Source organism: Acinetobacter sp. 22323, assembly GCF_052044895.1.
In the GTDB taxonomy this organism is placed as follows: domain Bacteria; phylum Pseudomonadota; class Gammaproteobacteria; order Pseudomonadales; family Moraxellaceae; genus Acinetobacter; species Acinetobacter schindleri.
In genome coordinates this window covers 119,626-177,296 of record NZ_JBQEOL010000002.1, presented here as the reverse complement: position 1 = coordinate 177,296, position 57,671 = coordinate 119,626, and the positions used below count along the sequence as shown (strand labels likewise).

General features: G+C 42.7%; 50 protein-coding genes and 1 other RNA gene (1 of these 51 running past the window's edge). 19 read left to right on the top strand and 32 right to left on the bottom strand.

The genetic code is table 11. The annotated features are described in order from the left end of the window. The 14 genes from ACTJIX_RS02100 to ssrA all read right to left on the bottom strand — a co-directional run. Positions 1-843, bottom strand: the 5' portion of a protein-coding gene (locus ACTJIX_RS02100) for a hypothetical protein (RefSeq protein ID WP_440611123.1). Its footprint begins 498 nt before the window's first position; only the first 843 of its 1,341 coding nucleotides appear in the window; the start codon lies at positions 841-843; the stop codon falls past the left edge of the window. Positions 844-913: 70 nt separating this feature from the next. Beyond that, a complete protein-coding gene (locus ACTJIX_RS02095; RefSeq protein ID WP_440611122.1) occupies positions 914-1,885 on the bottom strand; it encodes a DUF3883 domain-containing protein in 972 nt (323 codons plus the stop codon). Continuing rightward, complete coding sequence (locus ACTJIX_RS02090) at positions 1,885-3,693, bottom strand: restriction endonuclease subunit S (protein ID WP_348905824.1); 1,809 nt, start codon at positions 3,691-3,693, stop codon at positions 1,885-1,887. Before ACTJIX_RS02090 ends, ACTJIX_RS02095 begins: the two co-directional genes overlap by 1 nt. A 15-nt stretch (positions 3,694-3,708) precedes the next feature. After that, the gene (locus ACTJIX_RS02085; protein ID WP_348905825.1) at positions 3,709-5,184 is read right to left on the bottom strand and encodes a type I restriction-modification system subunit M; all 1,476 of its coding nucleotides are present in this window, start codon (positions 5,182-5,184) and stop codon (positions 3,709-3,711) included. Between the two features lie 57 nt (positions 5,185-5,241). Continuing rightward, positions 5,242-7,617, bottom strand: a complete 2,376-nt coding sequence (gene hsdR, locus ACTJIX_RS02080) for an EcoAI/FtnUII family type I restriction enzme subunit R (RefSeq protein WP_348905826.1) — start codon at positions 7,615-7,617, stop codon at positions 5,242-5,244. A gap of 143 nt (positions 7,618-7,760) precedes the next feature. Then, complete coding sequence (locus tag ACTJIX_RS02075; RefSeq protein WP_004811081.1) at positions 7,761-7,991, bottom strand: helix-turn-helix transcriptional regulator; 231 nt, start codon at positions 7,989-7,991, stop codon at positions 7,761-7,763. A gap of 96 nt (positions 7,992-8,087) precedes the next feature. Further along, a complete protein-coding gene (locus tag ACTJIX_RS02070) occupies positions 8,088-8,987 on the bottom strand; it encodes a recombination directionality factor (protein WP_440611121.1) in 900 nt (299 codons plus the stop codon). 278 nt (positions 8,988-9,265) lie between these two features. Beyond that, positions 9,266-10,330 carry a YqaJ viral recombinase family protein gene (locus ACTJIX_RS02065; RefSeq protein WP_440611120.1) on the bottom strand — a complete coding sequence of 355 codons (1,065 nt, stop codon included), beginning with the start codon at positions 10,328-10,330 and terminating at the stop codon, positions 9,266-9,268. A 150-nt stretch (positions 10,331-10,480) separates the two neighbouring features. Continuing rightward, positions 10,481-11,515, bottom strand: coding sequence for a DUF932 domain-containing protein (locus tag ACTJIX_RS02060; RefSeq protein ID WP_440611119.1), 1,035 nt, complete (start codon positions 11,513-11,515; stop codon positions 10,481-10,483). 20 nt (positions 11,516-11,535) lie between these two features. Beyond that, positions 11,536-11,808 carry a hypothetical protein gene (locus tag ACTJIX_RS02055; RefSeq protein WP_148826625.1) on the bottom strand — a complete coding sequence of 91 codons (273 nt, stop codon included), beginning with the start codon at positions 11,806-11,808 and terminating at the stop codon, positions 11,536-11,538. Positions 11,809-11,874: 66 nt separating this feature from the next. Next, positions 11,875-12,792 carry a YagK/YfjJ domain-containing protein gene (locus ACTJIX_RS02050; RefSeq protein ID WP_148826626.1) on the bottom strand — a complete coding sequence of 306 codons (918 nt, stop codon included), beginning with the start codon at positions 12,790-12,792 and terminating at the stop codon, positions 11,875-11,877. 301 nt (positions 12,793-13,093) lie between these two features. Further along, a complete protein-coding gene (locus ACTJIX_RS02045; RefSeq protein ID WP_148826627.1) occupies positions 13,094-14,608 on the bottom strand; it encodes a hypothetical protein in 1,515 nt (504 codons plus the stop codon). A 284-nt stretch (positions 14,609-14,892) separates the two neighbouring features. Continuing rightward, complete coding sequence (locus ACTJIX_RS02040) at positions 14,893-16,029, bottom strand: tyrosine-type recombinase/integrase (protein WP_440611133.1); 1,137 nt, start codon at positions 16,027-16,029, stop codon at positions 14,893-14,895. A gap of 182 nt (positions 16,030-16,211) precedes the next feature. Then, positions 16,212-16,572: a transfer-messenger RNA gene (gene ssrA / locus ACTJIX_RS02035) on the bottom strand. A gap of 130 nt (positions 16,573-16,702) precedes the next feature. Between ssrA and glpK the strand changes: the two genes are divergently transcribed. Further along, positions 16,703-18,187 (top strand): glycerol kinase GlpK, encoded by a 1,485-nt coding sequence (gene glpK, locus ACTJIX_RS02030; protein WP_440611118.1) that lies wholly within the window; start codon positions 16,703-16,705, stop codon positions 18,185-18,187. 50 nt (positions 18,188-18,237) lie between these two features. Here glpK and ACTJIX_RS02025 read toward each other — a convergent pair whose 3' ends face one another. After that, positions 18,238-18,729, bottom strand: a complete 492-nt coding sequence (locus ACTJIX_RS02025; RefSeq protein WP_048881354.1) for a thioesterase family protein — start codon at positions 18,727-18,729, stop codon at positions 18,238-18,240. Positions 18,730-18,836: 107 nt separating this feature from the next. On the opposite strand from ACTJIX_RS02025, the gene hemB reads away from it, so the two are divergent. Continuing rightward, entirely contained in the window at positions 18,837-19,850 is a 1,014-nt protein-coding gene (gene hemB, locus ACTJIX_RS02020) for a porphobilinogen synthase (protein ID WP_076753167.1), read from the top strand. 83 nt (positions 19,851-19,933) lie between these two features. Then, positions 19,934-21,055 (top strand): glycine oxidase ThiO, encoded by a 1,122-nt coding sequence (gene thiO, locus ACTJIX_RS02015; protein WP_262467539.1) that lies wholly within the window; start codon positions 19,934-19,936, stop codon positions 21,053-21,055. Here thiO and ACTJIX_RS02010 read toward each other — a convergent pair. Then, positions 21,035-21,946 carry a TIGR01777 family oxidoreductase gene (locus tag ACTJIX_RS02010; protein ID WP_076753165.1) on the bottom strand — a complete coding sequence of 304 codons (912 nt, stop codon included), beginning with the start codon at positions 21,944-21,946 and terminating at the stop codon, positions 21,035-21,037. The two genes, thiO and ACTJIX_RS02010, sit on opposite strands and share 21 nt — an antisense overlap. 180 nt (positions 21,947-22,126) lie before the next feature. Further along, positions 22,127-22,582: an ABZJ_00895 family protein gene (locus ACTJIX_RS02005; RefSeq protein ID WP_004811109.1), complete on the bottom strand. Its 456-nt coding sequence runs from the start codon at positions 22,580-22,582 to the stop codon at positions 22,127-22,129. Positions 22,583-23,101: 519 nt separating this feature from the next. Here ACTJIX_RS02005 and ACTJIX_RS02000 point away from each other — a divergent pair. From ACTJIX_RS02000 to ACTJIX_RS01990, 3 genes are read left to right on the top strand one after another with little or no spacing between them, the layout of a single operon-like run. Then, positions 23,102-24,352 (top strand): exonuclease SbcCD subunit D, encoded by a 1,251-nt coding sequence (locus tag ACTJIX_RS02000; protein WP_076753164.1) that lies wholly within the window; start codon positions 23,102-23,104, stop codon positions 24,350-24,352. 9 nt (positions 24,353-24,361) lie between these two features. After that, positions 24,362-27,967 (top strand): SbcC/MukB-like Walker B domain-containing protein, encoded by a 3,606-nt coding sequence (locus ACTJIX_RS01995; protein ID WP_076753163.1) that lies wholly within the window; start codon positions 24,362-24,364, stop codon positions 27,965-27,967. 5 nt (positions 27,968-27,972) lie between these two features. Then, positions 27,973-29,079 carry an acyltransferase family protein gene (locus tag ACTJIX_RS01990; RefSeq protein ID WP_348903024.1) on the top strand — a complete coding sequence of 369 codons (1,107 nt, stop codon included), beginning with the start codon at positions 27,973-27,975 and terminating at the stop codon, positions 29,077-29,079. A 45-nt stretch (positions 29,080-29,124) separates the two neighbouring features. Here ACTJIX_RS01990 and ACTJIX_RS01985 read toward each other — a convergent pair whose 3' ends face one another. Beyond that, on the bottom strand, positions 29,125-29,811 hold the full coding sequence (locus ACTJIX_RS01985) for a YggS family pyridoxal phosphate-dependent enzyme (protein WP_348903051.1): 687 nt from the start codon (positions 29,809-29,811) through the stop codon (positions 29,125-29,127). A 123-nt stretch (positions 29,812-29,934) separates the two neighbouring features. Here ACTJIX_RS01985 and ACTJIX_RS01980 point away from each other — a divergent pair, with 123 nt between their 5' ends. Further along, positions 29,935-30,972: a type IV pilus twitching motility protein PilT gene (locus ACTJIX_RS01980; RefSeq protein ID WP_004811122.1), complete on the top strand. Its 1,038-nt coding sequence runs from the start codon at positions 29,935-29,937 to the stop codon at positions 30,970-30,972. Positions 30,973-31,002: 30 nt separating this feature from the next. Then, positions 31,003-32,124 carry a PilT/PilU family type 4a pilus ATPase gene (locus tag ACTJIX_RS01975; protein ID WP_048881346.1) on the top strand — a complete coding sequence of 374 codons (1,122 nt, stop codon included), beginning with the start codon at positions 31,003-31,005 and terminating at the stop codon, positions 32,122-32,124. A 73-nt stretch (positions 32,125-32,197) separates the two neighbouring features. Here the strand turns inward: ACTJIX_RS01975 and fur are convergent, their stop codons facing one another. Continuing rightward, entirely contained in the window at positions 32,198-32,635 is a 438-nt protein-coding gene (fur, locus tag ACTJIX_RS01970; protein ID WP_004811125.1) for a ferric iron uptake transcriptional regulator, read from the bottom strand. Positions 32,636-32,747: 112 nt separating this feature from the next. On the opposite strand from fur, the gene ACTJIX_RS01965 reads away from it, so the two are divergent. Further along, positions 32,748-33,146 (top strand): outer membrane protein assembly factor BamE, encoded by a 399-nt coding sequence (locus ACTJIX_RS01965; RefSeq protein WP_004811126.1) that lies wholly within the window; start codon positions 32,748-32,750, stop codon positions 33,144-33,146. Positions 33,147-33,255: 109 nt separating this feature from the next. Here ACTJIX_RS01965 and ACTJIX_RS01960 read toward each other — a convergent pair whose 3' ends face one another. From ACTJIX_RS01960 to ACTJIX_RS01920, 9 genes are all read right to left on the bottom strand, one after another. Beyond that, positions 33,256-33,582, bottom strand: coding sequence for an RnfH family protein (locus ACTJIX_RS01960; RefSeq protein WP_348903022.1), 327 nt, complete (start codon positions 33,580-33,582; stop codon positions 33,256-33,258). Beyond that, a complete protein-coding gene (locus tag ACTJIX_RS01955; RefSeq protein WP_004893333.1) occupies positions 33,582-34,661 on the bottom strand; it encodes a hypothetical protein in 1,080 nt (359 codons plus the stop codon). Before ACTJIX_RS01955 ends, ACTJIX_RS01960 begins: the two co-directional genes overlap by 1 nt. A gap of 139 nt (positions 34,662-34,800) precedes the next feature. After that, complete coding sequence (locus ACTJIX_RS01950; protein ID WP_348903021.1) at positions 34,801-35,256, bottom strand: bacteriohemerythrin; 456 nt, start codon at positions 35,254-35,256, stop codon at positions 34,801-34,803. A 276-nt stretch (positions 35,257-35,532) separates the two neighbouring features. After that, positions 35,533-36,381 carry a class II glutamine amidotransferase gene (locus tag ACTJIX_RS01945; RefSeq protein ID WP_008305539.1) on the bottom strand — a complete coding sequence of 283 codons (849 nt, stop codon included), beginning with the start codon at positions 36,379-36,381 and terminating at the stop codon, positions 35,533-35,535. Positions 36,382-36,660: 279 nt separating this feature from the next. After that, complete coding sequence (gene argB, locus ACTJIX_RS01940; RefSeq protein ID WP_004811135.1) at positions 36,661-37,569, bottom strand: acetylglutamate kinase; 909 nt, start codon at positions 37,567-37,569, stop codon at positions 36,661-36,663. Between the two features lie 10 nt (positions 37,570-37,579). Continuing rightward, the gene (locus tag ACTJIX_RS01935; RefSeq protein WP_184104514.1) at positions 37,580-38,998 is read right to left on the bottom strand and encodes a phosphomannomutase/phosphoglucomutase; all 1,419 of its coding nucleotides are present in this window, start codon (positions 38,996-38,998) and stop codon (positions 37,580-37,582) included. A 232-nt stretch (positions 38,999-39,230) separates the two neighbouring features. After that, complete coding sequence (gene dut, locus ACTJIX_RS01930; RefSeq protein ID WP_034433911.1) at positions 39,231-39,683, bottom strand: dUTP diphosphatase; 453 nt, start codon at positions 39,681-39,683, stop codon at positions 39,231-39,233. A gap of 46 nt (positions 39,684-39,729) precedes the next feature. Further along, a complete protein-coding gene (locus ACTJIX_RS01925; protein WP_004893324.1) occupies positions 39,730-41,769 on the bottom strand; it encodes a UvrD-helicase domain-containing protein in 2,040 nt (679 codons plus the stop codon). Between the two features lie 135 nt (positions 41,770-41,904). Then, positions 41,905-42,558 (bottom strand): OmpA family protein, encoded by a 654-nt coding sequence (locus ACTJIX_RS01920; protein WP_005221115.1) that lies wholly within the window; start codon positions 42,556-42,558, stop codon positions 41,905-41,907. A 250-nt stretch (positions 42,559-42,808) separates the two neighbouring features. Between ACTJIX_RS01920 and ACTJIX_RS01915 the strand changes: the two genes are divergently transcribed. From ACTJIX_RS01915 to ACTJIX_RS01890, 6 genes are all read left to right on the top strand, one after another. Next, positions 42,809-43,732 carry an acyltransferase gene (locus ACTJIX_RS01915; protein WP_348903018.1) on the top strand — a complete coding sequence of 308 codons (924 nt, stop codon included), beginning with the start codon at positions 42,809-42,811 and terminating at the stop codon, positions 43,730-43,732. A gap of 19 nt (positions 43,733-43,751) precedes the next feature. Then, positions 43,752-44,819 carry a hypothetical protein gene (locus ACTJIX_RS01910; RefSeq protein WP_004893321.1) on the top strand — a complete coding sequence of 356 codons (1,068 nt, stop codon included), beginning with the start codon at positions 43,752-43,754 and terminating at the stop codon, positions 44,817-44,819. A gap of 157 nt (positions 44,820-44,976) precedes the next feature. Beyond that, a complete protein-coding gene (minC, locus tag ACTJIX_RS01905) occupies positions 44,977-45,696 on the top strand; it encodes a septum site-determining protein MinC (RefSeq protein ID WP_004893319.1) in 720 nt (239 codons plus the stop codon). A 65-nt stretch (positions 45,697-45,761) separates the two neighbouring features. Further along, a complete protein-coding gene (gene minD, locus ACTJIX_RS01900; protein ID WP_004811150.1) occupies positions 45,762-46,574 on the top strand; it encodes a septum site-determining protein MinD in 813 nt (270 codons plus the stop codon). A 2-nt stretch (positions 46,575-46,576) separates the two neighbouring features. Then, positions 46,577-46,849, top strand: a complete 273-nt coding sequence (gene minE, locus ACTJIX_RS01895; protein ID WP_004811152.1) for a cell division topological specificity factor MinE — start codon at positions 46,577-46,579, stop codon at positions 46,847-46,849. A 304-nt stretch (positions 46,850-47,153) separates the two neighbouring features. After that, positions 47,154-47,441: a PA4642 family protein gene (locus tag ACTJIX_RS01890; protein ID WP_004893317.1), complete on the top strand. Its 288-nt coding sequence runs from the start codon at positions 47,154-47,156 to the stop codon at positions 47,439-47,441. A 64-nt stretch (positions 47,442-47,505) separates the two neighbouring features. Here the strand turns inward: ACTJIX_RS01890 and ACTJIX_RS01885 are convergent, their stop codons facing one another. Continuing rightward, positions 47,506-50,649, bottom strand: a complete 3,144-nt coding sequence (locus ACTJIX_RS01885) for a DNA translocase FtsK (protein WP_004893316.1) — start codon at positions 50,647-50,649, stop codon at positions 47,506-47,508. Positions 50,650-50,910: 261 nt separating this feature from the next. Between ACTJIX_RS01885 and trxB the strand changes: the two genes are divergently transcribed. The 3 genes from trxB to ACTJIX_RS01870 all read left to right on the top strand — a co-directional run bounded on the left by trxB (position 50,911) and on the right by ACTJIX_RS01870 (position 53,525). Then, entirely contained in the window at positions 50,911-51,873 is a 963-nt protein-coding gene (gene trxB, locus ACTJIX_RS01880; protein ID WP_004811157.1) for a thioredoxin-disulfide reductase, read from the top strand. A gap of 83 nt (positions 51,874-51,956) precedes the next feature. Then, a complete protein-coding gene (gene aat / locus ACTJIX_RS01875) occupies positions 51,957-52,688 on the top strand; it encodes a leucyl/phenylalanyl-tRNA--protein transferase (RefSeq protein WP_004893315.1) in 732 nt (243 codons plus the stop codon). Positions 52,689-52,709: 21 nt separating this feature from the next. Further along, positions 52,710-53,525, top strand: a complete 816-nt coding sequence (locus tag ACTJIX_RS01870; RefSeq protein ID WP_004893313.1) for an arginyltransferase — start codon at positions 52,710-52,712, stop codon at positions 53,523-53,525. 33 nt (positions 53,526-53,558) lie between these two features. On the opposite strand, the gene rimI is transcribed toward ACTJIX_RS01870, so the two are convergent. Next, the gene (gene rimI / locus ACTJIX_RS01865; protein WP_004893312.1) at positions 53,559-54,017 is read right to left on the bottom strand and encodes a ribosomal protein S18-alanine N-acetyltransferase; all 459 of its coding nucleotides are present in this window, start codon (positions 54,015-54,017) and stop codon (positions 53,559-53,561) included. A 104-nt stretch (positions 54,018-54,121) separates the two neighbouring features. Beyond that, the gene (locus ACTJIX_RS01860; RefSeq protein ID WP_004893311.1) at positions 54,122-55,003 is read right to left on the bottom strand and encodes a metal-dependent hydrolase; all 882 of its coding nucleotides are present in this window, start codon (positions 55,001-55,003) and stop codon (positions 54,122-54,124) included. Positions 55,004-55,290: 287 nt separating this feature from the next. Between ACTJIX_RS01860 and ACTJIX_RS01855 the strand changes: the two genes are divergently transcribed. Continuing rightward, entirely contained in the window at positions 55,291-56,445 is a 1,155-nt protein-coding gene (locus tag ACTJIX_RS01855; RefSeq protein WP_348903015.1) for an IS4 family transposase, read from the top strand. A 53-nt stretch (positions 56,446-56,498) separates the two neighbouring features. On the opposite strand, the gene tuf is transcribed toward ACTJIX_RS01855, so the two are convergent. Further along, positions 56,499-57,671: elongation factor Tu (tuf, locus tag ACTJIX_RS01850; protein WP_048881335.1), on the bottom strand; the 1,173-nt coding region annotated here is incomplete at its 5' end.

Below are 57,671 nucleotides of genomic sequence, written 5' to 3'. Positions count from 1 at the left end.
CATATCAGACCAGTTGAGATGGTCGATAATTTTTCGGTCGTATGCCAGTGGATTCCCATTATCTGAAATTACAGACACAGTACCATCTAATGCATCACTAATACCAATATTCGGTTTTGTGCCAATTGCACCGAAAATCAGATAGTCTGGTGCTTTATTGGGTTTATATTCTTGTTCTTTAATTTTAAAAAATGGATAGTTTTTTGACTCATCTAAAACCAGAATCATCCCATCTTTTTGCAGCACATCGTTGATTTTAGCAATTAAAATTCTATTTTCCGATTCATCTCTTAAGTTAGAATTGGCGATATTTTTAAGCAATTTCCTAAAAGTTGCTGTTGATACTTCAAAGATATTAAGAGTATCAAATAATTCATCTATTGAACTAAACCTTTGATCTTTAATATCTTCTGTTAAAAATATCTTTGATAACTCTTTAGATGCATTTTCTTTTCCGAATACATCTATTGGCAAAATATTAGCAATTTTTTTACGAGTTTTTGAGCGTATAGGCGGTAATTTATCATCATAGTAGAAACTGATTTTATTAAATAAAGTTGGATCATCAATTTTATTTGAGTATGTGATACAAAATTCTATACAAGTCTTTGGATTTATCATTCCTAAAATATTTTCTATATCTGATGTATATAACCAGCTTTTACTCATGAAAAGGCTATTTCCTTCCCTATAAATTCTATCAACTTCTCTTTTCACATTTATAGAAGTTAAGAAGTCACTTCGACTATCTAGAAATGAAATAATTTCATTTTCAGGCTTAAATATATGATTATATTTACTTAAATATTTTGAGGTTTCTTGAATTACGGCACTAATATTCATAAATTCTTGTGTTCAATTAAGGTCATACAGCTAAACTATGAAAAATTGATAGCTACTATCATGCATATATTTAAAAATCATTTAAATTAGCTTTAAACGCAATTGCTTTAAAATCACTTGTATCTTTAGCACCAAATGGATTTTTAATTTCTCTAATCTCAACGATTGATTCTAAATCTTCACTCAGTACAACTCTGTAGATATAGGCTTCTTCACCTTTCGCTTTTAGCACATTAAACTCATTAGCGCTAAAGAAAAAATCAGCTTCGGCATTTACTGTTGTCGTTTTGACTTCTATATAACGTGATTGACCGCCAAAATAACTTTCAATGTCATAGCCTTGGCTGACATTGATTTTCCTACGATCAATGATGTATTCATCAATTTTTGAGGGATCAGCACCGAGTTTTTCTAGCCGCTTTTTCTCATACTCAATGGCAAAGTCTTCACCTTTTATACCAATGGCATCTTGGCGTTCAAGCTTTTTTAACAAATCTTCAGGTGATAGTTCTTTCATTGTTGAAGCTGTTGAAGCTGTTGAAGCTGTTGAAGCTGTTGAAGCTGTTGAAGCTGTTGAAGCTGTTGAAGCTGTTGAAGCTGTTGAAGCTGTTGAAGCTGTTGAAGCTGTTGAAGCATATGCCATTAATGCTTGATATTGTGAAAAAGTCACATTAGAAATTTTAATGATTGTACTTTTATTCTGAATACCACGAATTGAGCGAATTGCTGAGTGTATTTCTTTAGGGTTAGCATATCTTTGAATCTTACCATTAAAAATATTTAGCTTGGATATTTCGCCAAAATCTTGAACATCATCTACATAGAAAGTTGCACTATCTTTATTCGCTTTCAAAGCTAATGTAAAACCTTCATAAATCTCGTAGGCGATGAAAGGCGCATTTTTATGATCGACATAATGCAATGCTTTACCATCACATCTCTTTTGTAAGTCTTCATAAATTAAAAAACTTTCTAAATTGTGGATATGATTAGCGAAATGCTCATCCTTACTTTCAACGAAGACGTTTATTGGATAACTCATTACACCCCCTCCACTGCATTCGCTACCAAAGCATCTGCTAAATGAAGCTTGGTTTTCTGTAATTTACTTTGTAAAACTTGAAGTTGTTCAATGATAGAAAAAAGTTGATTTACTTTTTCTACTATACGTTTTTGTTCATTGAGTGGTGGCAATAAAAAAGGTGCTTCTCTTAGTTTTTCCTGAGAAATATTAACTTGGCTTTCCGCCATTCCTGACTGATTATCTTTCAAATAATCTCGAGATATACCTAAGTTAATAGCAAGAGCTATAAAAGCCCCATACAAATTATGCTGACTATAACTAATTCTAATTAACTTATCTGAAATCATGAGTTTAGGGCGGATTTTATCAACATAACACGCTACACCAACCCGATTATATGGCCCAGCACGAGTAACTAAAATATCGCCTGACTTCAGCTCAGCTTCTATACGAGGATCTAATTCCTCAGGTAATTCCTTATTTTCATCTTTTATAAAATAATTACACTGAACAAAAGTTGTTTTGAGGACACCCCATTTATCTTCTTTAGCTGGGTATGGATGACAAGCAGGGCTCCAGCCCGCATCTAGATTCCAAATGATTTGGTCTAAATTAACTAAACTCCAATTACTAGAAAAATCTAGATCCAATATAGGCAAACTATACTTTTTGCTCCGTTTTTTTAACATTCCATCTTTAATCAGCTTCGCTTTTTCATCCGCAATTTTTTTTAGTAACTCACTTGCAGGCTCATCGCTTGGGTCTTGTTTCACTAACTTACCCATCACAGCAAGCTGTAAAACCGTTTGTTTTAACTGTTCAATGCTGTGTTCCGTAGTAAATAACACATCAAAGTTTGCAACGATGCGTTGCCAGTTATCTTGAAACTCATCGGCATCATTTGATTCTGTTAGGGCTTTAAGTAATGTATCGACCAATGTGGCATGCGCATCACTGCTTAAAGTTTGTTGTTGCTCAAGCTGATCACACAGTTGCATGAGTTCATCGACTTTTTCAACGATACGTTGTTGTTCTTCGATTGGTGGTAAAAGAAATGGAGTAGATTTGATCTCATCTACTGATGGCATATTTTTTTGGGCAGTACCTTTTAAATTCGAAAACTTATCAATTTTCATAAAGTACGTAGGAAATAAGATTTTAAAATAATTATTCAGCATAATATCTTGATTTAAAGATATTTTTAATAATGCTTGGTTAATAATTCCAGCTTCAAGATCATTAGGAGCAATAGCAACCTTACCGACAGTTCCCGAACAACTAATAATTATATCTTCTGCTTGAACCTCAAAAGCCTTTAGCTCTTCAAATTTTTCTGCTGTAATATAGTAATTTCCAATATAAAAATTATCGTTAATAGCATGCTGCTGTTCGTAAATTTTATATCCTGAATCTACAAAAAAAGATTTTTGAATCGCACTACCAAATGGACCACGTTTTATAGCGTACTCATGATTTTTTAATATAAAAGGAATGGAAGTTATCGCCCATTTTCTAGGAATACTCTTAAATTCAGTATTATAATCAATCAATGAAAGCTTTTTAGATTTTTTCAAAATCCCATTTTCAACAGCTTTATTATTTAGTATAACTGAATAGTCTATCAAACTATTTGCATCTTGATCCTTTTCACACTGTGGTATCAATTTTCCTTTTACTGCCAAATCCAAAATCAATTCACGAAGCTTTTGCACTCCATAAATCGTATCATTCGAACCCGAACTACGCCCACGCCCTGATTTTTTCTCAGTTTCCGCAGTCAGCCAAATATCCAAATGCTCGGTAATGAGCTGTTTTACATTGGTCATCTCATTCACCCTAAATTATTGGCTTAACGCTTCATCTAAAATCGTTTTAAGCTGATTACGGATTTTGCTGATCTCAGCCTGTAAATCCGCATACTGTGCTAACAATTCCTCAGGGTCTTTGACTTCCTCTTCCGCTTGATGCGGATTCTTAATATCTAAATTGTAGTTACGATCTAAAATCTCTTGCTTAGAGACTTTCCATGCCTGCTCATTTTCAACACGACTGGCAAAACCCTCAGCCTCATTGCCCCACCATGCTTTTAATGCATCAAACTCTTTCAATTGAATCGGCTTAGTCTTGTTATACGCTTTTACGCCTTGTGGCAATTGATGTTCATAGAACCAAATATCTTCGGTCTTTTTGCCTTTGGTGAAGAATAAAATATTGGTACTGATGGACGTGTACGGTGCAAAAACAGACTTCGGTAAACGTACAATGGTATGCAGATTACATTTCTCCATCAGCTCTTCTTTAATGGCGGTTTTAATCCCCTCACCAAACATAAAGCCATCAGGTAAAACCACGGCTGCACGACCATTGGCTTTTAAAAGCTGAATCAACAGCACCATAAACAAATCGGCAGTTTCACGGGTTTGGAACTTCGATGGGAAATTCTTCTCAATGCCTTGTTCTTCCGTCCCCCCAAATGGTGGGTTAGTCAGAATCACGTCCACACGTTTGTCTGCTGTCCATGAAATCAATGGATAAGACAAGGTATTGTCTCGACGGATTTTTACAGGCACATCTATGCCGTGCAAAATCATATTGGTGGTGCAAAGCAAATGCGGTAAAGGTTTTTTCTCAATGCCGTAAATGCTGTCATGCAAGACTTTTTCATCATCGGCATTTTTCACATATTGCTCACGCTTATGCTCAATTGCAGAAGTTAAAAAGCCACCCGTACCACATGCAGGATCAAGCACAGATTCATGCAGTTTTGGATCAACAATTTGTGCCATAAACGTGGTTACAGCACGAGGGGTATAAAACTCGCCTGAGTTTTTCGCATTTTGCAGATCACGCAGCAATTGCTCGTAAATATCACCAAAAGCGTGACGTTCACTTGATTTATTAAAGTCAAAGCCTTTTTGAATCTGGTTAATCACTTTACGAATCAGACCACCTGATTTCATGTAGTTATAGGCATCTGCAAAAACAGACTGTACTACACGGGCACGAGGATCATCATTTTCCTGAGCAAGATTTTGTAATCTTGGGAAGAGCTGATTATCAATAAAGTCTTTAAGGGCATCTCCTGTAATACCTTCATCATTAGCTGCCCAGTTACGCCAACGGAATTCTTCAGGAATTGGTGATTTAAAGGTCTTGCCTTCAAAAAATGCAAGAGTTTCTGCTTCTTTTTCACGGTCATCAATCACTTTCAGGAAAAGCATCCAAACCAACTGACCTAGACGTTGTACATCACCATCTACGCCCACATCTTCACGCATGGTATCTTGAATAGACTTAATTGTTCCCGAAATGCTCATAATTCGACTTCAAATCATTAATATTAAATTTGTGCAAGAGTTTAACAGACAGCAACCTTATGACACATCATCGTAAAGTTGATCGCCCAGTTCTTTCAGTGCTTTTGTATATTCTTCAACCGAACCAAAGGACTGAATAATTTCCATGAGTGATCCTATCTGATTAAAAGGTGGAACTTTTAAAATCTGCACATCTTCAATCGGCTGAATCCCTTGATCAGCAAACTTGTCCAGCAATGCATCTAACACCTGACGCGCCTGCTCGTTGTACTTGGTAAAGTAATTACGTTTACGGACGTTATTGGCACGTTCTTTTTTAGTCAGTGCTGGCTGATCAAAAGCAATATGACAAATCAGATCAAAAGCATCGAAGTCCTTACCAACTTCATCTTCCAGTGCTTCAAAAATCACACCTTGCTTTTGAAATTCTTCAATAATTAGCGATTTTTTATTTGCCCCTTTCCATTTTCGAAGAAAGGTATCTAAAGACTCATAATCCTTCAGAATATGCTGACGGGTGTAATCTTTAAGTGACTCTGTGACTAACTTGCCATCATTGTCATAGAACTGAATACGTTCCCCAATAACTTTCACAGGAACATTGTTCACAACAAATTTTTTAGGTGGTTCACCTTCAGTATCATCATCGCCACTATCTGTGGGAGGATCGAAAATCGTTGGCCCCGCAGTTGTATCACCACCAACTTCTCCATCGTCTTTTTCTTCTGGAGGGATAATCGGTTCCCCATCTTTTGGTTCATAAATCACGACCGGTTCACCATCAAAAGCAGGATCGCTAAATAATTCTGTCGCTTTCTTAAAGTCCATAATGGTGAACCAAGACTTTCCAAACTCTTCATTTACTCGTGTACCACGACCAATGATCTGCTTGAACTCGGTCATGGATTGAATATGCTGATCGAGAACAATCAATTTACAAGTTTGGGCATCAACCCCTGTCGTCATGAGTTTAGAAGTCGTTGCAATGACAGGATAACGTTCTTCAGGGTTAATGAAGTTATCTAGTTCGGCTTTACCTTCTTGATCATCCCCTGTAATGCGCATCACGTACTTGCGATTTTCTTTAATTTTCTCAGGGTTCAGGTTCACAAGTGCCTGACGCATACGCTCTGCATGATCGATATTGTCACAGAACACAATGGTTTTGGCATACGGGTCAGTACTGTTCAAATACTCTGTAATTTTTCTAGCGACTAACTCTGTACGCTTTTCGAGGACAAGCGTTTTATCCATATCTTTTAAGTTAAAGATACGATCTTCGATTTCATTACCGTGTTTATCTTTTTGCCCTTTAGCTGGTCGCCACCCTTGCAGATCCTTATCTATATCAATACGAATCACTTTGTAAGGTGCAAGGAAACCATCTTGAATCCCTTGTTTCAAGGTATAGGTATATACAGGCTCACCAAAATAAGTGATGTTGGATGTATCTTTAGTTTCTTTGGGTGTTGCAGTTAAACCAATGTGGGTCGCTGAACTAAAATATTCAAGAATGTCACGCCATGCGGAATCTGCTTTAGCACTGCCACGATGACATTCATCAATCACGATTAGATCAAAGAATTCAGGAGTAAACTGCTTATAAATATTCTTTTCTTCTTCTGAACCTGTTACAGCCTGGTATAAGGACAGATAGATTTCATAGCTTTTATCAACCGTGCGATTGGTGATTTTTGTCATCTTATCGCCAAACGGTTTAAAGTCATTATTCTTGGTTTGATCAACCAAAATATTACGGTCAGCCAAAAAGAGAATGCGTTTTTTTGCACCCGACTTCCATAAACGCCAAATGATCTGAAAGGCTGTATAGGTCTTGCCTGTACCTGTTGCCATGACCAATAAGACACGATCTTGCCCACGGGCAATCGCTTCTAGAGTTTTATTAATTGCATTGGTTTGGTAATAACGCGGTGTGCGATCTGTACCATCATCGTAATATGGAAATTCAACAATAGCTTTGGCTTCAGGGGATATTACACCATGATGTTGCTGATATAGATTCCATAACACATCTGGTGCTGGGAATAGATCTAATCCTAACTCTGTTTCCACCTTATTGGGATTAAACAAACCTGTCTGGTCATGCAATAAGAAACCATCTCCATTCGTTGAAAATACAAATGGAGTTTGTAAACAGTCAGCATAACCAAGCGCTTGCTGCATACCAGCACCTAAAGTATGTTTATTGTCTTTGGCTTCAATCACCGCAATTGGAATGTTCTTTTTATAGTAAAGAATATAGTCTGCACGTTTGGTCTCACCGCGGGTATGTAATTTGCCACGAACCATGATTTGACCTTTGGTAAAAGTCACTTCTTCACGGATCTGTTGCGCTGTCCACCCTGTATTTATTAAAGCGGGATAGATAAAACGAGTGCAGATCTCACGTTCTGACAAATCTTTTTTAGACATACATCCTCAAAGCGAATAACTTAATTTTTATCATATATTTAAAGATAACCATTATTTCTAAAATATAAAAGCAAATACTGCATGCTTTTAAACTTAGGTTGAATAGCTTGAAACAAAAAAATAAGGGAGCAAAGGCTCCCTTTCTATTCTCGACTCGCCAACTTACTTTCAATCCATTGATGGATCTCATAAGCTGACCAGCCGATACGATTTTGAGTAATTTTAACTTTCCTTGGGAATGTAGGATCGTAATAAGGTGAATTCTCATCCATCATTTCATAGATAGTTGAACGTCCTACTCCTGTAAACAGCACAACTTGTTTGATATTGATAAGCTGATTCATTTGAAATGTTTGACCAATAAATGTATTCATGACTGATTCTCCTTAGATTGTTTAAGCGAGCTGTCTACCGCTCAAACAATCAGGACGTTCTGTAAAAAACTAATTTGAATACTTCAGCACCTTGGCCTAATTCACCGCTCTTACACTTTGCTGCAACCCATGTTGAATATCTTGTACAAACCCTTCAGGCGAAGTTTGTTGCTCCACTGCCCGGTTCTGTTCTTGTTCAGGATAGTATTCATCCAGCACATCCAACCCTTCCTCTATATCTGTTTCAAATCGCGCATTGGCAAAACCCTTCCTTGCCGTAAAGTCCAAAGCCTCCTGATAAAACCCCGCCTGCTTACTCTGCTCATCTATTTGCTTCGCCTGAACAATAGCCTCATTTAGGCTAACTTTCTCTCTTAAAGTCAGATCCACGTAATACACCGGCTGACGATAGCTTTGTGTGGTGCTTTTGCCTCTTAAAGTCAGTTGCAAAGGCAGACAAGACAATAAGCCTCCTGACGCTGCATGGTAATAACTCAGCCGTGCAGCCAAAGTCCGAATACTGTTGAAGCCTGTGGTTCTAAAGATGAAGGTGCCAAACTCATCTGAGTCATCTAAATTCACATGTAGACGCCCATAAGGTTTGCAGTTGCCACCTTGAGCAAGAGGACATAAATCTGGCGATGGACAGGGATGTTGCTCTACGCCTTGATTGGTTAAACGCTGGCAGATTTCCCCATTACCGACACAGACTGGCCGTCCAGTCTGACGGTCAAATAAGGTGTATTCAGCGCGTAAGTTCAAATCAGGATCATTGAAGATCATTCTGACAGGGATTGAGCGCAGCTTTTGATTAGGTGTATTGGCTCGAAGCTGATCATCTAATGGATGTTTAATCCATCCCTCTTTGCTTTGGATCTGAGAAGTAATGGTGAACTGATCATCTTTTTCCGGTAGGCGTTTGCCATTCTTTTCTACTACCCGACCAATACTGATACGCCCTAGAGCTGGTGGTGTAATCGCTAAACCTTTAATCATGGAAAATATCCTTAAATTTATTTTCTTACAGATTTGCCGCTGCTATGTAAGAGACGTGTTTCAAAGACACTCAATAAATCCAATCAACAGAAATAGATTATTGCTAGCAGACCAGCCGTAGATATGTAAGAAGCATGTTTCGAAATAATTGAATCAACTAAAAATGAATGAATAACGTTGCTAGCAACAAAAGCCGCGACCGTTTGCCCTCTATTCCTAGCGAATGGAGGGCGGGGAGCGGTTTTTGCGCCTCGCTATTTGAATGGGCTGAAATAGGCTTAGTCGGTATAGATATTGAAACGACGAATGCCCGGCTTTTGAAGGGGGTAAAGCTCAATGAGTTCAGGCTGATGCTGAAGTAATGCCTTGGTATTCAGGCTGATAGAGTCTTTGGCTTTCTTCCAGACCACAGAGCCATTGGCAAAGGTGGCTCGTTCAGCATCTTTCATCAACATCTGGATGTGATGCTTCAGCTGGTCAAAGCGTTCCTGCTTATACTGAATCTCTTGCTTCATTTTGATGAGCTGATCGAACATCAAATTGGCATTTTCATTTTGCGAGAGATCTTCAACAGTCAAGGGTACATGCGCTGGATAGAGTTGCAGAATGGCTTTGGCTGCGGATTCACTGGCATCGACTGATGGCGGAGTATCCGTTTCTACACACTCCCAGAAATAACGCTCTGCCTGAATGATGTGTCGAATGACTGATTCAGAACGGCTGACTTTAAAGATCTTGGTTTCATGCCCACAGATCAGAACACAGACATGCGCTGCCTGCTTGCCTGTCACTGCAAGTTGGTGTTGCACCTGACACAGCACGTACAACGGCACACCATCTCGCCATAGCCTGGCACCATGCTCTCCGGCAGTTTTACACTCCAGGATCTGGACGTCATCACTCCCCACCACCGCATAATCCAGATTTGCCAACATAAAAGCTTTGTCTGGGTCGGGATGCTGAAGCACGGCATTCACTCGTCTCACTTTATTATTGGTGTGCAGACTGTAGTACTCAGCCACCAATGGCTCTAGCTGTTTGCCCCAATACAGCGGTGCAACGCCTGAGCTGTCATCATCAACATTCTGCTGAGTTCGACCAGTTTTAATCATCCACAGTTCCAGCATTGACATGTAGGGATTCAACCCACATGCGGTTGCGGCATCACTACTGCCAATGCCTTGCTTACGTACTTCCAGCCATTCCTGGTAATCCATGTTTTTGGTATTGGCTAAACGCTTGGCAGTCGTTGTTCGTTTAGCAACTGTATTTGATTGATTGCTTTCATTCGGAATTGGGAAATGAGTTCGTTGAGGGATATTTATCGGTGCAATCTGATTCATGCTCTGATCCTTATAAAGAGTGAGGTCTGTAAAAATTTTCGGCATAAAAAAAGCCACATCTGGAGATGTGGCAAAAGGGGATTTTCACTGGAGAAGGATCATCTACATGACCCTTAACCATTATTGTAATAGCACTAGCTTAAATGAAACTTAAACTACTAAGCGAAGCGCCTGTTCTAGTCCACGCTGCTTTAACGCAGCACCTGCACCAAACCAAGCAGAGTCCAGACGATGATCGGTACTCATGGCACGACGTTCATGATCGGCAAACTCGGTAATTGAACAAAGTAAGCCATAAGCGGTATCTTTGGCTGAGCTAAGCTCTGCACCACGGCCTTGTCCATTGAACATGTCCATGACTTTAGCCATAGCGCGTCCATTCGGTTCAGGCTTTTCTTTGGCTGGATTTGGAGTAGCCATATTGCGATAGAACTGAATGATGTTCTCTTCCTGATCTGCAATACTTAAGCTAGTGTTATTAAACACGGCATCAAAATAGGCAGCGGCTTCTCCTTGAGTGACTTTACACTGAGTCAGCTGTTTCATCTCATACATATGCTCATCCCAGGCACGGACTGAGATGCCCAATTGCTGCTTAACTTTGTCAGCATCAAACTTAGTACTGTGTGGCACTTTCACGACACCAGCACTGCTACTTTGTCCACGTAAGGCAATGGCTAAGGTGTTATTGCATACCACCCGGATATTGGTGAACTGTGCTGTGGTGGCCAACGTACCGTCACAGGCAGTTGCCAGCAGAATATAACCATTACTGACATCCTTGCCCTTCAGTGCCGTAGATTGTCCGGTACGGGCCAATGCCCAGAACTTCTTCCCGCCTTTCAGTACACCTGCGGTTTCCAGTTCAAAGCCGGATTGCTCAGTTAGATCCCGATAGAACTCCAGAATTTCCATAGGCTGGACTTCCTGATACCGCTGACTGACCACAGACAAGGGAGCATGGGTATCGGAACGATACAGTACCCGCTGTTCTTCATAGGGCATGATGATGCTCTGCCCTCGTTCATTCTGGGCCATGTAGCTAACATCGGAGGATTCAATCCGCCAATCCATGCCTGCCTGCTGTGCCCACACTTCAATAGGCTGATTCTGAGTGAGTTGATTGCCAAGACCATGCCAAGGTGTTTGTCCGACATAAGCCATTTGTTCAATTTGATGTGCCATATTCTTTCTCCAAAACAGGTTTAATCAAAATTGCGCTGGCAAGAATGACAATGAAAGTAACGCATTGGTGGACTTACTGGACGGGATGGTTGCATGAAGCTATCTAGCAATCCACCGACCACTGCCCCCGCAATCCCACCCATCCATGGTGAGATTGGTAAGGGCAAGCTTTTGGAAATGCTTGCTCCAATCCCTGCACAGGTCACTGATGATAGGCTGCCTTGATTCTGCGACTGCTGATCAATCACACGACTGACGTTTTCGGAATGGCAATACGGACATGTAATATTCATAAGATATACCTCTAAAATGAAAAAAGGCTTACCGTCTGATAAGCCTTTGAATGTAGGAATAAACATTCATAGTTCATGTAAATGATGTATATCTGTAATTTTTTGGGATCGACGGTTCTTCCGCTTGCGCTGCTCTTTCTTTAACTGCCCCTTTCTAAACTGCCTCATACCTAACAAGGGCCCTCGAATATATTGATCATCCTTTTCAGGATCAGCTAAGTAAGCAAGCATCTTCTGAGCCTTGCGTCTTTTATCCAAATCAGACCTTTCAAGTAATTCAAGCCCCCACTGATCTTTCTGCTGGTGGTACTGCTTGTAATCAGATTGATGACAGTTGAAAAATTTACCATCACCACCCGTAATTTTTTTCAACCAGAGCTCACCTATCTGCATTGCCAGATAATTAGCACTCCATCGCAAAGATCCGTTATAGATCACCAAGAGATGACAGTGATAACCGCTGCTTTCACCTCCTTGCTCCAGTCGATAGACATACCCGACCTGATCTTTAAAAATCGTATCCTTATCTTGCACCCGCTTAATCAGTCTTTTGATATCTTGAGTAAAGCGTTCAATACTTGGATCATGTCCAGTGCGATAGGATAAATCCACCCGTACAAGCAATAATTTGCAATGCCTTTCAATCAACCCATCAAAGTACTTAAACACACTTTTACGATTCCTCTGATTGTTGGCACAGAATTCATCAACGAATTGTTCGTGGCGAGTTCGTAGGTCAGACTGGAACTTTTGAAATGCAGGACGACGATAAAACATTTCATCACCGATCATGACTTTACGCTTGGCTTGCATATAAAAGTAAGCCTGAACCAAAGGGCTGTATTCCCTGTTTGATCTAAAAAACGTTTCTGTATATTGGTTATAGTGATCCATCTCGGTATCAAGATCTTGCCAGTGATATCTCTTTTTCATCACTTTTTTCATCAGGTTTTCAATATCGAGTAAGGCTTGTGGTTCATTCATCGTTGTCATTCCATGTTGAGTAAATCCATAGGAGTGACACTTCTGTATTTTTTAACTTTCAAGCTGGTCGGTTATTTTTATCAATAAAACACCTTCATCATTTGGGGATGATGAAGGTTATTAAGTTGTTTAAGTATTTAATAATATTAAATATATATCCTAGCTATTCTCAAACTGAATAAGCCAGCAAGCGCAAGACTAAAATGAAAATCTCTACTTCTATAGCAAACAGGGAAAATCTTACGAATTACCCTGTATTTATAGGGAAAAGTGAAGCGTAAGTTAAGTAACTATAATGCCTTTAACTTGATTGTCCTCGTCTAAAGCGATTCTTCATTTCATCAGAATAACTTGGATCTAAGATCTCTAAAAACACAAAATAGGGTAAAACTCTTTTCTGAAAAATTTCCCATTTGCTTTTGTCACCTCTTTCAATAAGCAATTCTGGCGTTAAGCCATCTGATCGATTTTGCAAAATGGGAATTGGCGTAAATTCTAAATAAATATTCTGCAATTCAAAAAATTCTAGCTTCTCATCTAGAGCTTTTTGAAGAAAATCTTTCAATTCCTTAGGTATATTTCTCAATTTATATACTAGCTCATTTTCAGTTTTTTGCATCAGTTTTGCTGCATCAATCACCCAAACTAAATCCAATACGATATCTTTGGTTTCAAAATCCTCTTTCCAAAAATATAAATAGTCTAGATAACCTTGGAATCCATTAGGCTTTCTGGCTTTTTTATTAAAGTAACTAAAAAAATCTTTAAACTGAACAGCCGACACACGTTCTGACTGAGAGACCAACTTAATTTGTGAACGATATAAAAGAATACTGTGAGACTTATAGTCAGCAAAATGTGAAACTGCTTCCAATAATTTTTTAGAACTTTTTCCCCATTGTTTTGTCATTTCGATACGGCTAGGTCTTATAATTTGGAATGAAGACTCTAGATCACCATCTCGTACTCTGTGATGTAATCGTGGATGTGGAGATCTTCTGTATATTCCCTCTTCAGCAAAATTTTTTAATTCAATCATAAAATCATTTAGTTCACACAATGCTCCCAAACCTACATCTTGTCGAAGTGTGAAAGATGTCTTATACAAAGAAGAGTCCCGCTCTAACTCAATGAAAAAATCTACTAAAAGTTTTATATTTCGTGTTAGAAATTCACAATCTAAATTTTTTATAAATTCCTTCTGATCCAATAAAAATAAAAATTCCAGGCCCAAAAGTGACATCCTTTTTTTCAATTCGTCAGGGGTTTCTTTCTGTACTTTTACACCTGTAGTTCCATAGTAGACAAAAGCTGGTGTTGGTAAAAACAGTAAAGCCAACATAAATACTTCAATGCGTAATAATACTGTTAAGTCATTATTGCCACTTATAATTCTGTCAAAAAACTCCTTCCCCCCTCTCACAATATCGGGTTTCATAGGAAAATTTTTATTTTCTACCAACAACTCTTCATATAGAGTTGTTATGATCTGTAAATATTCTTTCGGCCAAGCATTAGCCTTAACGGCAGATTGCAATTTCTTATTATTGTCAGGTATCCAGTCTTCTAACGTAATATATCTCCTATCCGTAAAGTTTTCACTATTGCCGTGATATTTACGTTTTCTAGAATCATTTTCAGGCTTACGCAAATGTTTTAGGGCATCCAATCTATCATCTTCAAAGATGCGATTAAGAATAGCCTCAGCCAAGTCTTCGATCATTTGATTGTTTTTATCAAGTGAAATTGGTCCGAGAATGTCATCGCTCTCCTGTTCACTCAAACCAACTATTTGATCTTTTTCGATCTCATTCATAATGCTCTATCATCGCTGTTACTATATCTATACCTCTCAAACTACCACTACAATTCCCAGCATGTAAACCATTAATTCCCATATATTTTTAGTTAAATTCCCATGCTACAAACCATCAATTCCCTACTAAATCATTAAATAATTTTCCTTTTTCTAGTGCTTACTCAAAATGTGCTCAAGTAAAAGTATCTTTGTAATTGATTACGTAATTGAAAATTTCGCATTTTTTATAGATATAAAAAAACCATGCCTAAGAGCATGGTTCTCAATTGAGTATCAGTTAATTAGCTAATCCATTCTTTTACCTTTTTCTCATACCACTCCATAATCTTCACACGCTCATCCCAGTACTGTGCTCGGTTATAGGCCGAGCGAATTCTATTTTGTGGCACATGAGCAAGCTGCCGTTCAATGGCATCGGGATTAAACAAATTTGATTCGTTTACGACTGTACTGAATAACGATCTAAAACCATGTGTGGTCATCCTACCTGCATAACCTGAACGTTTAATCACAGCCAAAATAGACTCACTACGCATTGATTCTTTGTTATTCAAACGATGTGGAAATAGCAGTTCCTGATTATGAGTAAGTCTTAAAGCTTTCAGTTCCTCAATCATCATGTCCGTCAATGGCACACGATGTGGCAATCGGTTCTTCATGCGGTCTTCAGGAATATCCCACTTACGCCCTTCCAAATCAAATTCATCCCAATGTGCTTGTAGTAACTCACTGACTCGAACACCAGTCAGCATAATTAAAATGATGGCATGATGTGTCTGAGCATCACTTGGATAAGCTCTAACTTTTCTTAGAAATTCAGGCATATCTGAAGCAGGTAATGATGCTAAATTTTTCACACGCTTATTTTTTAGTGCATAGACCAAATCACCTGCAGGATTATCGTAGCGATAGCCGTGTGCAATAGCGTACTTCATGACCATGCCACAGCGAGATAAGGTACGTTTGGCTACTTCAAGTGAGCCTCTTGCCTCAATCTTTTTTATGATCTGTAAAATTTCAGGTGCTTGAATCTGATTAATACGCTTATTTTCTAATGAAAGATACAATTCATCTAGAGATGCACTGACATTGCTAATGTGCTTCGGGGACCACGTTTCTTTCTGATTCTCAAACCAATCTTCAGCTACTTCTTTAAAGAAAGGCTTTATGTCCTCATGAAGTACTGATTTTGAATGTTTATACTTAAGTTCATAAGCCATTTCTCTAGCTTTTTTCAAACTAAGTTCTGGGTATGGTCCTAGTGACTCAGATTGACGCTGCCCATGAACAGTATAGCGGACATTCCAATACTTCTGACCTTTAGTCGTAATAATCAGCGATAAACCATGTGAATCTGATAGACGATATTGCTTGTCTTTCGGTTGAGCTTTTCTACATTCTGCATCTGTGAGTGACATATCTTTAACCAGAATTTGTTGTGTTAATTTCTGGGTAAATTTTGCCAATTTTTACCCACACAAAGCAAAAATAGGGTCAAATCGCTTAGGACAGTATCGGACAATACAGCCAATAAAAAAGCCCTTAAACATTGAGTTTAAAGGCTTTTTTATATTCCGACGGACTACTTCGGAAAGAATTTTGGTGGAGGTGGCGGGAGTTGAACCCGCGTCCGCCAACATTACGCTCGAGAATACTACATGCTTAGATATCGTCTATTGATTTAGCTCTTTGTGACCCGACGAACAGGGTACAAATCGCGATCCTTTAAGATTTAGTACGAAACCCCAAGGCTTGATTTCATACGGACTTGTGTGCGTTCGCTTCAGTCGGGACCCCTAACCACAAGTATTCAGGGATGCGGACAAGCTGCCCTTAGGCAGCTAGAGCGTAAGTTTCGTCGTTTGCGACTATTAAAATGCAAATTTTATTTACGAGAGAAAATGCGCTCTCGGCATGCATCTATGAGTTTCATCATCAGCGTCGAAGCCAAGAACACCCCCAAAGTACGGAGCAATCATAGCATAACTAGTAAAAAATACGATGCATTTTCTACACAAATACACTTTTGAATACGCCTGATTACATAATTGCGCTAATATTTAAAAATTCAAGTCAGTATTTAAAAAAATTATGAGCTATTTATTGGCCCTTGATCAGGGAACGACGTCTAGTCGTGCAATTATTTTTAATGAACATGGACAGGTTCAAGCGACAGCTCAAAAAGAAACACATATTCAAACTCCTCGTTCGGGTTGGGTCGAGCAAGATGCCTTAGAAATTTGGACTACCCAAATTGGTGTCGTTCAGCAAGCGATCGCTTCTGCGGGAGTTCTAGCAAAAGACATTAAAGCGATTGGACTCACCAATCAGCGTGAAACCACTGTGGTATGGGACCGTCGCAATGGCAAACCTCTGGCACCGGCGATTATCTGGCAGGACCGCCGCGCGACAGAGTGGTGTAATCAGCTGATTCAGCAAGGCCTGATGGATCAGGTACAACAAACAACCGGTTTACGCATTGACCCCTATTTCAGTGCGGGAAAGCTGGTCTGTTTATTAGAAAATACTGAGGGTTTACGTGCCTTGGCAGAACAGGGACATGTCGCTTTTGGCACCATCGATAGCTGGCTGATCTGGAACCTGACCCAAGGCGCTGAACATGTGATTGAAGCCAGTAATGCTTCCCGTACCATGCTCATGAATCTGCAAACTCAAAGTTGGGATGAGGGCCTACTGGATCTGTTTAATATTCCAGCTGCAGTCCTGCCAAGAATCATCAGCTCTGATTGCCATATTGCAGATACGGCACCTGGTTTATTAGGTGCTACCATTCCTATTACCGGTATTTTGGGCGACCAACAATCTGCCCTGTTTGGCCAATCCTGTTTTGAACCCGGTATGGCAAAAAACACTTATGGAACCGGCTGTTTTATGCTGTTTAATACTGGTCATGATATTCAACTGAGTCAGAACAAGCTGCTTTCCACGCTTGCCTGGCAAGCACAGGGTCACACGACCTACGCACTGGAAGGCAGTATCTTTATGGCGGGTGCGGTGGTGCAATGGTTACGGGATGGTCTGGGGATTATTCAAAAAAGTTCAGATGTAGAAAAACTGGCCTGTAAAGTTCCAGATACAGACGGCGTAGTTTTGGTACCTGCCTTTACTGGTCTCGGTGCACCGCACTGGGACAGTGAAGCACGTGCTTTACTTTGTGGGATGTCACGCGGTACCAATAAGTCCCATATTGCACGTGCTGCTTTAGAATCTATAGCCTTCCAAGTATCCGATATTCTAACTGCAATGCAATCTGATATTGCTCATCCTTTAAAAGAACTCCGTGTCGATGGTGGCGCAAGTTCAAATGATATGTTGATGCAGTTCCAGGCAGATCTGCTGAATGTTCCTGTGCTACGTCCCAAAATGCTGGAATCCACCGCTTGGGGGGCAGCAGCGATGGCCGGTTTAAAGTCCGGAGTTTTTTCCAGTCTGGATGAGATTGCCCAGTCCTGGCAACTGGATCAGGCCTTTGAACCGAAAATGCAAAATGATGAACGTGAAGCACACTTGGCAATATGGCAAAATGCCTTAAAACGGGCCAAATCAGATTTATAAGCCATAAAAAACCGCTGAATATTCAGCGGTTTTTTTAATTATCTCAGCTTCTAGTAAGCATAAGAGGCGATCGCAGTCGCAATCGGTTTAGCTTCATCATTAATCAGGGTCATGCGCATGGTACATCCCTTACGCCCCAGACGCAGGGTTTCTGCACGTGCAGTAAAGTATTTGCCACGCCCGGGTGCCAGATAGTCGACACGCATATCCACAGTCGCCAGACGTGAAACTTTTTTGCTGGTTTCTTGCATATCTTCAGGGCTGGCTTTTTTGTACAGCTCACCCATTGCGGTAATTCCACCAATACTATCCAGAATGGTGGCAGCCACACCACCATGTAAAATCTGGAATGCCACATTGCCAATCAGATCCTTCTGCATTTCCACATATGCTTCAATCTGTCCATCCACAACGCGCATTTGCATACCGCAATATTGGTAGAATGGTGAAGCATTAAAAGCATCACACAACTGGTTGAATAGAACATTCTTATTCGAGCCTAAATCAATATTTCCTGTCCAACTTTTCTCTGCTACCGTCATAGTTTGCTCGAATAACCTTGATTAAATAAAAAAATGTATCCATTTGCCCTAAATGCAAATTAAGGCACTACAATACCCATAGTTTAATATTGATCAATGAGATTTTTATGACCTATACGTTCAATCGTCCCGCGTTTCCTGCAACTCGCATGCGTCGTATTCGTAAAAATGAACACCTGCGCTCAATGGTTCGTGAAACGCACCTCATGGCTGATCATCTCATTTATCCAGTATTTGTTTTACCGGGTCAAAACCAGACTCAAGACGTGCCAAGTATGCCAAATATTCAGCGTCTTTCGGCAGATCTGCTGGTGAAAAAAGCTGAACGCCTGCTTGAGTTAGGTGTCAGCAAACTAGCGCTGTTCCCGGTAACGCCACAAGAAGACAAAAGTCTGACTGCTGAAGCAGCATGGCATGAAGATGGTCTGGTTCAAACCACTGTTCGTCTGCTGAAAAAAGAATTACCAGAAATGGTACTGATTACCGACGGCGCATTGGACCCTTATACCACGCATGGTCAGGATGGCATTATCGATGAAACTGGTTATGTCTTAAATGATGAAACAGTTGAATGTCTGATTAAACAGGGCTTAAGCCATGCCGAAGCCGGTGCGGATATTTTTGCACCAAGTGACATGATGGATGGCCGTATCGGTGCGATTCGTGAAGCTTTTGAAGCCAATGGTTATATCTATACGTCTATCATGGCCTACTCTGCCAAATATGCCTCCAGCTTCTACGGCCCCTTCCGTGATGCAGTAGGTTCTTCAAGCAACCTGAAAGGCGGCAATAAGTATAATTACCAGATGGATGTCGGCAACCGTGCCGAAGCCCTGCATGAAATCGCCTTGGATATTCAGGAAGGTGCCGACATGGTTATTGTAAAACCAGGCCTTCCTTATCTGGATATCGTACGTGAAGTCAAAGATACTTTTGGCATTCCAACCTTCGTGTATCAGGTTAGCGGTGAATATGCGATGCTGGCGGGTGCAATCCAGAATGGCTGGCTATCTGACAGCGTGATTCTGGAATCATTGATGAGCTGCCGCCGTGCTGGTGCAGATGGCATCTGGACTTACTTTGCGGAAGAAGCTGCAATCAAACTGAAAGAAATGAAATAGTCTGGAATGCCTTTCTTGATTCAAGGAAGGCATTTTTTTGGTTTTTGGTTTAAACAAGATTCGAAAATAAGGGTTAAAACCTGATGCATATTGCCATCATTGGTGCAGGGATTAATGGACTCATGACTGCACTGGAGTTGATTGAACAGGGCTGTTCAGTAACGATTCTGGATCAGCAGCAGGCAGGAAAAGCTGCCTCCTGGGCCGGTGGCGGTATTCTTTCCCCGATGTATCCATGGCGTTATCCTCAGGCAGTCAATGCCTTGGCCAAATATGCCAAACCGCTATATCAGGACTGGAATAACAAATTAAAACCAGTTACTGGCATTGATTTTGAAATCCATGAAACCGGCATGCTGATCTTTGATGAAGAAGATTTCGACATTGGCTATCACTATGCTGAACGACATCATGAGCCGATGCAGCAAGCGCTTTATATCGAGCAGGAACAGATTGAGCAGATTAATCCGCAGGTTTCATCCGAATTTAAACATGCTTTGTACTTCCCCCAAATCGCCAATGTACGTAACCCTCGCTTACTCCAATCCATTATTCATTATTTAAAACAGCATCCCCACGTGAGCTGGCTAGAACATACGCCAGTTCGGAAAATAAAAATTGGTAGTGCACAAATTGATGCGGTGCAAACTGAACAGGGTGACTGGATTGCAGCAGATCAGTTTGTCTTCAGCACCGGCGCATGGTCAGCACAATGGTCGCTGCAGCTAAAAAGAGATATCCCAGTGCATCCTGTCCAGGGGCAGATGGTGTTGTTTAAAACGCCAGAACATTGGCTGCCGACCATGTGTATGAATCAGGTCATGTACCTGATTCCACGTCAGGATGGGCATATTGTCTGTGGTTCCAGCATGCGCGAAGTTGGTTTTAATACTACGCCTGCTGTCGAGATTCGTCAGAAAATTCTGGATGCCAGTTTTGAGATGGTTCCAGAACTGGCAGAATTCCCGATTGTCCAGGAATGGGCTGGCTTACGTCCCGGCTCACCGCAAGGCATTCCTTATATAGGTCAACTGCCAAATTTGAAAAATGGCTGGGCCAATTTCGGCCATTTCCGCAATGGCTTATGCATGGCGCCTGCTTCTGCCATATTGCTCAGACAGCTGATGTTCGGACAGTCGACTTTAGTGGATTCACAAGCCTATGCACCGGATCAGTTACAGCTTTTAACTGCGCTTGCCCACTAGATCCGTGAGTGCTTCCTTGATGCTTGGAAACTCAAATTCAAAGCCAGCATCTTGCAGTGCTTTAGGCTGGACATACTGACCATTTAAAATCAGTTGTGACTGCTCACCCAACATCCACTGCATAATACTTCCAGGCAAAGCGAATAGCGGTTTACGCTTCAGTAGCTCTGCTGCTGTCTGGCTAAAACGCAGCTGGCTGGTTTTCTCAGGCGCAACCACATTAAAGATGTGAGCGCTGCTTTTTTCATGCAGCAGAAAATCCATCACGTTAAGCAGATCCTGGATATGCACCCAGGCGAATGGCTGCCGACCACTCCCGATTCGACCCACCAGATTCATTTTGATTGGCATCAGCATTTGTGGCAAGATGCCACCTCTTCTACCCAGCACCACACCAAAACGCATAATCTTGGTATTCTGATCAGTATAGGATAAGGCCAGCTGCTCCCACTGCGCACAAAGCTGAGACATGAAAATCTGTTGGGGCGCAGCTTCTTCCGTATACACCTGTTGCCATTGTTCTTGAGGATCAATACCGTAATAACCCACGGCAGATGTAGACAAAATACATTTCGGGAAAATCTGATTCTTTTTTAAAAATTCATAAAGTTGACGGGTCGTGTCTAATCGGCTCTGTAAGAGAATATTTTTACGCTCGGCAGTCCAGCGCTCTGCACCGATATTTTCACCCGCCAGATTAATGACATAATCAATCTGACGAGTACGCAGTTCATCAAAATCATTGATCCAGTGAAAATCTGGATGCATTTCCAGGCGATGGTGTTCACGCGTCAGGCCAATGACATGACAATCTAGTCCAAGAAAGTGTTTGACCGCATATTGGCCAATAAAACCACTAGCTCCGGTAATGAGTACGACAGGCTTATGCATTGTTATTCAGTCGCTGTTTTTCTTAGGTCCCAAACATTGTACTGAACTGGCCAATCTTTGCAGTTATCAAAAAATACCATTCATCGTAATGACTTACAGCAAAAGATATCAAGCCTGAATATTAAGGGGTTTCAGGCTTTTTTTTTAGACTAAAGTTCTAGTCACTTATGTGCAAATAATTTACTGAGAGCTACCAAACATTTTGTTGACCATGCGCTGAGCCTGATTTCCATAGAACCAGTAAGTCAGCAGATACAATGGAATCGCAATCAACAGGAACATGATCACCACGACACTCATAAACTGCGGTTGTTGAAGATACAGTATGAAATCCTGCCAGGCATTCGGATTGGACCGGGTTGCGACCAGAATTCCCAACAGTAAAAATGCCAGGTTATACCCCCAGAAAATCAGACTGAATCCTAAAGTGATTTTTTTACGTTCGGCTTGTGTCGGTGCCCGACGGTTCTGACGAAGAAATTTAAATAATACCCAGATCATGGCCACCAGATATGGCACCATGGTCAGTACAGCCCCCATTCCCATCGGCATTAGGGCTGCAATCACTCCGCAAATACAGGTCATCACAAAACAGATTAAAAAAAACCAGAGAAAATAGCGTTTTAGCGGCGCCATAGCCATAGCTCACACAAAAGGATGTAGTCAGTATAAAAAAAAATGAATTTTTTTTCATTGTATTGTCAACCGATCCTGTAAAGCTGACGTTATATAGGGTACAAGGTCACCAAATTTGTACCGGCATCCACAAATCTGTTTGATCTTTGCTAAAGCAATAAGACTCGTGTGCAGCAGAAAGTTTTGAATAGCAGCCAAAATTTTCTTAAACAGCATACTTTGACCGACGATTTCACCATCACTCGAATCGTCGGTCTTTATTTTTTGGGCTTCTAAATTTTTATTCCTTATTGCTCCAGTTTAAACATAGATAAAAAACAAGAAATTAAATTGCCTTATTAGGGTCAGATAAAAAGTAGTTGCCCAACCCGATACTGGTTTTCTCAGATCGAGCTCACTATACTGATATTTTTCATCCAGACCAAAACGATCATTCCTGCTTCGGAAGTAAGATTTTTGCTGGTTTCATCCATGCTTTTACCCACTTCGGGTGTTTAAACTTTTATAGGCTCAGGGGACATGGCAGTTCATTTTTTACACACATCAGATTGGCATTTAGGACAATTTTTCCATAATCATGATCGTGAATTTGAACATCGCCATTTTTTGAGCTGGTTGCTGGAACAAATTAAACAAAAACAGCCAAATGCCCTGCTAATTGCAGGCGATATCTTTGATGTCATCAATCCGTCCTCCAGCGCTCAGAAACAGCTTTATCAATTTTTAACCAGTGCCCATACACTGGCACCGCACATGCAAACCCTGATGATTGCCGGCAACCATGATTCGGGTTATCGCATCGAGCAGGTTGAGCCTTTTCTTGCCAAATTCAATGCACGTGCAGTCGGTGTCATCAGCCGCAAGGAAAATAACCAGCTGGATCTGGATCGTCTGATGGTGCCGATTTATAGTCCTGAACAGAAAATTGTAGCCTGGTGCCTGGCCTTGCCTTATCTACGTAGTGCCGAAATTACCGGACTGAATGAACATACCAGCAGCAATCAGAGTGCAATTGCCTATCTGCATCGGCAACTCATTGCTGAAGCAAAAGTACGAAAACAGCCGGATCAGGCGCTGATTCTGATGTCACATGCGCATATGCAAGGCGGAGAAACTTCGGATTCTGAACGTCCGATTGTAGTGGGACATGAAGAAGCCTTATCGACGGCGCTTTTTGAAGATGGTATTGATTATGTCGCGTTGGGGCATTTGCATAAGCCGCAGAAAGTCGGTCAGGAACATATCCGCTATAGTGGCTCGCCTATTCCTTTGTCTTTTAGTGAATTGAATTATAAACATCAGGTTGTAGAGGTACGAATTGACCCGATGCAGTCAGATGAACAACGCTTTCAATATGAGCCTCTGATCATTCCACGTACTGTAGATCTGCTCCGGATTCGTGCCGACCTCAATGATCTGATTGACCAAGTCAAGGCCTTGCCGAATGGTGAAATTGAACAGCTGTTTGCACGCCATTTCCTGGAAATTGAATACACTACCACTGCGCCTCCCCCAGTAGATCTCAGACAGCAGATTGAACAGGCTTTGCCGCCAAACCGTTACCGACTGCTACGTATTTCCCGGATTTATCAGCAAGTAGCGGACTCAAGCACGCACATTTCTAAAATTGATCTGGCGCCTCCGACCCCGGAATCCCTGTTCGGCAACCTCTGGGAAAAGATGGGTTATGATCCGGATGATTCGGTAAAGCGTGATTTCCTGCAGCTGCTACATGAAGCTCAGCAAGATATTGATGTGCAGCAGCCATAAGGAAATGCCATGAAAATTTTACGTTTGAGTTTAAACAATCTGGCTTCTCTGGCAGGCACTCATGATATTCGCTTTGATGATAGCCCATTAGCACATGCCGGCCTGATTGCCATTACCGGTAAAACTGGTGCAGGTAAATCTACCCTGCTGGATGCCATGTGTCTGGCACTGTATAACGAAATTCCACGTTTAAAAGGTGCAACCGGCAGCCTGAAAGATACGGGTGGACAGGATGTTTCCATCAAAGATTCTAAAAATATTCTGCGTCGTGGCACAACCACCGGCTTTAGTGAACTGGAATTTATTGCGCTGGATAGCAAGCGCTATCTTGCCCGTTGGGAAATCCGCCGTGCCCGCAATAAAATTGATGGCAATTTAAAAGTCGACCGTTATATCAAATGCCTTGATGATGACACTACGCTTACCCAAAAAATATCCGAAGTCACGCCACTTATTGAAAAACTGATTGGACTCAGCTTTGAGCAGTTTACCCGTGCTGTCCTGCTTGCCCAGTCTGAAGTGGGAGCCTTCTTAAAAGCCAAAGATCATGAACGTGCAGACCTGCTGGAATATTTGACCAATTCACAAATTTTCAGTGTGGTCAGTCAAAAAGCAGCACAAAAATTCAGTGAAGTAAAAAATAAGCGCAGTGATCTGGAAAAGCTGATTGGACATATTGAAACCCTGTCCGAAGAAGATATTAACGCCTTAAAACAGCAACAGACGGCGCTGTCTTTACAATTACAGAATCTTCAGCAATCTGAAAAACTGCTAGAAAATGAGAAAAAATGGCATCTGGACCGACATAAGCTGTATGCTGAAGTCCATGCAAAAAAAGAAGTGTATGATGTCCAGTTGGATGCCATAAATAAATCTGCAGGACAGCAACAATTACTGGAACAGCTGGATGAATTCCAGTCTATCCGTGATCAGTTTATTCAGCGTTCCCATTTAGAACCGAAAAAAATTCAGATTCAGCAACAACAGGCACAATTCACCCTTGAGTTTGAAACGCTAAAAAAACGCTTTATTGAAGAAGAAACCAAACTAGTAGCCTTGGAGCAACAGCAGCAGAAATTTCAGCAGCATTTAGACCAGATCAAGCCACATCTGGAAGCAGGTTTAAAGCTGGATCATGCTATCCATACGGTATCTGAACAGTATAAAAAACTGAATACGGAGCAAAATCAGTTTCAAACTACTCACCTGCATCCCCTAGAACAGCAGTTAGCACAGCAGCAATTGGCCTTAAGTCATGCTCAGGCTAAACAGCAGCAGATTAGTCAGCAGTTAACCCAATCAGAATTTTTAAGTGTTTTTGATCAGGAGCCGCAAAGTACCCTGCAACGTATGCAGGACTATTTACAGCAGTATCAGCAACTATTGCAAAAAAATCCTGAAAGCCTAAATCAGCCTTTGTCTGCACTGGAAAAAACCGTTACCGAATTATCTGCCAAGCTCAACCACTGGATCCAGCAACATCAAAGTATTGAACAGTTAGACCAGCAACTTAAATCTGTTCAGCAGACCCTCCAACAGCATTATACCGAACAGCTTCAGCTTGATGGGCTAAAGCAACGCTTACGACAGACTCTGCAACAATCTCAAGAGTCAGAGCAGCTACAAACCTCTATACATACCCAGCAACAGCAGCTGAAATTACTGCAAAATGCTGAACAGACTTTGCAGCAACAGATTCAATCTGAACAACAGGCTTATGAACAGCTAGAGCGGATTTTAGCTCAGCAGCGTTTATTGCATACACAAAGCGTGCAGGAACTGCGTGCCCAATTAAAACCTGATGAACCCTGTATGGTATGCGGCGGTCATGAACATCCTTTTGCTCAAGGACAACATGAGCTACTGGACAAAAGCTTATGTCAGCTACAGGAACAGCAATTACAGCAAGCCAGACAACAGCTTGATCAGCTAAGTCAGACCCAGCAACAGAAACAGATTGAAATCTCAAAGCTGCAAACTGTGATTGAACAGCAACAGCAGCGTTTGCAAGCATTCCAGCAGCAAATTCAGCAGCAACAGATTGAATATACAACTCAGCTGGCGAATTTAGGGGTTATTACTGAGAGTGAAAATGACTTAAATCGTTTAGCCCACCTTTTGAAAGACCATAGCAATAGTGTCGTAAAGCAGACTGAACAGCTGCAACGACAAGAACAGCAGTTACAGCAGCTATTACAGCAATGGCGTCAGCAGCAGCAGCACTTACATCAACTGCAATTGGTTCTGCAACAGCGGACTCAATTGACCCAGCTTATTCAACCCCTAATCAATGTATTGCCTGAGAACTATGCATCTCAGGATCCGATAAAATGGTTATCCACTCTACAACAACAGTTACAACAACGCATGCAGCATTTAAGTGTGCAAAAGCAACTGGAATCTGAGCTGCAAGCACAGCAACAAGCAGTTGATAAAACCCAATATCAGCTGCAAGTTGAACAGCAGAATTTTGCGCAACGCCACCAGTCTTTAGAGCAGCTTATCCAGCAAGGTAAGGACTTACGCCAGCAACTAGCTGAATTGACCGGGCAACACGCAGGACAAGTATATCGGGTAGCTGCAGAGTGGCAGACGACTTTGGATCAGCAAACCAAAGCTTTGCAACAGCAACTAGACATCCAGCGACAACAAACCAGTCAGGCAGAAAAACAGCTGCATCAGGCCAATCTTAAGTTGCAGGATTTTATAACCCAACAAAAGCAGATTGATCAGCAACTTGAGCAATATCAGCAGAATATTCAGGCTTGGCAGCAGAACCGTCCACAGGTGACTACGACGCAAATTGAACAATGGCTGGGTATTGATCTCACCAGCCATCAACGTATCCGCCAGGATTTATCCAATCAAAAACAGGCACTGGAAAATGCCAAAACCGCATGGCAGTTACTCGAAGAACAATATCAGGCACATTTAAAACTGCAGCCTGAACATGAATTTGAAGAGATTGAACAAAAACTGGCTGTACTGATACAGGAAAAGACAGCACAACAAGAAATACTGAATGAAACCGATGCCAAACTGCGTATGAATGCCAACAACCAGAGTATGTATGCCAGATACCAGCATCAGATTGAACAGATTAAGGCTGAGGAATATCGTTGGGGTCGGATTTATGACCTGATTGGACATAAAGAAGGTACCAAATTCCAGAAAATTGCCCAGGAACATCATCTGGATATTCTGGTTGAATATGCCAATCAGCAGCTCCAGCCTTTGGCTCCACGCTATCAGCTGCACCGTATTCCGAACAGTCTGAGTCTGGCGATTATTGACTTGGATATGAACAGTGAGGTCCGCCCTGTACTTTCGCTGTCCGGTGGGGAAACTTTCCTGGTATCACTCGCCTTAGCCTTGGCCATTGCCAATATGGCGTCTGGCTCGATGAAGCTGGAATCGCTGTTCATTGATGAAGGTTTTGGGACACTCGATCCAGCGTCCTTACATATGGTGATGAATGCTCTCGATCATCTGCAAAGCCAGGGTCGTAAAGTGGTGCTGATCTCGCATATCCAGGAAATGCATGAACGGATTCCAGTCCAGATTCAGGTTAAACCCGTTGGCTCTGGTGCCAGTACCATTCAGATTATAGGCTAGCGCTCATGAATATGACTTCACGCAGATTTTCAGCTGAATTCAGTTTACAACTGGAAAGCTTGCGTGGAGTGAGTGCAATTGTGGTGCTATTTAGTCACTGCTTTCAGGCTTTTATCGCCCCTTTTGATTTAACGCTGTATTCCTGGGTTCGGCTGCTTGGTCAGGCCGCGGTGATGATGTTCTTTGCTTTAAGTGGCTATCTGATCGGAACCTCTATACAGAATAATATCCAGCAAAATAGCCACTTTAATCTGTCTCACTATATCCGGCAGCGCTGCCGTAGAATTTTACCGCCCTTCCTGTTTGCCCTTGCCCTGACCTTAACTTTATATATTCTGGCGCCTTACTTCTTTAGCTCTCATACACATCAGTTTCAGAACAGTTTTGGCATGATGATTCGTACCACCTATAGTCTGGAGTGGGACAATTTTCTGGGTTCACTGTTCTTTTTAAATGGCTTTGTGACGCCCACGTTATCTGCCAATGCGCCACTATGGAGTTTAAGTTTTGAGGTCTGGTTTTATGTGCTGGCGGGCTTTTTGCCTTTTTTAAAACATTCTGTTATTGCCAAACTCAGTTTTGCTTTAGTGTTAATTACACTTACCGCACTTAATCCCCAATTTCTGATTTATTTGCTTGTATGGCTGACAGCCTTTGCCAGTTCATTTGGTCATATTCAACAGTCTGTCTTAAATCATTTGAAATCACTCAAACTGGGATGCCTAAGCCTGGCTTTTTTCATTGCCTGTAGAGACGCCTATCACTTTCATATGATCGATCAGGCTAAAATTTATCGTGGTAACTATTTTGTACCATTTAACACGTTGATAGGACTGGCTTTTGTCTGCTGGCTGATTCAACTGCAACAAAAACTCAGTCATTATCAACCGGTCTGGGTAAAGTCCGCGAGTTTTTCTTATACTCTCTATGTGACTCATTTTCCATTACTGCTGTTTATTTTGGGTTGCTTTCCACAAAGCCGTGCTTATGGTCTAGGGGGTGCTGTTCTGGCCCTGATTTCTACTATGCTGGTTTTAGTTCTACTGGCTAGCTTAATGGCAAAATTACTCGAACCACAACAAAGAAAAGCGTTATCCCGCTCAATGCAATAACACTTTTCTTAACAAATCGAAAACCTGTCTAAAAATATGGATCCGTTAATCCTTTTTAGGACGTGTACCAAACAAGGCGGTGCCGACTCGCACCATGGTTGAACCTGCCGCAATCGCTTCGGTCATATCCCCTGACATCCCCATGCTTAAAGTATCCCAATCCTCAGCTTTGGTATGTTGCATTTTAACCGCTTCGAATAAAGCCTTGGCATCGGCAAAAGCCGCTGTATTGTTTGGCGCCGGAATCACCATCAAACCACGCAGACGCAGTTTCGGTAACTGGCTAATTTGCGCTACGAGATCCGCTACTTCTTCTGGCTGACAGCCGTCTTTGGTATCCTGCCCGTCGATATTCACCTGAAGACAAATATTTAGAGGCGCTTGATTATCTTCGCGCTGATTAGACAGACGTTCGGCAATGATCAGACGATCTACCCCATGTACCCAGTCAAACTTTTCTGCCAGATGCTTGGTCTTGTTCCGCTGAACATGCCCAATAAAATGCCATTCAATTTCCAGATTCTGCAACTTTTCAATCTTATCCAGCGCTTCCTGCAAATAGTTTTCACCAAAACTGCGCTGTCCGGCTGCATACATTTCCGCCAACATTTCCGCTGGATGTGTCTTTGAAACAGCCAGCAGCTGCACGGTCTGTTCATAACGACCAGCCTGCTGACATGCAGTGTGAATTTGGGCCAATACCTGATCTCGTGCGAGTTGCAACATTTTCATTGACGGAGTTCTCATTTCGTTCATATTTTTTTCCCTTGCCCCCCAACTAAGTGTTGGTTAAGCTGTGGGAAAGCCTTATTATTCTATCAAAATAAATAACATTTAAATGCCTTTGGGGACTTTATGGACATTACAGAATTATTAGCATTTTCTGCTAAAAATGGCGCGTCAGATTTACACTTGTCTGCGGGGATGCCACCACTGATTCGTGTTGATGGTGAAGTTCGTCGTATTAACCTGCCTGCCCTGGAACATAAAGAAGTTCACAAGCTGGTTTACGATATCATGAACGATAAACAGCGCCGTGACTATGAAGAAAATCTAGAAACTGACTTTTCCTTTGAAGTTCCTGGCGTCGCCCGTTTCCGTGTGAACGCATTTAACCAGAACCGCGGTGCCGGTGCCGTATTCCGTACCATTCCCTCTAAAGTTTTAACGATTGAAGATCTGGGCATGGGGCAGATTTTTAAAGATATTTGTGACTATCCGCGTGGTCTGGTACTGGTCACAGGCCCAACCGGTTCAGGTAAATCAACGACGCTGGCAGCGATGCTGGACTATATCAATGATAACCGTTATGACCATATTCTGACCGTCGAAGATCCAATTGAATTTGTACACCAATCCAAAAAATGTCTGATCAACCAGCGTGAAGTGCATCGTGACACGCATGGTTTCAATGAAGCATTACGTTCTGCATTACGTGAAGACCCGGATATTATCCTGGTGGGTGAGATGCGTGACCTTGAAACCATCCGTCTGGCACTCACTGCTGCTGAAACCGGTCACCTGGTGTTTGGCACCCTGCATACAACTTCCGCTGCTAAAACTATTGACCGTGTAATCGACGTATTCCCGGCCGAAGAAAAAGACATGGTTCGTGCCATGCTGTCTGAATCATTACAAGCAGTCGTTTCACAAACCCTGCTCAAGAAAAATGGTGGTGGTCGTGTCGCTGCACATGAAATCATGATCGGTATTCCGGCCATCCGTAACCTGATCCGTGAAAACAAAGTTGCTCAAATGTACTCTGCCATTCAGACCGGTGCCAACTATGGTATGACTACGCTGGATCAGAGCCTGAAAACACTGGTATCTAAAGGCGTGATCAGCCCACAAGTTGCGCGTACTGCTGCTAAACAGCCTGAATCTTTCCTATAAAAAATGTTTTGATTTTCTCGGGGACGAAGTATGGATTTTAACGGCTTACTCGACTATATGGTGGCACAAAAGGCATCGGATCTGTTCATTACTGCAGATGTAGAACCTTCAATTAAAGTGAATGGCTCAATTGTGCCGATTGGATCAGTCAAATTACCTGGACCAGCAGTAGGCCAGATTCTGCATTCAATTATGACGGAAAAACAGCGCAAAGAATTTGCCGATACACGTGAGTGTAACTTTGCGATTACCAATCCCAGCAAATCAGCACGTTTCCGTGTCAGTGCATTTCAGCAGCGTGATCAGCCGGGTATGGTTCTGCGTCGTATTGAAACCGTCATTCCTACTATGGATGATTTAAAGTTACCGCCAATTCTGAAAGAACTGGCGATGACCAAGCGCGGGATTATCATCTTCGTGGGCGCAACAGGTACCGGTAAATCGACTTCCCTTGCCTCTTTGATTGGTTATCGTAATGAAAATTCCAAAGGTCATATCATCACCATCGAAGACCCGATCGAATTTGTGCACCAGCATAAGGGTTGTATCATCACCCAGCGTGAAGTCGGGATCGACACAGATTCATTTGAAATCGCCCTGAAAAATACCCTGCGTCAGGCACCAGACGTGATTCTGATCGGTGAGATCCGTTCCCGTGAAACCATGGACTATGCTATTGCCTTTGCGGAAACCGGTCACCTGGTATTTGCCACCCTGCACGCCAATAACGCCAACCAGGCCATTGACCGGATTATTCACTTCTTTGAGGCAGACCGTCATAACCAGCTGTTTATGGACTTGTCTTTAAACCTCAAAGCGATGGTGGCACAGCAACTAATCCCAACCATTGATGGTACAGGCCGTCGTGCCGCAATTGAGATCCTGATCAACTCACCTTTAGTTTCAGATCTGATCCGTAAAGGTGATGTGCATGAAATTAAAGACTTGATGAAGCGTTCACGTGAACTTGGAATGCAGACCTTTGACCAAGCACTGTATGACCTGTACAAGGCCAAACAGATCAGCTATAAGGATGCGTTGAAACATGCCGACTCTCCAAACGATCTGCGTCTGCAAATCAAGTTATCCGAAGAAGGTGGTGCACATCTAATGAATGCCGGCAGCAATATTACCTTTGATGGACAATCTTAAGATTAATTAATATCCTCATAAAAAAACAGGCTTCCTTTGAAGCCTGTTTTTTATACCTAGGAACATCCTGGCATTATTTTTTACGATAAGCGTCCTGACATTCAGGTTCATCACAGTAACCATACAGATTCAGTGAGTGGCCTGTTAATTCAAAGCCGAATTTTTTCGCAACTTCGTGCTGTTCATGTTCAATTACGTCATTGGTGAATTCAACAACTTTATTGCAGTTTTGACATACCAGGTGATCATGGTGATCATCCTGCATAATTTCAAATACAGAATGATTATTTTCAAAGTGATGACGCTGAATAATGCCCGCTGCTTCAAACTGTGTTAACACACGATATACAGTTGCAAGACCCACATCTTCCCCTTGATCGAGTAAAGTCTTGTAGATATCTTCCGCGCTTAAATGGTGCTGACGTGAGTTTTCTAATAGTTCTAATATTTTAATTCTAGGCAGGGTAACTTTCAGTCCAGCTTTGCGTAAATCTTGATTTGAAATAGGCATGTAAAAAGGTCTCTCAACAAAATTAAAGTTGGAATATGCAACAAAGTTTAGATGCAGTATGATCTATCCTTGGATCAAATGCATCATAATTAATTTGGGATAGTGTAGCAAAATGCAAAAAATCATGTTGACGTTATTCGTCACTTCATTGCTCGTCGGCTGTTCGACCTTAGGTGTGTACAAAGTTGATATTCCTCAAGGAACACCTTTAACTCAAGCACAAGCCTCTAAAATCCAGGTGGGAATGAGCCACCAACAAGTCCGCTTCCTACTTGGCAGCCCAACAGTGACAGATCCTTTAAATCCATTACGCTGGGACTACATCTACAATTATACCCCAGGAACCTATGCTAAAAAAGCCAACATTCCTGCTGCACGTGGTCAGCACTTAAAAATCTACTTCAATCCAAACGGTATTGTGGAACGCATTGAAGGTCTAGAAACAATTCCAGCGTCACAACCCGGTTTACCTGGTTCAAAAGAAGCGATTCTGACAGCGCCACCACTATAATCGCTTTTTCATAAAAAAACCCCTGTATTTCTAGGGGTTTTTCTAATTAACTGCATAGGTTTATCAAATTACTGGCATTTTGCCGATTTTATGACGCATTTGATCAATCTTAAGATTGCCACAGCTTGGATCGATTACCTTTATTATAACGTCCTACAGGATTTTGCGCTGCACGTTTACGGCGGATATCTTTAGGATTAATGATCAACGCACGGTAAATTTCTATACGGTCCCCAGCATTCAAAAGCTGTGCATGATCCTGCAAGCGTATGCCAAATATTCCCAGATTCAAAGGTTCAGGCAATTCCACCTGATCGCGGATGCCGCTTGTAGCAATTGCATCCAGTGCAGTCATGCCCTGCTGAAACGGTACTGCAATATGAAACTGTTGCTCAGGGGCAGCATACGCCACCCAAATCAACGCTGACTGATTCATCAGAACCACTGCCCTAACACTGCAATAATGGCCACAACAATCGACACTGGTAATACCACCCGAACCGCAATACGCCAGATGTTATAGAACGCCTCTGAACTGAAATTCATTGATTTACGAAGATGACTGATCTTCATGATCCAACCAGCAAACAAGGCATAGATCAGGCTGATCACCAGCCCCCAAAGGATCAGCAGGTTATTAAATACTGGTGTGATATTTGGAATCAACCAGACCAGTGTTGCCACCGCCACAATTACCCATTGAATGATGACATTTATCTGACGCTGTTGCAGCTGTTCACGCGCCATCTGTAACATCAGTGCGGCAGCAGCTACAATTGCAGCGATCAAGGCAAATGCAGGTACTTCAGCTTTTACCGCGAAGAAACCAAAAGCAATTACCGCAACCAGTTGTGCAATCCAAATCGGTAATACAGTTTTGGTCGCTACATCCTGCTGTTTGACAGCAGCCAAACTAGACTGCCAGTACAACCCCATGCCTAAACCGCTGGCCACCAGTGCCAGTACCGTTGCGTTACCCCATTCAGAGAATTGTACCGGAGTTAGTTGCCATTCAGGCAGTGCTGTACCCATGACATTGGCAAGGACCAAGGATGCAATCACGCCTACAGTGGTAATTCCCATCAGAATTAGACGTGGAATTAAAGACAATAGCAAAGCCGCAATCGCCAATCCAGCCAGAATGACTGGTTGCTGCACTTCAAAATTGGCAATCGATACCACATTAGAGGCATGATTCAGCATTGCACCCGCAAGAAATGGAATAAACACCACAGCCAGCCAACCGACAACACGCCAGCGCTGTGAACTGTCTGCCTCACGGGTCAGGCTCGACAATGCCTGTAATGCGGTGGTCTTGGAACGTTTCGCTAAAGCAATTTCCAGATAACAGACTGGAAGCGCCAGGATCAGCATTGTCGCTAACCACAACATCCAGAAATCAAGCTGACGATCAATCTGAATACCTGTTATTGGTGCGAGGGTCGCAATAATAAGAAAAGATAAACAAAAAGCCATCAGAGGCGATAACCATTTTGACATAGCATTGTCCTGCATGATGCATTCCTATAAAAATCTAGCGCTATTTTGCCTTGCATAGCGGTGAAAATCAAAAACAAAAAGCAAACCACCCGAAGATGATTTGCTGCGCAAAATGATCATTAGACTTTAATTTTTGTTATAGGGAAAAATTGCTTTATGAGAAGAAACGAGTGAACCAGTTTTTGCCCTTTTTCTTTTCTTTTTCTTTGATCAGGCCGATCATGTTTTCCTTCACCGCACCCACATAATCCGCGTCATCATGCTGAATATGGTTGATCAGCCATTTAGATAATACTTCATGCAATTCAGCTTCAATCGAATGTCCCATTTCAAAACGGTCACGATACGACTCAATTTTTTTAATGAACAGATCATGCACGCGTTTATGCGGTACACGATATTTATAACCCGCCTCTTCTTGAAGTGATTCTTCAAAAGTGAAATGCGATTGTGTGTAATCGATAATATTTTCTAGAATTTGCTTAACACGCGCACGATTGGTATTGACATCAATTTCGTCGATTTCATTAATGTAATCGAGAATTCGTTTATGCTGATCGTCAATCACATCGATACCAGTATTGTATTCTGGAACCCATTTCATTTTCATTACGACCACCTATAAATATTGAGGATTTATCACATAACTTGAAGCATATAGGGTATTGATTTAAATAAAAATGAAGTGAATTAGTCGGCTTTAGTGGTGAAATTGTATTTTTATATTTAAGTATTTGTTATATATAATTAAAATTAATTTATTCTGAGCAAAAAGATCAGATATTAATTAACCAATAAGAGCTATAAGCTCTTATTAATCTTTGATTTTTACATGAATATTAAACAAAAAAGATAGTATTTTTCACTGTCTTTATTAGCTTCGAGATCAGTACTGATCTGCACGTGTCACCCGTTTGAGCGAAGGGTCCAGTTGCTCACGTTCCAGACGTTCTACGTGGGTCAGTTGAGAACGTACTTTTGCTCCATGCTGGAACAGAATCATTTCGCCGGGTTGGAAAGCCGTCCATTCCTCATTCTGTGTCAATGGTTCCGTGGTAATCACAGCGACACGGTCCTCGGGAGTGGTCACTTGGCTAAAATCGACTTCTACCTCAATATCAATGAGTTGTGCAGGCTTAAATGGATATTCACGCACCAGCCAATGTAGCTTGGTAATGGCATAGGTAAACAGCGCCTGACCGTTGGACAAACAAAAATTAAAAGTACCATGCTCGGCAATGGATGGCGAAATCTCGGTCAGCAGATCAAAGATCTGATCCTGTTTTGGCTCATGATAACCAAAGCGCTTTACCAACTGATCAAGCAGATAACAGAAAGCACGTTCACTGTCGGTATTACCGACTGGCGTAAAACGGCCTGAGAGCTCTGGAAAAAAATTATGCAGGTCACCATTATGCGCAAAGATCCACTGACGTCCCCACAACTCGCGACTAAAAGGATGCGAATTTTCCAGATTGATTTTACCCTGAGTCGCCTTACGGATATGTGCGATCACATTACGTGATTTGATTGGGTAATTGCGGATCAGCTCGGCAATCGGTGATTCAACCGCAGACTGGTTGTCGACAAACAGGCGACAAGCTTTATCTTCAAAGAAAGCAATCCCAAAACCATCGGCATGATCTGAAGTAATCCCTGCGCGCTGTGAAAAGCCTCGAAATGAAAAGGTAATATCTGTCGGTGTCGCACAATTCATTCCAAGCAGCTGGCACATAATCTTCATTCAGGTATCGGGGTGTTTATGCAGTTATTGTGCATGAGTCCTTGGGGCTTTTCAAATCTTGATCCATGCAATCTTTTGCGCTAAAAATGCTAAAGAATGATTTTTTATGCTTTATTTTAAGAAAAGATAAATCTGGTTCAAGCTGTTTTTTCAAGACAACAGGGTTCTGCTAAAAAAAAATTATGATGATTTCAGAAGACAAGAGCTAAAAATAAAAGGCATAAAAAAGAGTCCCGATTGAGACTCTTTTTAATCATTAAATCATTTAAATTAATGATGGCCTGACTTTACACGGTTGGTAATCAATGTACCAACACCATGATCAGTAAAAATTTCTAGCAGGCTGGCATGCGGTACACGACCATCCACAATATGTGCACTGATGACACCACCTTTCACGGCATCGAGTGCACAACCCACTTTCGGAATCATTCCGCCATAGATCACACCTGTTTCAATCAGGCGATCAACTTCCTGAGTGGTCAGGCCAGTCAGCAGATTTTTATTTTCGTCTAGCACACCGCTAATATTGGTCAGCAGAATTAGTTTTTCTGCACCTAAGGCTTCAGCCACTTTACCTGCAACCAGATCGGCATTGATATTGTAAGTATTACCTTCCTCATCCACACCCAGCGGTGCAATGACTGGAATAAAATCGCTATTGGTAAACATTTCCAGTACATCAGTTTTGACACCAACTACTTCGCCTACCAGTCCTAAATCAATTTTTTGCACTGAACCATCTTCAGCAGTTTTTTCCATCAGCAGTTTTTGTGCACGAATCAGGTTACCGTCTTTACCGGTCAAACCAATGGCACGTCCACCATGTTTGTTGATCAGATTAACGATCGATTTGTTTACGCTTCCGCCAAGCACCATTTCAACGATTTCCATGGTTGCAGGATCAGTAACACGCATGCCATCAATACGTTCAGATTCACGGCCCAGCTGTTTCAGCATAGAATCGACTTGAGGACCGCCACCATGTACTACGATCGGATTCAGACCTACAGTTTTCAGCAACACGATGTCACGAGCAAATGAACTTTCCAGCTCAGGATCGGTCATTGCGTTACCGCCATATTTCACCACAAGGGTTTTACCCGCAAAGCGTTGAATATACGGCAAAGCTTCAGTCAGAATTTGTGCTTTGTCGATGCCTGTCTGTTGATTTGGCATTCGCCTCTCCTTATTGAGCATCTAAAATGTCTTGGGCGATCGCAGGATAGCGGTCACGTAACATCGAAACGAACAGGTGACGAATTTCATTCAGACGGCTCTGATTTTCCGCATCAAAACGCACTGTGAAGTATTCACCTGTATTGGATGCTCGAATGATGCCAAAACCATCATCAAAATCAAGACGTATACCGTCAATTTTACTAATTCGCGCGTTTAATTTACGTGATTGTGCTTCAACAAAGTTAAGCAATTCTAGTGGCTTAATCTGATGCGTCGAAATATACAGGTCTTCAGTGCCCGTACGTTTTGGATAACGTGCCAGTGTTTCTGCCAGTGTCTGCCCAGTTTGATCCAGGTATTCCATGACTCTGAGTGCCGCATAAACACCATCATCATAACCGCCGCCACGGCCATCATTGAAGACATAGTGTCCGGCATATTCACCACCAAAAATCGCCTGTCCTTGAGAATTCGCCAGATACTTCCGCAGGAAAGAACTTCCTGTGCGGATCATGACCGGCGTAGCACCCAGCGCTTGTACCGTATTACGAACCAGGGTAGAACATTTCACATCAAAGACAAATTCTTTATCAACCGTATCTTTCAGACAAATTTCCGCACATAGGCATAACAGCTGATCAGCCGTAATAACCTGCCCATCTGCATCGATGAGTACCAGTCGATCACCATCACCATCCAGGGCAATTCCGAGGTCGGCTCTCGTCTCTAAAACTTTTGCTTTTAACAGCTGTAAATGAGCTTCCTGTGAGGGATCCGGCGCATGATCGGGAAAATGACCGTTCGCTTCAGTTCTTATTGTCGTCAGATCACAACCAAGCTTGTTCAATACCAGAGCCGCACAACGCCCCGCTGAACCATTCAACCCATCCAGTACGACCCGATAACGGCGTTTCAGTTGAATATCATTGAAAATAGACTGCTGATATTTGAGGCAATATTCTGGAATAATCTCATGCTCAATCCAGTCTATCTGTTGCAGCTCATCTGAATAATATTTTTGAGCTTCCTGCCCTACCGCCTGAATCATTTCAGGACATGGGGGCTGATTGTCAATCAACCACTTGATGCCATTATCTTCTCGTGGATTATGGCTTGCAGTAATCATGATACCGTTGCCATCAAATTCACGTGACGTATAATACAGCATCGGACTAGAACAGCAGCCAATAATGTGCGCTTCAATCGCATACAGGCTTAAGGTGCGCTGGATAATATGGGCATAGGTCGGACTGGATAGCCTTGCATCATAACCAATCGCGACACGTGTCTGTCCCGCAGACTGATATTGCTGGGCCAGGCCATGTGCAATGGCATTTACCATGCTGACATTGAGTAAACTGACCTTACCGCGAATGTCATAAGCACGAAAGATTTGCATGGGGAATGAATGATGCATGAATCCCATAGATCGTAATTTCACTGCTAAATAGGAGAATATAAGTTCAGAAATCAGGTGTCATCACCATGATGTGAAACTTTAGTTTTTGTTCTAGGACCCTGTACTTTTAGCTGATTTCAGATAAATAATCAATTTAAAAAATATAACGAATGGATAAATGCCAGCTAAAAAATGGGATAAATCTTATTCTATCAACCATTAAAAAAGCCCACATTTTATTGAATGTAGGCTTTTTGAATTAGTTCTTGCCAGTATGACCAAAGCCACCTACACCACGCTCAGTGGCTTCGAATTCATTCACAATATCGAATTGTGCTTGCACCACTGGGACGAGGACATACTGCGCCAGACGCTCACCTGGTTCCAGGCTAAATGCAGTCTGGCTACGATTCCATACCGAAACCATGAGTTCACCTTGGTAATCTGAATCGATCAGACCTACCAGATTACCCAATACGATACCATGTTTATGACCCAGACCAGAACGTGGCAGGATCAGGCCCGCAAATGCAGGATCTTCAATATAAATAGCCAGACCAGTTTTCACGAGTACTGTTTGACCTGGTTCAATTACTGTAGTTTCGTTTACACATGCACGAAGGTCGAGTCCTGCAGAACCTGTAGTTGCATAATTTGGCATTGGCCATTCATTGCCAAGGCGTGCATCAAGGACTTTCACCTGTACTTTCATCATTTTATTCCTGTAGAAAAATATCAATAGATTAATTACTTAAATTTTAACGCTTAATCAGTGCGCGTAAATTATCCAGATAATGCTGTGCCTGCTGTTTCGGATCAATATTGCCAGCCAGCTTTTTCTTACGGCCTAACCATTCCAGTTCATCTTCTGGTAATTCATCCAGGAAGCGGCTTGGCGTCATCTGCTTCATCTGACCACCAGCCTTACGCTGCTCAGCCAAGGTAATCGTCAAGCCCTGACGCGCACGGGTAATGCCCACATACATCAGACGACGTTCTTCCTCAACAGTTTCTGCCGCGATCGAGTTTTTGTGTGGCAGAATCTCTTCTTCCAGGCCAATCAGATAAACATAAGGGAATTCCAGACCTTTAGATGCATGTAGCGTCAACAGGTTCACCTTATCTGTATCTTCTGCTTCCTGCTGCTGTTCCAGCATATCCAGCAGCACCATCTTACGGATGACGCTTTCGATATTCTTTTCATCCACATCTTCAGCACGGTTAATCAGGCTCTGAATACTGCTATACAGCACTTCAATATTGTCGAGCTTGGTTTTTTCCTGTGCCGGAGTTGCAGCTGATTCCTTGATGTAGTCGATATAGCCGGCTTCTACCATCATCTGGCGGATAATCGGTACTGGCTCATCATCATCCAGCAGATTGCGGGTAAAGTTATTGATGAAGTCAGCAAACTCAGCCAGCTGAGTGGTGGCTTTCTTTGGCATTGCCATAGTCAGACGCTGGTCAGCTGCCGCGGCCAAAAGCGACAGATTATTTTCTTGCGCAAACAGACCCAATTTTTCCAGCGTCACTGGTCCGATGGCACGTTTCGGTGTATTGATAATTCGCAGGAAGGCACTGTCATCTTCTGGATTAATGATCAGACGCAGGTAACTCATGACATCTTTGATTTCGGCGCGCGCGAAGAAAGACTGACCACCAGAGAGCTTGTAAGGAATCTGCATCTGACGCAGCTGGGTTTCCAGAATACGTGCCTGGAAATTCCCGCGGTACAAAATTGCGTAGTCTTTCCAGTTTTTACCATTCATCAACTTGTGCGTGATGAGATCTTTGACTACGCGTTCGGCTTCATCATCATCATTACGGCAAGTGATGACACGGATCACTTCACCATGGCCTTTGTCTGACCAGAGTTTTTTATCGAAGATATGCGGGTTGTTGCCAATAACGGTATTCGCCGCTTTCAAAATACGGCTGGTCGAACGGTAGTTCTGTTCCAGCTTGATAACTTTCAGATTCGGGAAATCCTGCTGTAACAACGCCATGTTTTCCGGTTTAGCCCCACGCCAGGCATAGATTGACTGGTCATCATCACCTACTGCAGTAAACTGGCCCATTACGCCGACCAGTAACTTCACCAGAATATACTGGGCGGTGTTGGTATCCTGATATTCATCCACCAACAAATAACGCACACGGTTCTGCCATTTATCACGCACTTCAGCGTTTTCCTGTAACAAACGCGTTGGCATCACAATCAGGTCATCGAAGTCAACGGCGTTATAGGCACGCAAGTTACGTTCATACAATTGATACAAATGCGCAAACTGGACATCTTCCTGAGTTTCACAGGTGGTATGAGCCTGCTCGGGTGGAATCAGATCGTTTTTCCAGTCGGAAATCATCTTCATCGCTTTTGCGATCAATTCCTTGCTTTCTGCCCCGGACAAGTTATCGCGATGCATCAGGTCCATCAGAATACGTTTACAGTCATCCGCATCCAGAATCGAGAAATTATTTTTCAGCGGTGTATGTTTTAGCTCTAAACGTAATAGATTCAGACCAAAGGTATGGAACGTCGATACTGATAAGCCTTTGCCTTCTTCACGTGTGAGTAACTTACTTACTCGCTCTTTCATTTCACGTGCGGCTTTGTTGGTAAAGGTCATGGCCGTAATACGATGTGCCGGAATGCCGCAATGCTTGACCAAGTAGGCGATTTTTCTTGTGATTACTGAAGTCTTACCTGAACCCGCACCGGCAAGCACTAACAAGGGCCCTTGAGTATATTTCATGGCTTCAAGTTGCTTGTCATTTAACTGACTGGCGAGTGACATAGTGCTTCCTCTTCTAGATTCGGCTCCGATTATAGTCGGCTCAAGCTCAGTTGCCTAATTGAAAATTCATTTTCCTGCGTCATACTTCAGACATAAAAAAACCACCCGAAGGTGGTCTTTTCTGCAATTCAGATCTTACTGAACAGCATATACCGCGATTTCAACACGACGGTTTTGTTCTCTACCCGCTGCAGTTGTGTTGTCTGCGATTGGGTTCGCTGAACCTAAACCTTGAGCATTAATACGTGTACGTGCAATACCTTGGCCTGCCAAGTAGTTTGCTACAGAGTTCGCACGTGCTTGAGACAATGGCAAGTTAATTGAATCGTTACCAGTGCTGTCTGTATAACCAGTCACAAGAATACCGCTCTTGTTATCTTCAGTTAGAACTTGGGCAACTTTGTTCAATGTTGCATAGAAGTTTGGTTTGATATTTGACTTGTTGGTATCAAATGTAATCGCACCTGGCATTACCAAGTTAATTGAACCGTCTGGATTACGGTTTACATCTACACCAGTACCCGCAGTCGCTTGACGTAATTTTTTCTCTTTATCATCCAGGTAAACACCCGCTGCACCACCAAGTACTGCACCGATTGCCGCTGCACGGTTGTTTTGACGGCTAGTGTTTGCATTGCCTTTAGAAATACCATAACCTGCCGCAGCACCAATTACTGTACCCAAAGCTGTTTTGTCGTACTCAACACCACCGAGGTTATTACCAGTAGTTTGACAACCTGTAAGTGCTACCGCCCCTGCTACTGCTGCTGTAACTAACATTGCACGCATCGCATGCCTCCTTAACTTGTTTTGTTGTATTTGAAGAATAATGGTCAATAATTCAATCAATAACTATATCTGATTTGTTAATAATAAATCTTTTCGTAACTATTTGTAATGTTTATGTGTAACCAAAACGGTTAACTTCATCACATTTTCTCCATAGTTCTCATTCGGTACTTTTCTATTTCAGATTGAAAACGTATATTGTTAATAATATGAAAAAATTTAGTCGATTTTCAGCTTAGGACAGGGTTATATGTCGTCGGAAAGTAAAAAACAGCCTATATTAAAAAAAATTGCACGTGGCCTGACTGTGACTTCAGTAATGACGGGAAGTACCTTTTTCCATGGACCGCCAGTACTGGCCCTCGGTCTGACCAAACTAGTCAAAAAGTCATCCAAAATTGATGAAACCAATATCAAGATTACCAACAGCTGGCTTGGTGTAAACAACTGGCTGATCGAGAATGTCCTTAAAAATACTCAATGGACCATTACCATTGATGAATCTCTGGATCTGAATATGCAGGGCCGCTACCTGATGAGCTGTAATCATCAGAGCTGGGTCGATACTACAGTCAATCAATACTTCGGCTTAACCCGTATGCCATTGACTCGGTTCTTTACCAAATGGGAACTGATCTTTATTCCATTCGTCGGACAGGCATTTAAGATTCTTGGTTTCCCGATGATGAAGCGTCACACCAAGGAACAGATTGCTAAAAATCCGGCCCTCAAAGATCGCGATATGGATGAAGCACGTAAATCCTGCCAGCAATTGCTGAGTCAGCCATTTACCCTGCTCAACTATCTGGAAGGTACGCGTTTTACCCAAGAGAAACATGACCAGCAACAGTCTCCCTTTAAACATTTGCTCAAACCGAAGGCAGGCGGTCTGGCCCTGGCGCTGAATATTCTGGGTGACCGTATTGATGCCTTTGTGGACATGACTATCATTTATCCGGACGGCATACCAGGTTATGGTGAATTCTGGCTAGGCGAAGTACCCCGTATTGCGGTAGATTTAAGAAAGATTGATATTCCGGACTGGGTACTGGGCGGTAATTATGAAGAAGATGCTGAATACCGCGAGCGTTTCCAGCAATGGGTTCATCAAATTTGGACTGAGAAAGATCAGTTGATTGAAAAAATGAAGCAGGATCTGGCTCAAGCAGCCTAATGCACTGATCTGAGAGACTATGAAACCAACTCCCCCGAAAACCAGCTCCAGCGCCTTTAAGTTTTTCCGTGAAGGCACCTGGGGCTGGAAGGTCGCCTTGGCCTATGACATCTTTATGATGGTGTTAATCGTCATCAACCTGTTCTGCCTGAGTGCCAATGCCATTTTAATGAGCGACTTCGGACAATGGTTATTCGATTTCATACGTCTGCCTGAAATCCTGCAATTTTATAAGGCTGAACTGCGTCCCTGGGTGATCATTACTGAAGGCTGGTTTACGACTTTCCTGATTGGGGAGTTATTGGTGCGCTGGCTAATTGCCATAGTCTTGCGTCATCATGCCCGCTGGTGGTTCTTTCCGTTTATTCACTGGTATGAAATTCTCGCTATCGTGCCGCAACTGCGTTTCCTGCGTCTGCTCCGCGCAGTGGCTATCGGCTACAACCTGCATAGCCATGGTTTCAAGGTGATTCCGTCTCGCTGGTATAAGCGTGGCAACTTCTACTACAACCTAGTTATGGAAGAATTGACCAGCCGTATTGTAGTGACCGTACTGGACGGAATTAAACGCGAACTGACCACCAGTACCACGCACCGTCAACTGATTGATGACCTGGTCGAGCATCACCGTCAATTATTTGCGATTGCCTTGGCAGATATCCTGCAAGAAACCCTAGGCAAGGAATTACAGGCACAACGTTATATGATTTCCAAAAACGTCGGCCAGGTGGTGAATAAAGCCATTGAAGATACGCCAGAGCTGACCCGGCTGTTACGCCTAATCCCGATTGTAGGCAGTCGCATGGAACAGCAGATTCAGAGTATCGGACAACGTCTGGGAGAAAATATCACCCAAGGATTGATCGATCCGTTTACGCATACTGATTACAGTAAAGATAATCCAACTTTTGCCATGATTTCTGAAAAGATCAGTCAGATCCAGATTGAACAAAATCCAAACATTGACAAATTGGTGGAGTCGGCTGTTTTTGAAACACTTGAAGCGATCCGCAAACAGGTCAAAATTAAACAGTGGCAGCAGATTCTGGAAGAAAATGAGCAAAATCAGCGTTCAACATACCTCTAATTCAGCATGAATAATGCTATGCTTTTTTATGGCATCTGATCGCATAAAAAAATAACCTGGATCGCTAGAGAATTAACGAAATTTGTTCTAGGATTTGCACTATTTACAATATTACTTCGACATAAAATTTACAAGTCAGAAGTATTAAGGAAGAACTATGGCTGATATACGGATTAAGGGCAGAATGGTCAATGCGATTCGCATTACCCTTGAAACAAATGATCATGATGCGATCCGCCAGCAATTAGCACCAAAATTACAAGCTGCTTTTCCACCGGGCACCCTGGTGGTGATTGAAAGCACTGTCGAGCAGGAACTTATCGCGCTGATCCAGCTGTTGATCAGCATGGATGTACAACCGATGGCGGTGACTGAAGGCCTGCTTGCAGATCAGGCACGTGCAATCCAGTTCCCAGTATTGCCACCTGACCGTCAGCTACAGGAAATCAAGGCAACCAAAGAACAGGTCATTGAAGTCAAACCGGAAGTGGTTAAGTCAGATGCTGGAACAGAAGAAGTTAAGGCAGCACCTGTCATTGCTCATGTGACTTCTTACCATGATGAAATCCTGCGTACTGGCCAGTGCATTGTGCAGCATCATGGCGACATTATTATCAGTGCTGGCATTAACAGCGGTTCAGAAGTGATTGCCTCTGGCAATATTCATGTTTATGGCAGTGCCCGTGGTCGTGTGATTGCCGGTGCAGGGGGCAATACTGCAGCACGCATTTTCTGTCATGCACTGGAAGCAGAACTGATTTCGATTGCAGGTACCTATTGTGTTGCAGACGATATTCCACCGCATGTGGTGAAAAAGCCTGTGCATATTTACTTGAATGATCAACTAGAGCTTGTATTTGAAGCTCTAGAATTTTAATGTATAAATAAACACCAAAACCCTATGTTAAATAGGGAATTTAAACCATAACAGGAGTGGATTCGGTGGCGAAAATTGTTGTCGTAACGTCAGGCAAAGGTGGTGTAGGTAAAACTACAACAAGCGCATCTTTTGCAACAGGTTTAGCCCTACGTGGCCACAAAACTGTTGTTATCGACTTTGACGTGGGTTTACGTAACCTTGACTTGATCATGGGTTGTGAACGCCGCGTTGTTTATGATTTTGTGAATGTTTTAAATAACGAAGCGCGATTACAACAAGCGCTTATTCGCGATAAGGATATTGAGAACTTATATATTTTGCCAGCGTCTCAAACACGTGATAAAGATGCCCTCACTGATGAAGGTGTTGCACGTGTAATGGATGAACTGTCGCAGGAATTTGACTACATTATTTGTGACTCACCTGCGGGGATCGAACGTGGTGCCATCATGGCCATGTACCATGCTGATGAAGCCATCATTGTCACTAACCCTGAAATTTCTTCAGTACGTGACTCTGACCGTATCATTGGTATGCTCGACAGCAAGACTAAAAAAGTAGAACAAAATGAAGGCCGCATCCGTAAACATCTGTGTATCACACGTTTCAATCCTGAACGTGCGGATAAACAGGAAATGTTGACCATTGATGACATTTCTAAAGATATTTTACGTGTGCCGACTCTGGGTGTAATTCCTGAGTGTCCAAGTGTCCTACAAGCATCGAACGAAGGCAAGCCAGTTATTAACTTTACTGCTTCTGCTGCAGGTCAGGCTTATGATGACCTGGTTGCGCGCTTCCTGGGTGAAGAGCGTCCTTACCGTCATATTGAAGTGAAACCAAAGGGCTGGTTAGCTCGATTATTTGGAGCATAAGCATGGCTGGATTCTGGAGTAAGCTTTTTAGCAGTGAGGAAAAACCAACAAGCGCGCAAACCGCGAAAGACCGTTTAAAGGTAATTGTTGCATCTGAACAGGGTCTGGGACGTCGTTTAAGCCAGGACAAGATTGACATGATGAAGAAAGAAATCATGCAGGTGGTCAATCGTTATGTTCGCGGTGTAGATGAACAGCATATTCAAATGCAGGTCCGTTCTGAAGCGAATATTGAAATGCTTGAAATGAATATCAATTTACCTGAAGAACGATAATTTGATTTTTGATTAGTCAATTAAATTGATTCAAGGCAAAATATGAGACTGAACAAAGCACTGCTTTGTTCAGTCGCAAGACGAGAAGCTTTGCTTCGAGTGGACTGAAAGTAAATTACTGCTTTGTTGAAGCGTAAGACGAGAAGCTAGGCTTCGAGTGGACTGGTGATACAAAGTTTACTTTACCTAACCACAAGATCCGAAGTTTAGCTTCAAGGTAGACAGAGAAAATGAAAAATACTTTGTCACTTGCGTACTCAAATTTTGCCTTTTTCATGTCGAAAATTATATCAAGGAGCTTGTGATGGCATTGTCTCAACCGGCAACGTTTAACGAAGAATGGTCAGATGAGCGTGTATTTGCCTATCTCACTCAATTACCTCCTGCAGGCGTAAACGCAGACTTTCATGTGCTTTATCATGCTTATAAACACATGCGTCCTTTTGACTATGAGCGCCTGTTGACTCAATTCGTTGCAGAAGGTCGTGATATCAATGCTACTAACCCTGAAGGTGAACGCATTCATGACGTGATCGCGAAATTCCCGCGTCACAGTGCTGAGTTCCTTGAAGTATTGGCCAAGTTCGCTTAAGACTTTGCTGATGCAATAAAAAAGCCTGCTTCATGCAGGCTTTTTTATCGGTGGAGATGCTGAATTAGATCAGAATCTCACGCTTACCATTCGCGCCCATCGCGCTCACCACACCGTTTTCTTCCATCTGGTCGATGATTCGGGCAGCACGGTTATAACCGAGGCTAAACTTACGCTGTAGCGATGATGTAGATGCCTTACGAGTTTCCAGTACGAAAGACACACATTGGTCATACAGTGGATCACGGTCAGAAGCACCATCGCCACCATCTTCAAAGCCACGACTTGTTGGTTCTTCATCAAATGGAGTTAGAATTTCATCAACATAGTTCGGGGCACCACGCTCACGCCAAGCATCACAAATACGGTTAACTTCATCATCGGCAATAAAGGCACCATGCACACGCTCAGGCTCAATCTTACCTGGCCCCAGAAACAGCATGTCACCATGACCAAGCAGGTCTTCTGCACCTCCTGCATCCAGAATGGTACGCGAATCAATTTTCGAGTTTACACGCAGTGCTACACGTGTTGGGATGTTGGCTTTGATCAGACCGGTAATCACATCCACCGATGGGCGTTGAGTTGCCAGTAACAGGTGAATCCCCGCAGCACGAGATTTCTGTGCCAGTCGGGTAATCATTTCTTCCGCTTTTTTACCGACCTGCATGATCATATCTGCGAACTCGTCCGCGACAATCACAATCGATGGTAATGGTGTCAAACGTGGTGCACGTTCCCCTGCCACCGATTCACTGGCTTTCCAGGTTGGATCAAACAGATCTTCACCATTGGCAATGGCTTCTTCAACCTTACGGTTGTAGTCGCTTAGCTTACGAATTTTCAGGAAGGACATCAGCTTATAACGACGTTCCATTTCATTGACACACCAGTTCAGTGCACTGACTGCATCTTTCATGTCCGTGACGACAGGCGTCAACAGGTGTGGAATATCGTTATAGTTTGCGAGTTCCAGCTGTTTCGGGTCAATCAGGATCAGACGTAATTGATCAGGTGTGTACTTGAGTAGCATCGACAAAATCATCGAGTTTACTGCGACCGACTTACCAGAACCGGTTGTACCAGCAACCAGCATATGCGGTGCCTTGCCAAGTTCAGTAATCACCGGATTGCCAGAAATATCTTTACCCATCGCCATCGACAGGATGGCACTTGCATCTTCAAATTTCGGTGTTTTAACCAGCTCGATCAGGCGTACCATTTCACGGGTACTGTTTGGTACTTCAATCCCGATATATGGCTTGCCTGGAATCACTTCAACCACACGCACCGAAGCCATCGACATGGAGCGCGCCAGGTCGCGGGAAATATTAGTCACTTTAGAGGCTTTTACACCTGGTGCCAGATCCAGTTCAAAACGAGTGACTACTGGGCCAGGCTGCGCTTCAACCACTTTGGCCTTGACGTTAAATTCTTGTAGTTTGATTTCCAGCAATTCAGACAGACGTGATAATTGCTCTTCGGTGAAATTGACTTTCTTGTTCGGATCAACTTCATCCAGTAGTTCCAGACCTGGTAATGGCGAAAGATCTTTACGGCGTTCAGCCACCATCATGGCGCGTGACAATGGACGGCCCATCGAGTCAGTCAGTGGAGCATCAAAATCGAATTCATCTTCTTCTTGAGGAGCACCCGCAGTTTCATGCCATGCTTCAATAAATTCTTCTTTGGATAATGCCGCTTTGACTGCATCAATGGTATTGTGCTGATTTGTATTTTGTTGAAGCGCTGTCTGAGCAGTCGAGTTGCTTTCAGGTGCAGAGACTTCTATGCCTTGATGCTGAATCGGTGCCTGTACAAAAGCGGAAGATTGCGCATAGCTGGAAGCACGGGCTGGCTTTTCTGGCTCAATATCCTCGACCAGTAAATCATCCAGATCATCAAAATCAGTTTCTAACCCCATGTTGCGTATTGCGGGCGTAGAAATAGGGGGAATACTGCTGCCTGTTGCCACAGCTGCAGTCGCTGCCGCACCTTTGGGCAAGTCTTCGACAATTCTTAAGGTTGGCTGTTCAGTAGCTGCTTGCGCAGTAAATGGACTATGCACATCCGTCGCAGTTTTACCCGGCGGTACAGCTGCCAATAGCTCATCAAAGATTTCATCATTATCCCAATCCAGACCTTTTTTCGTCGTCACAGACGGTACAGGTGTTTCAGTTTTGAGATGTGCCTTGATTTCCTGAATTGGAGCAACTGTTGTAGGGGATTCAGGGGGATGTTGTTGTTCTTCCGCTGCTTTCAATAAAGCATCGATATCCTGTTTATGGCGCTGATCCTCATCAGAATGCAAAGCACGCCAAACTTCGCCCGTGGTAATTACACGATCTGGATCCTGAATCAGGTGATGCGCTTTTTCCAGCGTTTTTTCAAATTCTTCATCTTCCGGACTAAGTTCAGGTTCAATATGTTTTTTCTGTTGCGCCTTGAATTCACGGTCAGCAATGTCATCAAACAGGCGCTCGGCTACATGGTCACGAACTACGGGATCTATTTCTACAGGCTCATGCTCAGGTACAGGAACCACAGGCGTTGAGATGCTCTTTTTAGCAGGGCTGCTGGCGATATCTTTCTTGGCAACTGCCATAGAGCGATCAAATTCGCCCTCCCCTTCCGGGACATTACGATAAAACAGATCCTGTAAATATGCAGGCGTTGCTTTCAGGCTGCTCCAGGTTTTGTTCCATTTCACACCAAAGGCCAAGGTAAACAGCATGACCCATAAACCTACCAGAAACACTGCCGCACCGTATATCGTCAATAGCTGTTCAAGACTCTGACCTAATTCATAACCGATAATGCCGCCCGACGAATTATCCAGTGTATCAGCAGGAACTTCCCAGAACAGGAACAGTAAGGCAGAAGTGGTCAGTAAAAGGAAGAATTGTGCTGCATAACGGAATGGCCGGTTCAGGAAGCTGTGTGGCCACCAGACCTGTACCGCTTCTACGAACAGATATAATGGAATGAGTAAGCTCGCCCAGCCCAGAAAACCAAACAGTAAGTCTGAAATCCATGCACCTGCAACCCCACTGGCATTTGAAACCGTCTGGGTGTCACTGGAAATGTGCATCCACCCCGGGTCAAATGGCGTATAGGTCACTGTTGCAAGAAACAGATAGATCCCAAATGAGACCAAAAATAATGTCATTACTAAGCGCTGTGCATAAGCACTCGACACCGTTGTCATATACTGTCCTGTAGCCAATTCTTCATGAATGTTCTTTTGCTATTATGATTCAAAAAAACGACGCAATAAAATGCCTATTATGCACCTGTTACACGAAAAAAGATGCAGTATTGTGCAACTGCACATAGGTCTTGTTCTTTATCACTTCTATATAGCTCAAATCGATTTGGATGATCAATAATATCGACTTTAATCTCACACCACTGTTATACAGTTTCACGTATAATTCAATAAATTTCTAAATACAAAAAGGATAGCCCGATGAGCGCACGTCACTCAAGACTGATTATTTTAGGTTCCGGCCCTGCTGGCTATAGCGCCGCTGTGTATGCAGCGCGTGCAAACTTAAAACCGACACTCATTGCAGGCCTGCAACTTGGTGGTCAGCTGACAACGACGACTGAAGTGGACAACTGGCCAGGTGATCCTGAAGGCCTGACTGGTCCAGTATTGATGGAACGTATGCAGGCGCATGCGGAACGTTTCGGTACTGAAATCGTATATGACCACATCAATGAAGTAGATCTGAACGTACGTCCTTTTGTATTAAAAGGTGACATGGAGGAGTTCACTTGTGACGCCTTGATCATTTGTACCGGTGCGACTGCGCAATACCTGGGTCTTGAATCTGAAGCTGCATTTATGGGTCAAGGCGTGAGCGCATGTGCGACCTGTGATGGTTTCTTCTATAAAAACCAGAAAGTCATGGTTGTCGGTGGTGGCAATACTGCGGTAGAAGAAGCGCTTTACCTGTCAAATATCGCATCTCACGTAACTTTAGTACACCGTCGTGACAGCCTGCGTTCTGAAAAAATTCTTCAGGACCATCTGTTTGAAAAAGAGAAAGAAGGCAAAATCAGCATCATCTGGAATCATCAAGTAGATGAAGTTCTGGGTGATGCCAAAGCAGGTGTAACTTCTGTACGTTTAAAATCAACTCAAGATGATTCAACTCAAGAAGTTGAGGTTTCAGGCATGTTCGTTGCAATTGGCCATAAGCCAAACAGCAGCATGTTTGAAGGTCAATTACAGCTTCGTGATGGTTATATCCAGGTGCAAAGCGGTACTGCGGGCAATGCAACGCAAACTTCTATTCCTGGCGTATTTGCTGCGGGTGATATTGCGGATAGCGTATACCGTCAGGCGATTACATCTGCAGGTTCGGGCTGTATGGCCGCACTGGATGCAGAAAAATATCTCGATGCGATGGGCAAGTTAGACTAAGCAGCAAAAATGAGAAAGCCGTCCATGTTGGGCGGTTTTTTTATGTATGATAAATACTGATGATTCTAAAACCAGGTTCAAGCATGCAACATCTTCCTCCTTCACAGTTCATTTTCCCCAATCCTGTAGAAGTGGATCTTGAAGGAGAAGGCCTGATTTGTATTGGCGCCGATCTCACTCCATCTACCCTGCTCGAAGCCTATTCACATGGCCTGTTTCCATGGTTTTCCGAAGGTGATCCAATCTGCTGGTGGAGCCCGGAACCACGTTGCATTATCCGACCACAGGGTTATCATCCGAGTAAATCGCTGATTCGAAATATGAAAAAGTATGATTATAAAATTACTGTGAATCATGCTTTTGAACGTGTTATCCGTTCCTGTTCACTACCTCGTGCTTATACCGATGATACCTGGATTAGCGAAGATATTATTCAGGGTTACTGTGATATGTTCGACGCCGGTTATGGTTATAGCATTGAAGTCTGGGATGAAGATCAAGTGGTGGGCGGATTATATGGCATCACCATTGGACAGGGCTGTTTTGGTGAATCCATGTTCAGCACCCAGACCGATGTCTCGAAAATGGCCTTTTATACCTTAATGCTGATTGGTCAGGAAAATCAGCTGCCCTGGATTGACTGCCAGTTGGTCAATGACCACCTGCTGAGCCTGGGTGCCAGTACAATTTCTCGCCAAGCGTATCTTAATTCGTTACAGGATGTGATAAAACGCCCACCTATCAATTGGCAAAAGTATCAGGAGGGTGTATTTTCAAGTAAAACAATAGCGTTAAACGCGCGATTAAATGAATGAAAATAACAGAGGGAATTTGTCATGAACTCCTATCAACCAAAATCCCTGCTGAACGATTTACAGTATTATATTACCCCGCCACACGATTGCAGCTATCTGCCCAACAAGTCTGCACGTATGGTTTTTCTCGATCCCTCACATCGCATAGATGTGGTGACACTTTCTGAATTATCCCGTACCGGTTTCCGCCGTAGTGGCGATTTTGTGTATCGTCCTGAATGTCACCTGTGCCGTCAATGCCTCTCCTCTCGTGTACCCGTGCGTGAATTCAGCATGAACAGTTCGCAAAAAAAGGCATGGAAAAGAAATCAGGACTTAAGCCTACGCATTACTGCACCGCAGCAGGCAAATGATAGCCACTATGCGCTGTATGAACGCTATATCAATGAACGCCACGCCGATGGTGATATGTATCCACCAAGCCGGGATCAGTTTGAAAAGTTTTTGTTGCAAAGCTGTACCGATAGCTTTTTCCTGGAACTCTGGAAAGATGACCGGCTGATCAGTGTATCGACCTGTGATCTGCTCGATGACGGAATTTCTGCGGTTTATACCTTCTTTGATCCGGATGAAAATCGACGTTCACTCGGTGTTTTTGCAATTCTAAAACAGATTGAACATGCTCAGAAATTAGAGCTGCCTTTTATTTACCTGGGTTACTGGGTCCCGCATTCCAGCAAGATGAATTACAAGTCTCAATACCTGCCGCTTGAATTGCTGATTGATGGCCAATGGCGTCGGTTAAACCGCTCGCTCAATGCGGCGGAGATTGAACACTTGGGAAACTCCTTGATGACGACCCTACCCTCCGGATGGAATAATCCCATCATCAAGTAAGATGGTCGTCACTAAAAGGAGTGTTAATCTGATTTATTTAAACAGACTGGCAAAGTCGTCCGTACATGCCTTCACCATAATGATGGCATGTTCACGACCACCGCCCGAGTTTGGATAGTAATTCTTGCGCAGGTCAATCTGGTGAAAACCAGCCTTTTCATAAAGACGAATTGCAGCTGTATTTGATTCACGTACTTCTAGGAAAATCTGTACCGGATTATTTTTCAGTAACTGGATAGATTCTTCTAGCAACTGAAAACCAAGACCTTTACTCTGCTGGCTTGGGTCAATTGCCATGAGTAATAAATTGGCTTCATCCAGTACCGGTTGCAAAATACAAAAGCCCACCACTTTACCTGCATATTCAATAATAGTGCTCTGATAAGCACTAACGGCTTCCTCGAACTGGGTTCTGGTCCAAGGATGAGATTGCACTTGTTGCTCAATCTGGGTGACCGCATCTATATCTGCTATTTGCATCAAACGAATCATGTTCGTTCATCTATCAATAAAAATCTCCTGCGCATTATAGAAACTTTATGCTGAAAATCGAGTAAAAAAAAGAGCGATTTCAATCGCCCTATTTTAGTGTCAGATTAAAGACCAAGTTTGCCTTTCCAGTGTGCCAGCAAACTGTGTGTGTCATGGTCATTTGGATGGAAACCCGGCTTGAAGTACATCGCCATTTCACGCCCCATACCAGTAATTATACCTTTGGACGGACTATAACCATATTCGTAAATGTCCTTGAGGGATTCCAGGTTTAACTGACGATCTTCCTTCAGCAGACGCATGACAAAATAGCTTTGTACAAAGAACAAAGTCACCATAGCGATCACCAGTGAACTGGTACGTAACAGATATGACTTTAAGCCTTTTCCAAACACGCCTTCAAACACGTCATAGGCCACAGCTTTATGCTCATTTTCTTCAATGGCATGCCATAACCACATGGTCTTCATGGTGTCATCTTTCATCAGTTCCTGAATATGACTATTGGTCAACAACTGAGAGGCAATGGTCGCAGTAAAATGTTCAAGTGCGGTCGTTGCAGTCAAATCTACCATTTCCTGAGTAATTCCCACAGGCTTGGCTAATTTTGCCATGACTTTACGCGTTGTTTGAATGACTTTATCCGTATAACGATCCAAGGTATCAACATCATGGCCGTATTTTTGCGCTGAGGCATTGAAGCCGACATGTTCCTGGGTATGCATCGCTTCTTGCCCAATGAAAGCAGAGATTTCTTTTTGCAGTACTTCATTGTCTTTAAGCTTGGGATGATTACGTACCGCACGCACACTGTCGATAAAGAATTTTTCACCTGCGGGAAACAAGGCAGACAATGCTGTCATAAAATGAGTCAGCCCGGCTGAACCATTCATCCAGTATTCTGGAACCTGTTCAAAATCAAAGTTCATGCGACGTACAGGAAAACTTGCACCGGCACGATGAGTAATTTTTACTTCAGCATTCATATAACGCCTCCTGACAGATCTTCTCGACCTGGCCCCTATTTTTCTATTTTCTTATTGGTATCTTACTCAGTTATCTGCTTGACATCATTGCAGTTAAGGTCAGCTGAATATCACTTTAGGACAGCGCTCTAATTTTGTTAGACAATTTATTTTTCACTTTAGATAAACAAAAAAAGCGTCCCAAAGGGCATTGCTGTCCCATAGTTTGCTTTAAATAAAAAAAACCTGAGTCTAAATAGTTAAAATATGAGTGCAAACAAACACTTTAACTATAAAGGACTCAGGTTTTGTCACATCAGAATACCGTATTTCATCAATTACTCAAACCCATTTTAAGACAAGATTTTGAACGTCTGGCTAAACTGCATCACTCTGGGCAAAAATTAAGATCAGCCACCCGCTGGGATCAGTTTGTCGCCATATTGATGTCCCAACTTTCTTGTCGGCAAAGCTTAAGAGACATTCAATCCAATCTCGAATCCCAGCAAGAAAAGCTCTATCATCTTGGCGCGAAAAGAATTGCGCGAAGCACCTTAGCAAGACTCAACGAAGAACAGCCCGCCAGCCTGTATCAACAATTGTTCACGCAGCTGCTTCAGCACTGTGAAAACTCTAAAACTGCACATAAATTTAGATTCAAGAATCCGCTGTATTCACTCGATGCCAGTCATATTGACCTTTCACTGTCATTGTGCGAATGGGCAAAAGTGCATGAATCCAAAGCCAGTATTAAACTCAGTGTTGGCTTAAATCACAGCAATACCATTCCTGAATTTGTAGCGCTTGGGGATGGCATTGAAAATGATATGGTGCAAGGCAGAGCATTTAAATTTCCTGCTGGCAGCATTGTCGTCTTTGATAAAGGATATGTTGATTATCAATGGTTTGCTCAGTTGACCCATCAGAAAGTCAGCTTCGTCACTCGGCTACGCCCAAAGACAGTTTATCAAGTTAAATCAAGCCGCAACGTATTAGCGACTAAAGGGATTATTGCGGATGAATGTATTGAATTGAGCAGTGCGCATGCCAAGAAAAGAGGCGCACCTAAATTATTAAGACGTATAGAGTTTTATGATACAGATAAGAAAAGAACATTCGAATTTCTGAGCAACAACTTTCATCTGGCAGCCTCCACCATTGCTGCAATTTATAAAGACCGCTGGAAGATTGAGTTATTCTTTAAAGCCCTCAAGCAGAATTTAAAGCTGAAGTCATTTCTAGGTCGAAGCCGCAATGCGATACAGACTCAAATATGGATTGCCTTAATTGCCTATTTGCTGGTGAGTTTCGCTCAACATATGGCACAAGAAGGATGGAGTGTTCAGCGTTTACTGCGAATTATTCAGGTTAATTTATTTGAAAGGAAGCTTTTAAGGTCACTTTTTGTGCCTGATAAAAAATGGAGAAAACAAGAAGAACCTCAATTGAGGTTCTTCTTTTGAAAATTGTGGGACAGCAGTGTCCCAAAGGGACGCTTTTTTTACACAATCAGTGATTATGCAGTAACGCGAGATACTACACCAGCACCAACTGTACGACCACCTTCACGGATCGCGAAGCGTAAGCCTGCGTCCATTGCGATCGGGTGGATCAGCTCTACTGACATCTCAACGTTGTCACCAGGCATAACCATCTCAACGCCTTCTTTAAGCGCGATCGCACCAGTTACGTCAGTTGTACGGAAATAGAACTGTGGACGGTAACCGTTAAGGAATGGAGTATGACGACCACCTTCTTCTTTAGAAAGTACGTATACTTCTGCGTCGAATTTAGTGTGCGGCTTGATTGTACCTGGTTTAGCAAGTACTTGACCACGTTGTACGTCTTCACGCTTAGTACCACGAAGAAGAACACCACAGTTCTCGCCCGCACGACCTTCGTCAAGAAGTTTACGGAACATTTCAACGCCAGTTACAGTTGTTGTTTGTGTATCACGGATACCAACGATTTCAACTGACTCACCAACTTTAACAATACCAGTCTCAACACGGCCAGTTACTACTGTACCACGACCTGAGATTGAGAATACGTCTTCGATTGGCATCAAGAATGCCTGGTCGATTGCACGTTCTGGTTCTGGGATGTAAGAGTCAAGCGCTTCAACAAGAGCTTCAACTGCAGCTTCACCATATTGACCAGCGTCGCCGTTAAGCGCAAGAAGAGCTGAACCACGGATAACTGGAGTGTCATCACCTGGGAAGTCGTAAGTAGAAAGAAGTTCACGAACTTCCATTTCAACTAGCTCAAGAAGCTCTTCGTCGTCTACAAGGTCGCATTTGTTCAAGAATACAACGATGTAAGGTACACCTACCTGACGAGAAAGAAGGATGTGTTCACGAGTTTGTGGCATTGGACCATCAGTCGCAGCACATACAAGGATCGCGCCGTCCATCTGAGCAGCACCAGTAATCATGTTTTTAACATAATCGGCGTGGCCCGGGCAGTCTACGTGAGCGTAGTGACGAGTTGGAGAATCGTATTCTACGTGAGAAGTGTTAATGGTAATACCACGTGCTTTTTCTTCTGGTGCAGAGTCAATTGCAGCGTAGTCTTTCGCTTCACCACCGAATTTCTTCGCACATACAGTTGCAATCGCAGCTGTTAAAGTTGTTTTACCATGGTCAACGTGACCAATTGTGCCCACGTTAACGTGTGGCTTATTACGTTC

What these genes read in the sequence shown, in the direction of transcription:
- ACTJIX_RS02095 (WP_440611122.1), bottom strand. Translation starts at nt 1,885, where the DNA reads ATGAGTTATCCAATAAACGTCTTCGTTGAAAGTAAGGATGAGCATTTC.
- ACTJIX_RS02090 (WP_348905824.1), bottom strand. Translation starts at nt 3,693, where the DNA reads ATGACCAATGTAAAACAGCTCATTACCGAGCATTTGGATATTTGGCTG.
- ACTJIX_RS02085 (WP_348905825.1), bottom strand. Translation starts at nt 5,184, where the DNA reads ATGAGCATTTCGGGAACAATTAAGTCTATTCAAGATACCATGCGTGAA.
- hsdR (WP_348905826.1), bottom strand. Translation starts at nt 7,617, where the DNA reads ATGTCTAAAAAAGATTTGTCAGAACGTGAGATCTGCACTCGTTTTATC.
- ACTJIX_RS02075 (WP_004811081.1), bottom strand. Translation starts at nt 7,991, where the DNA reads ATGAATACATTTATTGGTCAAACATTTCAAATGAATCAGCTTATCAAT.
- ACTJIX_RS02070 (WP_440611121.1), bottom strand. Translation starts at nt 8,987, where the DNA reads ATGATTAAAGGTTTAGCGATTACACCACCAGCTCTAGGGCGTATCAGT.
- ACTJIX_RS02065 (WP_440611120.1), bottom strand. Translation starts at nt 10,330, where the DNA reads ATGAATCAGATTGCACCGATAAATATCCCTCAACGAACTCATTTCCCA.
- ACTJIX_RS02060 (WP_440611119.1), bottom strand. Translation starts at nt 11,515, where the DNA reads ATGGCACATCAAATTGAACAAATGGCTTATGTCGGACAAACACCTTGG.
- ACTJIX_RS02055 (WP_148826625.1), bottom strand. Translation starts at nt 11,808, where the DNA reads ATGAATATTACATGTCCGTATTGCCATTCCGAAAACGTCAGTCGTGTG.
- ACTJIX_RS02050 (WP_148826626.1), bottom strand. Translation starts at nt 12,792, where the DNA reads ATGAATGAACCACAAGCCTTACTCGATATTGAAAACCTGATGAAAAAA.
- ACTJIX_RS02045 (WP_148826627.1), bottom strand. Translation starts at nt 14,608, where the DNA reads ATGAATGAGATCGAAAAAGATCAAATAGTTGGTTTGAGTGAACAGGAG.
- ACTJIX_RS02040 (WP_440611133.1), bottom strand. Translation starts at nt 16,029, where the DNA reads ATGTCACTCACAGATGCAGAATGTAGAAAAGCTCAACCGAAAGACAAG.
- glpK (WP_440611118.1), top strand. Translation starts at nt 16,703, where the DNA reads ATGAGCTATTTATTGGCCCTTGATCAGGGAACGACGTCTAGTCGTGCA.
- ACTJIX_RS02025 (WP_048881354.1), bottom strand. Translation starts at nt 18,729, where the DNA reads ATGACGGTAGCAGAGAAAAGTTGGACAGGAAATATTGATTTAGGCTCG.
- hemB (WP_076753167.1), top strand. Translation starts at nt 18,837, where the DNA reads ATGACCTATACGTTCAATCGTCCCGCGTTTCCTGCAACTCGCATGCGT.
- thiO (WP_262467539.1), top strand. Translation starts at nt 19,934, where the DNA reads ATGCATATTGCCATCATTGGTGCAGGGATTAATGGACTCATGACTGCA.
- ACTJIX_RS02010 (WP_076753165.1), bottom strand. Translation starts at nt 21,946, where the DNA reads ATGCATAAGCCTGTCGTACTCATTACCGGAGCTAGTGGTTTTATTGGC.
- ACTJIX_RS02005 (WP_004811109.1), bottom strand. Translation starts at nt 22,582, where the DNA reads ATGGCGCCGCTAAAACGCTATTTTCTCTGGTTTTTTTTAATCTGTTTT.
- ACTJIX_RS02000 (WP_076753164.1), top strand. Translation starts at nt 23,102, where the DNA reads ATGGCAGTTCATTTTTTACACACATCAGATTGGCATTTAGGACAATTT.
- ACTJIX_RS01995 (WP_076753163.1), top strand. Translation starts at nt 24,362, where the DNA reads ATGAAAATTTTACGTTTGAGTTTAAACAATCTGGCTTCTCTGGCAGGC.
- ACTJIX_RS01990 (WP_348903024.1), top strand. Translation starts at nt 27,973, where the DNA reads ATGAATATGACTTCACGCAGATTTTCAGCTGAATTCAGTTTACAACTG.
- ACTJIX_RS01985 (WP_348903051.1), bottom strand. Translation starts at nt 29,811, where the DNA reads ATGAAAATGTTGCAACTCGCACGAGATCAGGTATTGGCCCAAATTCAC.
- ACTJIX_RS01980 (WP_004811122.1), top strand. Translation starts at nt 29,935, where the DNA reads ATGGACATTACAGAATTATTAGCATTTTCTGCTAAAAATGGCGCGTCA.
- ACTJIX_RS01975 (WP_048881346.1), top strand. Translation starts at nt 31,003, where the DNA reads ATGGATTTTAACGGCTTACTCGACTATATGGTGGCACAAAAGGCATCG.
- fur (WP_004811125.1), bottom strand. Translation starts at nt 32,635, where the DNA reads ATGCCTATTTCAAATCAAGATTTACGCAAAGCTGGACTGAAAGTTACC.
- ACTJIX_RS01965 (WP_004811126.1), top strand. Translation starts at nt 32,748, where the DNA reads ATGCAAAAAATCATGTTGACGTTATTCGTCACTTCATTGCTCGTCGGC.
- ACTJIX_RS01960 (WP_348903022.1), bottom strand. Translation starts at nt 33,582, where the DNA reads ATGAATCAGTCAGCGTTGATTTGGGTGGCGTATGCTGCCCCTGAGCAA.
- ACTJIX_RS01955 (WP_004893333.1), bottom strand. Translation starts at nt 34,661, where the DNA reads ATGCAGGACAATGCTATGTCAAAATGGTTATCGCCTCTGATGGCTTTT.
- ACTJIX_RS01950 (WP_348903021.1), bottom strand. Translation starts at nt 35,256, where the DNA reads ATGAAAATGAAATGGGTTCCAGAATACAATACTGGTATCGATGTGATT.
- ACTJIX_RS01945 (WP_008305539.1), bottom strand. Translation starts at nt 36,381, where the DNA reads ATGTGCCAGCTGCTTGGAATGAATTGTGCGACACCGACAGATATTACC.
- argB (WP_004811135.1), bottom strand. Translation starts at nt 37,569, where the DNA reads ATGCCAAATCAACAGACAGGCATCGACAAAGCACAAATTCTGACTGAA.
- ACTJIX_RS01935 (WP_184104514.1), bottom strand. Translation starts at nt 38,998, where the DNA reads ATGGGATTCATGCATCATTCATTCCCCATGCAAATCTTTCGTGCTTAT.
- dut (WP_034433911.1), bottom strand. Translation starts at nt 39,683, where the DNA reads ATGAAAGTACAGGTGAAAGTCCTTGATGCACGCCTTGGCAATGAATGG.
- ACTJIX_RS01925 (WP_004893324.1), bottom strand. Translation starts at nt 41,769, where the DNA reads ATGTCACTCGCCAGTCAGTTAAATGACAAGCAACTTGAAGCCATGAAA.
- ACTJIX_RS01920 (WP_005221115.1), bottom strand. Translation starts at nt 42,558, where the DNA reads ATGCGTGCAATGTTAGTTACAGCAGCAGTAGCAGGGGCGGTAGCACTT.
- ACTJIX_RS01915 (WP_348903018.1), top strand. Translation starts at nt 42,809, where the DNA reads ATGTCGTCGGAAAGTAAAAAACAGCCTATATTAAAAAAAATTGCACGT.
- ACTJIX_RS01910 (WP_004893321.1), top strand. Translation starts at nt 43,752, where the DNA reads ATGAAACCAACTCCCCCGAAAACCAGCTCCAGCGCCTTTAAGTTTTTC.
- minC (WP_004893319.1), top strand. Translation starts at nt 44,977, where the DNA reads ATGGCTGATATACGGATTAAGGGCAGAATGGTCAATGCGATTCGCATT.
- minE (WP_004811152.1), top strand. Translation starts at nt 46,577, where the DNA reads ATGGCTGGATTCTGGAGTAAGCTTTTTAGCAGTGAGGAAAAACCAACA.
- ACTJIX_RS01890 (WP_004893317.1), top strand. Translation starts at nt 47,154, where the DNA reads ATGGCATTGTCTCAACCGGCAACGTTTAACGAAGAATGGTCAGATGAG.
- ACTJIX_RS01885 (WP_004893316.1), bottom strand. Translation starts at nt 50,649, where the DNA reads ATGACAACGGTGTCGAGTGCTTATGCACAGCGCTTAGTAATGACATTA.
- trxB (WP_004811157.1), top strand. Translation starts at nt 50,911, where the DNA reads ATGAGCGCACGTCACTCAAGACTGATTATTTTAGGTTCCGGCCCTGCT.
- aat (WP_004893315.1), top strand. Translation starts at nt 51,957, where the DNA reads ATGCAACATCTTCCTCCTTCACAGTTCATTTTCCCCAATCCTGTAGAA.
- ACTJIX_RS01870 (WP_004893313.1), top strand. Translation starts at nt 52,710, where the DNA reads ATGAACTCCTATCAACCAAAATCCCTGCTGAACGATTTACAGTATTAT.
- rimI (WP_004893312.1), bottom strand. Translation starts at nt 54,017, where the DNA reads ATGATTCGTTTGATGCAAATAGCAGATATAGATGCGGTCACCCAGATT.
- ACTJIX_RS01860 (WP_004893311.1), bottom strand. Translation starts at nt 55,003, where the DNA reads ATGAATGCTGAAGTAAAAATTACTCATCGTGCCGGTGCAAGTTTTCCT.